This window comes from Streptomyces sp. NPDC006925, assembly GCF_042869575.1.
In the GTDB taxonomy this organism is placed as follows: Bacteria; Actinomycetota; Actinomycetes; order Streptomycetales; family Streptomycetaceae; genus Streptomyces.
In genome coordinates, this window is record NZ_JBIAGB010000004.1 from 340,582 (window position 1) to 396,411 (window position 55,830).

A 55,830-nucleotide genomic window follows, 5' to 3' on the forward strand; every position below is an offset into this window, starting at 1 on the left:
AACTCCAGCCGATGATGTCCGGCGGCAAGGTCATCGACTTCGAGACGGCCCTGGACGACAGCGACGAGGACGCCGAGGAGGTCCGCTTCGGCGCCTCCCAGGTCGAGGACTTCTCCTGGAAGGGCATCCTCGACTTCTCCACCTGCACCGAGTGCGGCCGCTGCCAGTCGCAGTGCCCCGCCTGGAACACCGGCAAGCCCCTCTCGCCGAAGCTGCTGATCATGTCGCTGCGCGACCACGCGTACGCCAAGGCCCCCTATCTGCTGGCGGGCGGCGGCAAGACGATGGAGGGTGCGGAGAAGGCGACCGAGGAGCAGCTCAAGGACGTCCCGGCGGCTGCGCTGGCCGAGGCCGAGCGCCCGCTGGTGGGCACCGCCGAGGAGAACGGCGTCATCGACCCGGACGTGCTGTGGTCCTGCACCACCTGCGGCGCCTGCGTCGAGCAGTGCCCCGTCGACATCGAGCACATCGACCACATCGTCGACATGCGCCGCTACCAGGTGATGATCGAGAGCGCGTTCCCCTCCGAGGCGGGGACGATGCTCAAGAACCTGGAGAAGAAGGGCAACCCCTGGGGCCTGGCCAAGAAGCAGCGGCTGGAGTGGACGAAGGAGATCCAGCAGGACGCGGGCTTCGAGGTGCCGATCGTCGGCAAGACGATCGAGGACCTGACCGAGGTCGAGTACCTGTACTGGGTCGGCTGCGCCGGCGCCCTGGAGGACCGCGCGAAGAAGACCACGAAGGCGTTCGCCGAGCTGCTGCACATCGCGGGCGTCAACTTCGCCATCATGGGCGGCGACGAGAAGTGCACCGGTGACTCGGCCCGCCGATTGGGCAACGAGTTCCTCTTCCAGCAGCTCGGCGAGGAGAACGTCGGCACGCTGAACGCGGCCTTCGGCGAGTCCCTCGGCGAGGACGGCGAGGTGGACCCGGCGACACGGAAGCCGAAGTCCGCGAAGAAGATCGTCGCGACCTGCCCGCACTGCTTCAACACGCTGGCGAACGAGTACCCGCAGCTCGGCGGGGACTACGAGGTCATCCACCACACCCAACTGCTCCAGCACCTCATCGACGAGGGCAGGCTGGTGCCGGTCACCCCGGTCGAGGGGCTGATCACCTACCACGACCCCTGCTACCTCGGCCGCCACAACAAGGTCTACACCCCGCCCCGCGAGATCATCGGCCGGGTGCCGGGCCTGCGCAACGAGGAGATGCACCGGCACAAGGAGCGCGGCTTCTGCTGCGGCGCCGGCGGCGCCCGGATGTGGATGGAGGAGCGCATCGGCAAGCGGGTCAACAACGAGCGCGTGGACGAGGCGCTCTCCCTCGACCCGGACATCGTCTCCACGGCCTGCCCGTTCTGCCTCGTCATGCTGACCGACTCGGTCAACGGCAAGAAGAACGACGGCAAGGCCAAGGAAACGCTGCAGGTCGTGGACGTGGCCCAGCTCCTGCTGGACTCGGTCAAGACACCCGGCGAGCCCCCGGCGGCCGACGGCGAGACGGAGAAGGACCCGGAGCCCGAGCCGGAGCCCGCCTCGTAGCGCCCGGATGGCCTGAACCGGGTACTTCGCACCCTCGCGATGGCCGGTCCCGTATCCACGGGGCCGGCCGTTGCGCGTTTTCCGGCAAGTCGTGGTCAAATGCGATCAGTTAACGCACCACACGAGCCAAACCACGGTCGCGGTATACCCATCGCCGCGTACCGGGCCTAGCCTCCTAACCGCACGCACGCGGAGCGGAGCAGCAGGACAGGCGAGGAGGAGCAGCAGGTGGCGGACCGCGAGGCCCCGGGCCGTACGGCCCAGGACGGACCGGCCGAAAACGGCCGGCCGCCGGACCCCGGCCCGCGCACGGTCACCCGGAGCCACCCCGGCGTCCGGTTCGCCTCTCGGTCCGCCGTCAGGCTCGCCGACCGGCCCGCCCCTCGGTCAACGGCGCGGGAAGGTGCCGCATGCTGACGCCCGAGCTGCTGTGCCGACTGCGCTTCACCCTCCGCGACCTGCCCAGACTGCGGGCCGAGGTCGAGGCGCGGGCCGCGTCGGCGGGACTGGGCGAGCCACGCCGGGGCGAATTCGTCGTCGCGGTCGACGCCGTGGCCACCAACGCCGTCGAGCACGCGGGCGGCGGCGGACAACTCGTCCTGCGCCACCTGGCCGGGGAACTGGAATGCCAGGTCGCCGACTCCGGCCCCGGCTTCACCGAGGACGTCATCCCCGAACTGCTGCCCGGCCTGGACGGCGCCACCAGCGGACGCGGCCTGTGGCTGGCCCGACTGGTGACCGACCGGCTGACCGTGGCCGGCGGAACCGGCCAGGGCGCCGTCGTCACCTTCGCCGTCCGCCTTCCGGGAGTGACCGCCTCCCGGGAGTGACCGCCTTCCGGGAGTGACCGCCTCCCGGGAGTGACCGCCTCCCGGGAGTGACCGCCTTCCGGGAGTGACCGCCTTCCGGGAGTGACCGCCTTCCGGAGGAGCGCGCCCTCCTCCCCTGTTCTCCCTCCGGCCGGGCCGCCTCCCCCCTCGGTGGGGGTCACGCCGGGCCGGTTCCCCTAGGGGATGTCACAGGTCAGCAGCGATGTCCGGCCATCTCGCCCGGCCGTGGCACACGTGACCCGCGGAACACGGTACGTTCGATCGCGTGGCTGGTTTCAGGAGCGGACGCGGCCGGGACTCCCGGGGCGCGCAGCAGCATGGGCAGTACCCGCAGCACCCCTCGGGTCCGCCGTACCCGCAGGGCCCGGGGGCAGGACCCGGGCCCGGGCCGGGGCCCGCACCCGGCCCCTGGCAGGGCGGCGGGCAGCACGGCGAGCCGGAGTACTTCGGTGACCCGCAGCCGCACCACGGCGCGCCGCACAACTACGGCCCCGGACCGGGCCCCGGCCCCGGTGCGCACGGCGGACAGCCCGGTGCCCCGCAGGGCTGGCACGGGCAGGACCCGCACGCCAACAACCCCGGCAACACCCAGGCGTTCAGCATCCACGACCCGTACGGCGGCCCCGGCCCGGATCCCTATGGTCCCGGCGGTGACCCCGGCGGCGGCCCAGGTCCGGACGGCTACGGATACCCCGACGGCGCGACGTACCGCGCGGGCAACGCCCCCGCACCGCCGGCCGGACCCCGGCTGCACTGGAAGGACCTGCTGACCGGGATCGTGCTGCGCCCGAACGCCACGTTCTGGCAGATGCGCGACTACCCGGTGTGGGCCCCCGCGCTGATCGTCACGTTCGTCTACGGGCTGCTCGCGGTCTTCGGCCTCGACCAGGCCCGCAAGGACGTCCTCCACACGACGCTCTCGCAGGCCGTCCCGTATGTGCTGATCACCGGCGTGGCCGTGGTGTTCGCGGGGCTGATCCTGGGCGCCGTCACCCACACGCTGGCCCGGCAGTTCGGCGGCGACGGCTCGTGGCAGCCCACCGTCGGACTCGCCATGCTGATCATGTCCCTGACGGATGCCCCGCGACTGCTGTTCGCCCTGTTCCTGGGCGGTACGGCCACCTTCGTCCAGGCCATCGGGTGGGGGACCTGGGTAGCGGCCGGCTTCCTCTTCACCTCGATGGTCAGCCGCTCCCACGACCTGCCCTGGCCCAAGGCCCTCGGCGCCTCCGCCATCCAGCTGCTGGCCCTGCTGTTCCTGATCAAGTTGGGCACGCTGTAGGCGGCCAGGACCGCGAGCCCCGGACGCCGGTCGCTTCGGGCACGTGCGGAGGGGCGCCCCGGCCCGGGACGCCCCTCCGTACGTGATGCCCCGGCGCTGCGGAGCACCGCGCCACACGGAACGACGGCTCACCAGCGCACCCGGCGAACCGCCGCGGCTCACCGGCTCAACCGGCGAACCGCTGCGCCGCCGACCCGTCGCACGCGGCGAGCCGCGCCCGTTCCTCGGCGCCCGGCAGCGTCATACACAACCCGGTGTTCCCGGCGGGCCGGAACGTGGACCCGTTCCGCACGAACTGCTGCGCACCGGCCCCGGAACAGTTGCCGAGCTCCAGCGCGGCCCCGTCCCGGACCGCACCGTCGCTCTGCACGCACCGGTCGTGGGTCTGGCCCGCGTAGAGCGCCTTGCCCTGCGCGTCGTACCACCACTGCTGGTTGCGCTTGTCCGCCGCCCCGCAGGCCCAGCCGCGCACGTCCGTGCCGACCGCGCTCGCGGCTCCGTCGGCGTCCAGGCAGCTCCCGGTGCCCTCGTTCCGCAGCGGCCCGAAGGCGTCGTCCCAGGCGAGCCGGTAGAGCTTCGGCTCCCCGCGGCCGGCGGGATCCGCGCAGGAGGCTTCCCGCACGCCCTGCTGCCCGGCCCGGTACATCTCGGTGAAGCACGCGGCGAACGCGCCGTGCCCGCGTACGTTCGGGTGGAAGGACTGCCGGACCGAGTTGGAGTCCGGCGGGAACGGGTTGGTGAGGTCCACGTACAGCCCGCGGGCCCAGGTGTTCTCCATGCACACCTCGTGGCCGTGGAAGAGCCGGGAGGCGTCCAGGAAGTCGGCCCCGGTGTGCGCGGCGGCCGCCCTGATGCCTTTCTCGAACTTCGGCACCGCCGTGTTGCGGCCCCACGCGGCGTCACTGGTGTAGCCGACGCAGCCGCCGATCAGCTTGCCGGGGAACTTGGGGTTGTCCTTGATGTCGGGACCGATGGGACTGGGATAGGCCATCAGGACGAGCTGGTAGTCCTCGTCCGCGTAGCCCGCGTCGCGCATCACCGTCCGCAGGTCGCCCACGGTCCGCTCCACCTTGGGCACCAGCCCGTCGACCCGGTCCTGCCAGCCGGGGTCGTACTTGGACTCGCACCGCCCCTGGAAGGTCAGATAGCGGGTGACACAGTCGGTCATCACCGGCCCGAACCGCAGGTCGTCGTTGGCCCCCACGACGAGCATGATCTGCTTGAGGCGCGTGTTGCGTGCCTTGATGGCCAGGCTGTCGCTCTGCACCAGTTCGTCGGCGTACTGCTTGGTGCCGCCGATCCGGATGTTCTGGGTGCTCGCCCCGGAGCAGGCCACGTTGTACGTCACGTCCGCGTCGATGCCCGTACGGTGTACGGCCGCGTCGGGCGACCGGTGGCACCAGTTGTCCGGACCGTTGGTGCCCGGCTCGTAGGTGCCGACACCCTCCCCGGAGATCTCGCTGTCGCCGAGCGAGATGAGGCTCGTGCTGCGCTCGTCCAGCGGCCGCTCCTCCGGGCTGCCGTAGAGCTCCCGGGCCTCCGCCGCCCGGATCTTCTCCAACTCGGGCGGCAGCGCCGTACTCACACGGGCGTCCGCCTTCGCGACCGCCCCGCTCGCGACCGCCCCGCTCGTGGCAGCCCCGCTCGTGGCAGCCCCGCTCGTGGGCGCGGCAGCCGCCGCACCCGCACCTCCGCACACCATGAGCAGAGCCGCCGCGAGCGCGGTCGCGGATCTCCTACGCGCCATCAGGTGGTCTCCCTACGGCCGGCAACATTGTTACCAGCGGTACCTACCCGCAAGTACCGGAGAAGGGAACCACCCGCGCAGGCCCCACCACACGGCGCTCACCCTCGACACGCCGCCGTCACGGCGGAGTTGACCGACCCGCCGGCCTCCCGACCCGCCCTCAGGCGTCGAGAACCTGACCCTCCCGGCGGACCACAGGGGGCTCGACGGACCACGGGAAATTGATCCACTGGTCCGTCCGCTTCCAGACGTAGTCGCACTTCACCAGGGAATGGGACTTCTCGTAGACGACCGCGCTGCGCGCCTCGGCCACGTGCTCGGCGCAGAAGTCCTGCACCAGCTTCAGCGTCTTCCCGGTGTCGGCGACGTCGTCGGCGATGAGCACCTTCTTCCGGCTGAGGTCGACGACATTGGGCACCGGAGGCAACATCACCGGCATGGCCAGCGTTTCCCCCACACCGGTATAGAACTCGACATTCATCACATGAAGGTTCTTCACGTCGAGCGCGTAGCCCAGCCCACCGGCCACGAAGAGCCCGCCCCGGGCGATGGAGAGGATGATGTCCGGCTCGTACCCGTCGTCGGCCACCTGCTGCGCCAGCTCCCGGATGGCCTGCCCGAAGAGGCTGTAGGTCAGGTTCTCGCGCTCGTGCGCCTGCTCGTCACTCACAGGTGGCCCTCTGCTCTCTCGTCCCTCAGTTGCTCGACCGGCTGCCCGGCCGGTCACCCGGCAGGCCGCTCGGCCGCGGATCCGCCTCAGACATGGGTCCGGTGAAAGTTCAGATACGAGCGGGAGGGCGTGGGCCCACGCTGCCCCTGGTAGCGGGAGCCGTACCGCGCCGAGCCGTACGGGAACTCCGCCGGAGTCGTCAGCCGGAACATGCACAGCTGGCCGATCTTCATACCGGGCCACAGCTTCATGGGCAGCGTCGCGACGTTGGACAGCTCGAGCGTCACATGGCCGGAGAAGCCCGGGTCGATGAAGCCCGCCGTCGAGTGCGTCAGCAGCCCCAGCCGCCCCAGCGAACTCTTCCCCTCCAGCCGCGAGGCCACGTCCTCCGGCAACGTGATCACCTCGTAGGTGGACGCCAGCACGAACTCCCCGGGGTGCAGGATGAACGGCTCGTCACCCTCGGCCTCGATCAGCCGCGTCAGATCGGGCTGCTCGACGGCGGGGTCGATGTGCGGATACCGGTGGTTCTCGAACACCCGGAAGTAGCGGTCCAGCCGCACGTCCACACTCGAGGGCTGCACCATGGCCGGATCGTAGGGATCGATCCGCACCCGGCCGGCATCGATCTCGGCGCGGATGTCCTTGTCTGAGAGAAGCACGGGCCGAGACTACGCGCACGGGACGGGGCCGGCCCAATCGGACCGGCCCCGCGACACCGAGAGCGCCCCCGCACAGGGGGACGCCGCGCCCTCACCCCTTCCGCTGCCGCACCACGGGCACCGCCTGCCGCAGCCGCCCGCACTGGGGACAGCGCAACAACCGCCCAGGGCCGATCCGGGAGGTTCCGAGCTGCTGCATCGGGAACGTCGTGGTGCTGAAAACATGCCCCTCGGCACACCGGACGACAGTGGATTCCATCGCTTCCCTCTCCCCAGTCACATGGATGCGTGGACGACAAAAGCCACGTTAGGGGATGAGTCCGACGCTCTGACGCCCGGCACTCCGCCCCCACCGTACGCCCCTCAACTCGCCCACCGAGCCGCCCGGAACACCCCCCGGGCCACGGCTACGGGCACGATTCCGGGCACACCGAAGAGCCGCGGACACCCCGCGATGACAACGACGGAACAGCACCCGCGAACCGGGCAGACGAAGACCGGGCGACGCCCCCACACACCTCCCGGAACAGCAAGAAAGACCCAAGCCGTATGCGACTGGGGTCTGCCATGAGGTAGAGTGTCCGACGACGAGCCAGCCCATATCGGGCTCCTCGCGGGCGTAGTTTAATGGTAGAACATGAGCTTCCCAAGCTCAGAGCGCGGGTTCGATTCCCGTCGCCCGCTCCAACGCGAACCCCCAGGTCATGGACCCGGGGGTTCGTTCATTGTCGAGCCGCGACATGCACCGCTCAGGCCGCATACGGGGTGAAGGTTACCCGGGAGTCCTCCGCTGTGAGCGCAACGTTCAGCGAGCCGTCCAGGGCCTTGGCAAGGCGACGCAGCAGAGGAAGCGTCGGGACGGTGTCTCCACCCTCGATGCGCGAGATCTGCGGTTGCGTCATCTCCGCACGATCGGCCAGTTCGGTCTGAGACAGGCCGAGTTCGACGCGGCGGTCGTAAATGGCCTGTCCGAGGTCACCGGCGAGACGTGCGTCGATGTACTCTTCGTCGTACTCCACAGCTTCACCGAGAAGCTGCTTGGTACGACGCGTCTTCCACTGGTTGTGGTTCATCACGCCTCCCTGACTCGGTCGTAGGTGTGCTGGGCCGGACCATGCTCGGCCTCACAGGCTTTCTGCGCCTGATGGGCCCGCTCGATCTCGGCAGTCTCATGCATTCTGGTCTTGCGGAAGACGGTCAGCAGCACGATCCGACGGCCCGGGGCGAGCCAGTAGGGGATACGGACGGCATCCCCGTCGAGCGCCAGCCGCAGCTCACGCAGCTTGCCGCCCAGATGGCGCGAATACGGCTCGCCGAGTGTCGTGGGCTCGGCCAGTAGACGGTCCGCCTTGTCCTCCACGCGGCGATAGAGGCGGAAGGGCAGCAAATCGAGCCAGTCCCGCACCTCGGGCTCAACCTCGATCACATACTGCCCATCCATGCACTCAACGATATATGCATTAGATTGCATACCGCAAGCTCACGCAAGGGGGCATGGGTGGTCAGCAGCCACTGGCTGCGGCCAAGTACCGGCTAAAGCAGCACGGGCACGTACCACCGCACCCCCGGCATCCCCCGGCGGGGCGCTCTGCGCCACCCCAGAGGGGGCACCCAGTCCATCTGACACCGGTCAGCCGAAGCCGTACCTGCAATCGCGACCAGGGCACGTGTGAACGCGGAGCTCAGCACCGTCGGCCGCCGTGCCCGATGCGTGCCCGTCAGGGCAGCGATTCACGGTCAACAGCGGCTCTCCAGGGCCTGCCCAGCAATGGCCCGGGAGCCACGTCTCAACAGGTCAGCACCTGGTTCCCCGCTTGATGTCCGGTACTTCCCAAGTTCAGAGCGCGGGTTCGATTCCCGTCGCCCGCTCCACGACGAAGACCCAGGTCAGCGACCTGGGTCTTGTTTGTTGTCGGGGGCGGTCAGGTGTCCTGTGCCCGTCGCGTGTGTCCTGCGCGTCCAGAGCACGTGTCGTTCCACTCGGCGCTGCCGTCCGCTGTCGTGCTGTCCCTGCGCCGCGATGCCACGGCGGTCCTTTGTCGCCCTGGACCGGCTGGGTACCGCCGAGGGGCTCCGTTCCGGACAGCGGCCAGGCTCTGCCGTGGTGTTGAGTGCCCGGCCGCGCGCTCCGTCCTCGTACGGCGCTCACCGCGGGATGCCGAGGTCCCGTCGGGAGAGCCGTCGGGTGGCCTTGGTGTTCAGGCCCTTGGTCGAGCCGGGGAGCAGCCAGAAGTGCCGGGGGTCGTACGTGGTGGTGGCCACAACGTCGAGAGGGCCGTCTCCGTCGACATCGAGCAGTGGGGGCCGCGGCCGGAAGCGCGGGCGGGCGTGTGGCTTGTTCTGCCCCGGGACGTCGGCGCTGTCCAGGTCGACGGACTGGAGCCGGGCGTCCCGGTCGGCATGCGCCACGTCCGGGAGCAGCAGCACCTCGCCGTGGGCTTTGTCGGCACCGGCCAGGCCGAGTACGAGGTCGGGTTTTCCGTCGCCGGTCACGTCTCCCACGGTCTCGCCGGTCACATCGCCGCCGTTGAAGCCCTTGGGTGCGTCGAGTCCGGGCACGTCGCGGAAGGTGACACGGGTGCCGGCGCCCGTTCCCGGGCCCTTGTCGGAGCTGGCGGTGATGCTCACCGTCAACTCCTCGCGGTAGGAGTCGAAGCCGACGTGGCAGATCTCGTCCGTGCCGTCGTCCTCCACGTCGCAGGCGAAGCCTTCCAGGGCGCGATGGTCGGGGTATGCGCGCAGGAAGTCGGCTCCTTTGCCGGAGCCGCGAAAGTGCAGGACGTCGTAGATCCGGGTGTCGCCGTCGCCCTCGTCTTCCGGGTCCGTCCAGCGGAACCACACCGTGAAGTCGCTGCGGCCGTCGCCGGGTCGTTCGAGTTCCCGGTGTTGCACAGTCTGCGGGGCCCTCGGCAGTCCGCCCCGCCTCGTGCGCCGGACTGCGGATGTCCCGTGGTCTCGGGAGATCGTCCAGAGCGCCGAGTGGGCCGTCGGGTCGTCCGCCCGCAGCTGCCTTGCGCCGGGTGCGCACCACAAGGCGGCCGTCGCCGTGGGAGTCCTTCTGGGGTTCCGTGCACACCGGTTCGTCGAGACCGACGCGACCTCGGTCTGACGGTGGTCGTCAGAGCGCTGATACATCAGCGCGGCCCGCTCCGACGGCCCGCTCCGACGGACGACTGGCCGGCCCGGACCATCGTGTCGTTGAGCGTGCCCCTGGAGGCGTGGCCGGAGGCGGTACGTCAGTCCTTACCCGCGCGCTTTCGGATGTCCATCGCCACAGCGACACCGAGCATCAGCACGGCCATGCTGATACCGAACGTCACGCTGTCCGACCAGGTGTCCTCCCACAGGAGTGACACCACCCCGGTGAGCGCCCCGTATGCCACCGCCGCGCCTGCGCGTTTCCCCCACAGCATCATGGGTGCGCTCGTACCCTCCACGGTCCGCAGAAAGCGTCATCGTGCCGGACGCGGCCGACCGTGCGGGACAGCGGCCGTCCGTCCTGGACGCCGACGGTGCTCCGAGGTGGCGCGTCGTTGATCTTCTGTGAGGCGTCTCCGACCGTCCTGTCGGTGGTCCGCAGCCAGCGGGTCGCCGACATGCCTCAGGCGATGCCGGCGGGCGGGGGTGGCCCGGTTCCGGGGTGACGGCTCGGAGGTCCGGCAGTCTGCCCCGGTTCCTGCGCGGCATCGTCGGTCCGGTGAGAGCGGAGCACCGCACCACGTACGAATGCCGTGGTCGCCGGCTGCTGGGCCTCGACCAACGGGACGGCTCCCGCCCGTCGAGGGCCAACGCAATTGCACGAGGTCGTTCTCCCAGAACGCGGTCAGGCCGCCGCCGGCCGGGCGACCAGGGCCGGGCCCAAGGTGTCGTTCATCGCTCCGAGCCGGGCTCGGCTTCGGAAACGGTCCGGGGAAAGGCCCGACGGTACTCGCTCGGTGACACGCCGATGTGGTTGAGGAAGTGGTACCGGAGGTTGTTGGCCGTGCCCAGACCGCTGAGTTCGCCGATCTTCTCCATGGGGAGGCCGGTCGATTCCAGCAGGGCCTGGGCCCGCCGGAGGCGTTGAGTGAGCAGCCACTGCAGCGGGGTCGACCCCGTGGCCTCCTGGAGCCGCCGGTAGAACGTGCGGGGGCTCATCGCGGCCCGCCGCGCCAGGTCCCCTACGGTGAGCGGCCGGTCCAGGTGGGAGCGGGCCCAGTCCAGCACGGGGGCGAGTGAGTCGTCGTCGGTCGCGGGCACCGACAGGTCGATGAACTGCGCCTGGCCGCCGGGCCGGTGAGCGGGCACCACCATGCGGCGCGCCAACCGGTTCGCGACTCGGGCGCCGAGGTCGCGACGCACCAGATGGAGGCACAGGTCGAGCCCGGCGCTCAGGCCGGCGCTGGTGAGCACGTCGCCGTCGTCCACGTACAGCACCGAGTCGTCGACTTGCACCTTCGGGTAGCGCTCGGCGAGCTGGGCGGTGTGCAGCCAATGGGCCGTGGCGCGCCGCCCGTCGAGCAGTCCGGCCTCGGCGAGCGCGAAGGCGCCGGTGCACAGGGAGACCATGCGGGCGCCTGCTTCGTAGGCCCGGCGCAGGGCCGGGACCAGCGCCTCCGGCAGTGGCCTGCCCTCCTCGACACAGGGGTCGGGCACCGAGGGCACGATGACCGTGTCGGCCCCGGCCAGGTCGTCGAGGCCGTAGTCGGTCCGCAGCGCGAACCCGGTGCCGGTGGCGGCGTGCAGGGGCCGCTCACCCGCTCCCGTGCCGCACAGCATGAGGTCGTACCAGGGGTCGGCCAGGTCGGACTGCGGCTGGCCGAAGACGGTACAAGGGATGCTCAGTTCATACAGGTCCCAGGAGTCGAGCCTGATCTCCTCGGTCACCACCACGGCCACGGTGCCGGCACTCATGCCTCACAGCGTATGGCAGGAATTCGGTGATGACTGTCACCGGTGTCACTCCTCCTGGCCGCCACGCGCTGCGAGCGTGGCAGGTGAGTGAGCAACCGCTGCGAGCGGATGGACAAGGAGTTGTGAGTTGAACGCTGAACACCAGACCGTCACGGTCATCGGGCTGGGCTCGATGGGCTCGGCGCTGGCCGCCGCGCTGCTGGACCGCGGCCACCCGACCACCGTGTGGAACCGCTCCGCCGACAAGACCCGGCCGCTGGCAGAGCGGGGAGCCCACCCGGCGACGACGCCACAGGAGGCGATCAGGGTGAGCCCGCTGATCCTCGCCTGCGTACTGGACTACGAGGCGCTGCACTCCGTTCTCGAACCCGCCGCCGCCGACCTCACCGGCAAGGTCCTGGTCAACCTCACTTCCGGCTCGCCGGAGCAGGCCCAGGAGATGGCGGTGTGGGCCCGGTCCCATGGCGCCGACTACCTCGACGGCGCGATCATGACCACCCCGCCCGGCGTCGGCAGCCCCGAGATGATGTTCCTCTACAGCGGTCCGCCCGCCGTCTTCGAGGCCCACCGCCCGACTCTGGCGGTCCTGGGCGATCCCCTGCATCTGTCCGACGACCCCGGCATGGCCTCTCTCTACGACGCTGCCCTGCTCGGACTCATGTGGTCCACCATGACCGGCTGGCTGCACGGCACCGCGCTGGTCGGCGCGGAGAAGACACCGGCCACGGCGTTCACCCCGATCGCGATCCGCTGGCTGACCGCCGTGGCCGGTTTCCTCGCCACCTACGCGCCGCAGGTGGACGCCGGCCGCTACCCGGGCGACGATGCGACCGTCGACGTGCAGATCACGGCCATCGAACACCTTCTCCACGCGGCCGCGTCCCGGGGCGTCGACAACGCCCTGCCCGAGCTGCTGAAGTCCATCATGGAGCGGGCCAGAGCCGCGGGCCACGGCGCGGACAGCTTCGCGAGCGTGATCGAGGCCCTGAGGAAGCCGGCGGACCAGTGACCAGAACTCCGGCAGCCACCCCCGATCCGACGACTCCCGCCACCACCGCGCCCTGGACGGAACTGCTGTCGGCCGCTGCCGACAGCAGCCTGGCGGCCCTCCTCCCCACCGCCGATCAGGACTGGTCACGCCCGGCGCACGGCCTCGACTGGACCTGCCGGGAGACCCTCGACCACCTCGCCCTCGGCCTGACCGGCTACGCCGGCCTGCTCATCGCCCGGCCCCGGGACCGCTACATCACACTCTTCGCCTCGCTCGACCCCGCTGCCCCCGTCCCCGCCTGTTTGGAGGGGGTCGGTGTCGCGGCGTCCTTCCTCACCTCGACCGTCCGCGACACGGCCGCCCAGGTGCGCGCATGGCATCCATGGGGACACTCCGACGCCGCCGGGTTCGCCGCCATGGGGATCACCGAACTGCTCCTCCACACCTACGACATCACCCGCGCTCTCGAGCGTCCCTGGACCCCACCCGAAGGGCCGGTCAGTGCCGCACTCACCCGGCTGTTCCCCGATGCACCGGCCGACAGCAGCCCGTTCGACGCCCTGCTGTGGTGTACCGGACGGATCCCGCTGCCCGGCAGGCCCCGACGCACCGAGTGGCAGTGGGACGGAACCCCCCATGGAGAGGCCGGCACGCCTCGGACTCAATCCCACCCACGGTCGTAGCTGTTGTCAGCCCGCGTTCGTCCAGGCATCCGGGCGCGGCGCCAGCACCGCGGAGACCACCGTGTGGGACGAGGCCATGACGTCGGCGACGAATCGCAGCCGCTTGAGGCCGAGTCGGCGCAGTGCCGAGCCGTGGTCGGCGGCGACGACGAGAGAGACCGCGAGCAGCAGAAGTCGCCACAGGGCCATCGTCGGGCGGCGCGCGGGGCGGGACAGCTCCGCCAGGGAGGCGTGCAGCCGTTCACAGTGGAAGGGGACGTGGCGCTGCTCGTCGGCCAGGATCCGCCCCGCCACCTCCGTGGTGAGCGCGTCGTCGGTGCCGTCGCGGAGGACGCGGTAGTAGCGCAGCGCCACCACTTCCGCGATCATCAGCATCAGCAGTTCGGTACGGAGACCCATCAGACGCCGCAACCGTACGAAGACGACGTCGCTCCAGTGTCCGGGCAGCGTCGCCACGCCCCCCGCCGTCAGCAGCCGGGCGAGGAGACGGGCGTGGTTCTGTTCCTCGGCTATGAAGAGCCGCACCGCCTGCCCGTAGTCGGGATCGCCGGCCTGGTCCGCTTTGTCGATCAGGTTGGCACCGTCACCGTCCTCGCCGACCTGGAAGCGCTGGATGCTGGTCCACACCGCCGAATGCAGCGTCGCGCCCTGCTCCCAGTCCGGATCGCCCAGCGCCTGCCGGCGCGCGTGCTCGTCCTCGAACCGCCTTGTCCACTTGGCGAAGCCACCCGTATCCATCCGGTTCCCCTTTCCGGGGCACAGCCACCGTGCCCTGGAGAGGGACGACGCATGCGGGCGCACGAACCGTTCCACTACCGCCGGGAGCCGTAGCTGACCTCAGCGCCGGGCAGTCCAGGATCCGGGATCCGGGATCCGGGCAGCCCGAGGTGCCAGGGTCACTCCTGGAGCGCGACTCTGAGCGGCCCCAGCACTCCCTCGAGCGGCCTGGCACATCAGCTCATCCGGCCATCCCGTCGCACCCGGCGCCGACAACACGGTCGGACGACGTGCCGCGGGTGCTCCGCGCTCGGCTTCATGGGACCAGGCTGAGCAGCTCGTTCATCCCGTACGGGTACAGCCATGGGCTGTGGTCACCGGCCTGGAGGCGGTCGACCGCGATCAGCGCGTCCGCCGCGGTCTTGCAGCGCGGATGACGCCGGGCAAAGGCGGCGATGCGGGACCGCTGAGTGGGGAGCCAGGCGGCAATCACCTGGGGATCGCCCTCGTGCCACCACGTGAACTCGAGTTCCTCCCAGAGGAGCTCGGTCGCCCAGTCGAGAGTGAGACGGACGAGCCCGGCATCCGCCTCTGGTCCGGAGAGCCCGGCAAGGTGAGCCAACCATGGCTCCACGCCCTCCGTCGCGTGCGCGATTCCCTCGATGAGTTCGGTGAGGTCCGAAGGGGGACGACCGTCGACCAGGGCGATGGCCAGCAGCGCGCGGAATGCCTGCTCTGCAGCGGCACGTTCGGGCGCAGGCCAGTCGGCGAATCCGGCACCGAGTCGGCCGAGATGACCGAGCTCCTGGGAGGGATCTGCGCCGTGCCCTCCCGGTCCCCAGTAGCGCAGCGCGCGGGGCATGAGGCGACGCCACAGGACGGGGTACTGGTCCGCCTCCCAGTGGCTGGGGACCTCCCGCAGGAAATGCCCGAGGAGATCGTCCGGCACGGCAGCGGGATCGCCACCGAGGATGTGCAGCTCCGATTCCGGGGTGCAGTACGTACAGCCGTCCACCGGACGGTCGAGCTCGGGAGGCGGGGCGAAGACCCGGTCGGCCTCCGCCAACGCGTGCCGCCACACGGTGTACGGATCGGAGTCGGGAGGAAAGGACATGAAGCGACCTGCCGGTGGGACTCCGCGCAGGGGACCTGGCGAAGAGAGCACTCTACAACTTGGGGCTCCCGCGGTCCCGAGCCGGAGCTGTGGAGCCCGGTCGGTCCTCAGACGACATCTTGGGCGCCGGCATCGGAAGAGCCGGCACCGCGAGACCCGGTGCCGGGAGACCCCGTGCCGGGAGAGCCGGTTCCGGGAGAGCCGGTTCCGGGAGACCCCGTGCCGGGAGACCCCGTGCCGGGAGAGCCGGTTCCGGGAGACCCCGTGCCGGGAGACCCCGTGCCGGGAGAGCCGGTTCCGGGAGACCCCGTGCCGGGAGAGCCGGTGCCGCGAAAGCCGGTGCCGCCGTCGGCGAAGGCGCGCAGCACCCGTGTGGTCGGGTCCGGTGCTGCTGCGTCCGTGAGGCGGTCGGTGAGCAGGAAGCGGTCCGACTCAAACGCGGATCCGAGTTCGGCCTCGCTCAGAAAGAATGTCCCACCGGCTGGGACGGGATCCCAACCGTGCGACAGGGCATATTCGATGACCTTTCGCACGTCGCCTGGGCGGGGATATTCGGAGTCGGTCGCACAGCCCCACGGCAGGACCGCCCTGGACAACAGATCCGCCTGGAGGACCCGGCTGTTCTTTCCTGCGCCCCAGATGCGGAGCCGGACGCATCTGTGACAGTCGCGCTCGCCGGTCATATGAAGGATGCGGCCCGACCAGGTGAACTCTCGTCCGTCCACGGACAGCTTCCGCAACCGCCTCCGCATGATTTTCCCCTGTTCCCCTGTTCCCCTGTTCCCCTGTCCGGTTGGACCCTCTGACCGCTCGTCCGCGCCGATCCACGGCAGGGCGCGGCAAGAGGGCCGAGCAGGCTTTCCCGCCGGGCACCGGATCCACCTGCGAACTGCGCATCCGATCGAGCCGGCCCCCTCCACGGCCGAGGTCCGGACGAGGTCACCGCGGTGCGGGCAGCCCGGCCGCGGCACGCGCGCTGGTCCTACAGCTCCCCGATTCCGCGCAGTACCGCTGGCGTGTGAGCACTGCACCCCGCCTCGTCGTCTTGGTCCGCGCCGGGTCCCTTCTGAGAACGGCGGCTTTGTCGAACGCCCCGAGGCCCCGCGGCTTGCGCGGCTTGCCGGGGGATCTCAGGAATCCCTGCGCCGTATGTGCAGATGCCCTTCGCGGGGAAAGGACGGCGGCGCCGGGGGCAGGACTGCGTCGAGGCCGTACCGGCTCTTGTCTGCGACGCGGCACGATGCCGGGTTGTCCACTTGGTGCAGGAGTTCCAACTGCTCCAGCGCGCCGGCTCCCACGACGTCGAAGGCCCAGCCGGTGAGCGCCTCCACAGCGCGCGGCGCCACTCCGCGCCCACGGGCATGCGCCGCGGTCCAGTAGCCCACCTCGGCCGACGGTTTGCCGGACGCCACCTCCTTGAGGACCACTTGGCCCGCCAACCGGCCTTGCGGCGCACCGGGTTGCGCTTCGAGAACCGCGAACCCGAACCGGTTCCCCGCTGTCCAGCCTCGCTCCTGGCGCCGCACCCACTGCATCGCGTCGCCCTCGTTCTCGACGGCCGAGTCGGTCCAGTGGCGCAGTGCGGGATCCCGGAACACCTCGATGAGGGCAGCAACGTCCTCCTCTCGCCAGGGACGCAGTACGAGTGCGGGAGCGGATGGCGTCGCGCCCGCGTGCAGGATGGCGATGTCGTTCACCTGCCGATCGTATGCGGCGGTGTTCCGCCCCCGCGCCGACGCTCCTCGGCCCATTTCCGTTCTGTTCGGACGCGCACGGCCTCGATGGACCAGTTGACCGTCGGGGCCAGGCTCTCCGGAGCGGGCCAGGCGTTGATCACCGCGAGGAGCTGGAGGGAGTGCTCCCGGCGCGGGTCGCTCATCCTCTCCGGCCGGTCCGGCAGCAGGCGCCGCCACCTGCACCGCGGGGCATGGTCGTCGTACGAGCGGGAAGCGGACGAGGTAGCCGCGTAGGCGCGGTGGGAAGTGAAGCGGCCCCCTTCCCCGTCGCGTCTGTGGGGCCGGGGGAGTGCTTCACCATGGTGTGAGCGGTGAGTGGGTGCCGACGGTGTGGGGAGGGTTTGGAGTGATCGGCACGGCAGAGGTTCCGCCGCCGGACTCGGGGGGCGTGGTGTACCCGGCGTGCCTCTTCGTCTTGGGCGGGATTCTCGCGTTCAACATCAGGGGGGCTGCCGACTACGTGTACCTCCGCGTCGAGCGCCATGTGACGGGGCTGGGCGGGGGCATCGGGCCCCGGACGCTGCGGATCGTCGGTGGGATCTTCTTCGTCATGGGAGGGATCGGCACGGCTGTCGAGGTCGCGACGCGGCTGTGAGCCGACTGCCGTCGTCCGCTCCCGGCTCCCCGGCTCCCCGGTTTCCGGGTTTCCGGGTTTCCCGGCTCCCCGGTTTCCCGGGGAGCGGGCTACGGGAGAGCGACGTGGGCAGCCAGGGCCCCGGCGCCTCTTCGCGCCTCCCTGGCCCGTCCCACCGGCTCCGGCTCTGCGGGGCGTTGCGCGGTCATCCGTCCGCGGAGGGCTCCGCGCCCTTCGACGCCGGTGCCGCGGAGCCGGTGAGGGCCGCGGGACCGGTGAGGAAGGCGCGGATGTATCCGGCCACGGTGTCCAGGTGGCTCTCCAGGAGGAAGTGTCCGCCACCGGGGATCAGATGGATCTCCGCGTCCGGCAGGTCCCGGGCGAAGGCCCGTGCGCCGTCCGGGCCGAAGATCTCGTCGCCGGCGCCCCAGACGGCCAGCAGGGGGACTTGCCGCTCCCGGAACCAGGCGTGCACGCGGGGGTAGCGGGGCGGGTTGCTCGCGTAGTCGCGGAACAGGGCGAGCTGTACGAGGTCGAGGCCCGGTCGGTTGACCTCGCGGTGGTCGGCGGCCCAGGTGTCGGGGTCGACAAGTTCGGGGCGGTCCACTCCGTGCAGGTACTGCCAGCGGATGGCGTCGAGGGAGAGCGCCGCGCGGGCGGCGGGTTCGGTGCGGGGGCCCGGATCCTCGCAGTACGCCCAGACGGGCTCCCAGAAGTCCGGTACGAAGCCGTCGTCGTAGGCGTTGCCGTTCTGCGTGATCACGGCGGTGACCGCGTCCGGGGTGCGCAGGGCCAGCCGCCAGCCGATGGGGGCGCCGTAGTCCTGGACGTAGACGGCGTAGCGGGTGACGCCGAGCTGGGCCAGGAGGGCTTCGGTGAGGTCGGTCAGGGAGTCGAAGGTGTAGGTGAAGGCATCGGCGGGCGGGGCGTCGGAGTTGCCGAAGCCGAGGTGGTCGGGGGCGATGACGTGGAACCGGTCGGCCAGCGCCGGGATGAGGTGGCGGAACATGCGGGAGCTGGTGGGAAAGCCGTGCAGGAGGACGAGCGTGGGCGCCTCGCGCGGTCCCGCTTCCCGGTAGAAGAGCCGGTGTCCCCGCACGGTCGCGTAGTGGTGGCGGATCTCAACCATTACTAACCCCTTCGAGGTCTCATGGCAGTTACAGATGAGCGCCAGTACACAGCGCATGGAGTAACCTGTCAAATAGCTTGATGGGGTTAGACGAACCAAGTGGGGAAGGTGGCTGCCGTGCTGGACGACCAAGCTCTGATGCAGGCGCTGAACAGCACCCCTGTCGTGGACGGCCGACGCCGGGACCTGTGGCGCGACGATCACGAGCTGGACAGGTGGGCACGGGAGCACGGGGGCCACGGCGGCGACGCGGAGCGCCGGTGGCTGCGCACCGCGCGGGACGCGCTCCAGGCGGTGGAGTCCGGCGCGCCCGCGGAGCCGCGGCTGCGCCGGATCCTGGCCGGCGTCCGCAAGGTCCCGCGGCCCGGCCCCTCCGGGCTCGAGTGGCACGTGGAGATGCCGCCGGAACGCAGGACGGCCGTGGAGCTCGTACTCGCCTGGGCGGACGTCAAAGAGCGCCTGCCCGGCCGGCTGCGGCCGTGCGGAAACCCTGACTGCCGCCTCTTCCTCCTGGACCGCAGCCGCGCCAACACCGCACGGTGGTGCTCGATGAAGACCTGCGGGAACCGGCTCAAAGCCCGTCGGCATCAGGCCCGCACCCGGGAGACGGAATCGGAAGCGACGACGGAAACGAAGACGGAGAACTCATGACCGCCACCTGACCGGCGCAGGGCGCGGCCGGTTCCCCGCCTGCGCCTGCGTCCGTGCTCGTGCCCGTGCCCGTGCCCGTGCCCGGACGCCACCCGCACCCCGATGCCCGCGCCCGAGGCGCCGCCCGCTACGGGGACGGCTCGGGCTGACAGCGCGGGCACCAGAGCGTGGTCCGCCCGGCGACCGGGGCGGTGCGGAGCCGGGTGCCGCAGCGGGGGCAGGGGGCTCCGCCGGGGGCGTCGCGGCGGCCGGTCAGCCAGGTGTCACGGGGCGGGACGTGCCCGGCGCGGACGGAGGTGCGCAGCACGCGGCGCAACGTCCTGTGCAGTGCTGCGCGCTCGTCCTCGGTGAGGGAGCGGGTGGTGCGGGCGGGGTGCAGCCGGGCCTGCCACAGGATCTCGTCGGTGAGCAGGTTGCCGAGCCCGGCGAGGAAGGACTGGTCGAGGAGCGCGGACTTGAGGTGACCGCGGCGGGCGGCGAGGGCGGCGTCGAGGTCCGCCCGGGAGACGGTCAGTGCGTCGGGGCCCAGCTCGTCGAGGCGACGGGCGGCCTCGGGGTCGTCCGCGTACCAGAGTCCCTTGAGTTTGCGCTGGTCCCGGTAGCGGAGCTGGTGCGGTCGGCGGGTGTCACCGAGGGTGAACAGGATCCGGTCGTGGCGGTGCGGCGGATCGTCCGCGTCGGCGCAGACGAGGCGGCCGGTCATGCCGAAGTGGAGCAGGAGAGTGGGGCCGTCGGTGTGCACGAGGAGCCACTTGCCGTACCGCTCGGGCTCCCGCACCTCCCGTCCCGCCAGGTCGCGGCTGAGCCGTCGTGCGCTGGTGCCGTGCAGGACGCCGGAGTCGCGTACCTCGACCCGCCGGATCGTCCGGCCCCGGGCGCAGTCGGCCAGGACCTTCCGGAAACTCTCGACGTCCGGGAGTTCGGGCATGTCCGCCACCTCGTCCCGCGGTCACCGCGTATCGCGGTTCCGCCGGTCCGCCGGTTCCGCCGTGCGGCGCCCGAGCCATGCCGACACCCGGCGTTCGCCGCACCGCACGGCATCTCCTCGCCGCGCATCCGTCCCTTCTCACCGTAGGAGTGCCCACAGCCGGTCGCACGCGGAGCCGACCCGGGTCGTTCGAGTCCGGCCGCACAGCGGTCCGGCTCTGGACGGACACCGGCCCGGCAGCGCCCCACCCGCGACGGACGACGAGCATCCCGCCCTCCCGCACCCGCCCCGGAGACCTCGCGCACCGGCCCGCCGTCCCGCGCAGGCCGCACATGAGGCCGTACGACGGCACCGGTGCACGAGTCCGACACAGCGGCACGGAGTCCGACACGGGCCCATGGGAACGGCACCGGGACGGTTCCGGAACCAACCGCTCTTTCTTCACGTGTATTTGGGAGACGTTCGATCCACTTCCCTTGTAAGTTCCTCAGAGGATCGGCAGTGTTCACCGGCGGAAGCGGGGATTCGTGTCATTCGAGCAGGAATGGGCCGGGTTGGTAGCCGAAGCGCGGGACAAGCAGTCCTCCACCGCCATGCAGTTGAACGGCGCAGACGGCAAGAGTGACGGAAAGTGGCTCCAAGTGACGCCCTCCGTACTCGACGCAACGGCCAAGAAGGTGGAGAAGGTCGACACCGCCTTCCAGAAGGTGGACAACGCCGCCATGCGGGAGATGGAACAGGTCCCCGGGTCGATGAAGGGGTTCGCCAGCGACGACGCCTTCAAGACGTTCCAGGAGATGTGGCGCGGCCAGATGAAGCATCTGCGCAAGCAGTTCGCGAACACGGCCACGGCGCTGCGCAACGTCACGGCGACGACGTTGGAGGGGGATGTGTACACCAAGGAGCAGGTGGACAAGATCGCCGAGGACCGGGACCGGAAGGAGCATCCGCTCAAGTACCTCCTGGACCCGAACCGGAAGCCGCTGCTCTCCACGACTCCGCAGTACCCGTTCTCCACGGACCAGTATCCGCTGCTGAAGCCACCCTCGTCGGAGAAGCCGGTGTACGGCCCCCCGCTGCCGACGGTGCCCTCGACGTCCGAGCCGAAGTCCTAGGGGATCCGATTCATGAGCGACACTCTCGACTACCAGACGGTGCGGCACGTCAACCTGACCGCGCTGCAAGCGGTGGTGAAGGCGTGGAACAAGCTCCCCGAGGACTTCAGAACAGTCCACACGTCTTTCGACCGCACGGTCACCAAACCGCTGAGCACCGAACGGAGCGGCTGGCACGGCGACTCCCACAAGGCGGCGGTCAAGCACTTCACGGTCGTCCAGAATCAGGTCACGGAGGCCGCCGGACAGGCCGAGTGGCTCGGGAAGGAGATGTCCCGCTGCCTGAAGGTGTTCGAGGGCGCCAAGAAGGACCTGGTGGACGTCGAGTCCACGGTGTCCGAGAAGCCGACGGGCGGCGGAAAGAACTACCTGAAGCTGAACTCCAAGGACGGCGTCGTCTATGTCGACCCGCCCGACGGTGAGGACGGCTCAGGAATCAGGAAGGCGTACCACGAGGTCATCACGGACCTCAACAAGAAGATCGAGAAGGCCCTCCGCGACGCGGCCGAGGCCGACGCGGACCTGAAGAAGGCCCTGACTTTCGACCCGCACGGCGACGGCTTCAGCGGCGACACCCCGAAAGCGCAGGCCAAGAAGGACGTCGACGCGCTGTACAAGCTGGCGGGCGACGAGGACTTCAAGCGGGATCCGAAGCTGCTCGCCAAGGCCAACGGCATCTTCGCGATGAATGACGGCAACGCAGAATTCGCTGAGGAGTTCGCCACCCGCAAGGGTGCGAAGGGTGTTCTGGAACTCTGGTACAAGGCGGCCCAGCCGGACTACGAGGACGCCATGCCGCCGGACCCGAAGGACCGTCCGAAGGGGGTGGACAAGCAACTGGCGGCCCTGCAGGACAATCTCGGCAACACCCTGGCTCTGGCCAGCCACTCCGACTCCCCGGCCATGACGAAATGGAAGAACGACGTCATCGACCTGGGTTACCAGCGGATGGGCGAGCAGCCTCCCAACGTGTCCATGGGCACCTACCGGGCGGCCCCGCCCTACGGCTTCCAGGTGATGAGCAACCTGATGCGGACGGGGAAGTGGGACACCGACTTCCTCAACGACTACGGCGCCGAGCTGAAGAAGACCGACGAGAAGCCGTTCATGACGCCGGGCCCCTACTCCGATCTGGAGAAGGCCGTACCCGAGCGGAAATGGCTGAGCTACGGCCTCAACCCGCCGAATTATCTGAACTTCGGCGCCGAGTACGACCAGGGCCAGGACCCGTTCACCGGGTACATGGAGGCCCTCGGGCACAACGCGGAGGCCTCGACCGACTTCTTCTCGGACAAGGAGAACTTCGAGTACGCCCTGAAGGACCGCAAATGGTTCCCCGACGGACCGATCCCCGACTCCGGGCCGCACAAGGACTGGCAGGGCGGGCACGTGGCGACGGGCCACGCGCTCGGCGCCGCGACGACCGGCCATGCCTGGGACGCACCGTTGCATGTCCCGGCAGAGCACACCACGGACCAGGCGCACGTGATGTCCGACCTCATCAAGGGCATGGGGGAGATGGACGACAACGGAAACGCGGAGATGCCGATGTACCCCGGCATGCGCCACGGCCTGGGGAACGCCGCAGCCGAGTACGCGCCGGACTTCTTCCGAGCGATGAAGGACGGCTCGGGTGAGGAGCAGCTGTTCCCCATGTCCGGGGAACAGGCCGCGATGGAGCACCGTGACGCGACGAAGTTCCTCGTGCAACTCGGGGAGGATCCGGACGCCCATGCGGCGGTCACCGCCGGCCAGAAGCTCTACACGGCCCAGGTACTCGACCATCACCTGGGCGGGGACGTCCCCGCGAATCAGAGGTACGACGCTCCGCCGGAGGACATCGTGCACGAGGTGCTCAAGGTCTCGGGAGAGACCGCGGGCACACTGGCCTCCGGCGCACAGGAGGCCATCATCGGCCCGGCAGTGGTGGAGGATCAGGAATACGACAAGGGCACTCTCCACAAACGCCTGTGGACCAACGGCGCTTTCGGCACCGTGGTGACGGGGGTCAGCGTCCTGAAGCCCTTTGCCGCGCATCCCGTCGGAGCAGCGACCGCCGCGGCGTTGATCATCGGGGCCGAGGGGGCAGCGCTCAACGACCACGACGCCGAGCACTGGAGCAGCAACAAGTCCGCCCCGGCAGCGGACAGAGCCGGCGCGATCTACGACGAGATGGCCGGGCGTGACGTTCGGCAGAACGAGAAGATGCTGGAGGCCATCGGGAAGGAGTACAACATCGACGTCTCGAAGAGTTGGTCGGAGCTGTACTCCGAGGACGGCTTCACCCACGGATACAGCAGGGTGGCGTCCACGGCGCCGTTCCTCACCTCGATCGAACAAGTCAGGCAGATGGCCGTACAGAAATAGTGGAACGCACACACATGAACCGCCCGCTCCGTATCACCCTGCTCACCGTCCTCGCCGTGGCCCTGGTCGCGGTGGGGGCGCTGGGCGGCGCGCTCTCCCAGCGCGAGGACCGCAATGACGCCGAGAAGTTCTCCGACATCTCGGGGGACACCACCTGCTGGGCCGCCGGGTCGGTGGTGGACCGGGTCGTTCCCGCGTCCCACTACACGGACCGCTGGAAACGGCTGACCAGAGAAGATCTCGGCTACAACGCCCAGTGCGGCATCACAGTGGACGGCAAGCAGGTGCTGCGGGTCTCCGTCGAGCAGCACAACTCGGTGCACAAGCCCGACCGGGTGGGCACCGGCCCGGACCACGGCAAGACCAAACGCATCCCCGGTTTCGAACAGAGCTGGTCCTCCCGGGACGCCGCCGCCGCCGTCGTCCCCTGCACCAAGAACACGGGCGACGACAACGCCACCAATCTGTACGTCAAGGCCCAGGCGTGGCGGAAGGACTACGGGAAGCTGCGCCAGGACATGGTGCGGATCGTCGAGCAGGCGGTCAAGGCTCATCGGACCACGGCCTGCAACAGTGCCCCGGCCGAGGACGACCGCGACTGACCAGGCACAGCGCCCTCGTCCCCCTCGGGGGGCGAGGGCGCGCCCAGGGCTCCTCGCCGGCTACCCGCCGCCGCACTCCCACGCCCCCACCCGGTCCGGGGTGAGGGGCAGGGTGCGGTGGCGGGTGCCGGTGGCGTGGTGGACGGCGTTGGCGAGGGCCGCGGGGGTGCCGACGATGCCGATCTCCCCGATGCCCTTGCCGCCGACGGGGTTGAGATGCGGGTCGTGCTCCTCGATCCAGTGCGCGTCGATGTCGGGGACGTCCGCGTGCGCGGGGACGTGGTAGGCGGCCAGGTCACGTTCGACGAAGCCGCCGAGCCGGGCGTCCAGCGTGCTCTGCTCGGTCAGCGCCATGCCCAGGCCCATCGTCATGCCGCCGATGAACTGGGAGCGGGCAGTGCGCGCGTTGAGGATGCGGCCCGCGGCGAAGACGCCGAGCAGCCGGCGGGTGCGCACCTCCCCGGTGACGGCGTCGACCGCGACCTCCGCGAAGACGGCGCCGAAGGCGTGCCGTGCGTAGTCCTCCTGGGAGCGCACGTCGGTGGCGGTGTCGACGGTGACGATGCTGCCGCCGGACTCGCGCAGCTCCCGGCACGCCTTGTGGACGGCCCAGCCCCAGGAGGCGGTGCCGGAGGATCCGCCGGCCACCGACGCAGCGGGCAGGTCGCTGCTGCCGATGTCGACGCGGACGGCGTCCAGTTCCACGCCGAGTTCCTCGGCGGCGATCTGGGCGAGCACGGTACGGGCTCCGGTGCCGATGTCGGTGGCGTTGACGCGCACCTGGTAGCCGGGCCGGGCGCCGTCGCCCAGCACCTCGACGGACGCGGTGGACGGAGCGACGTAGACCGGGTAGGTGGCCGCGGCCACGCCCGTGCCCAGCAGCAGGTCGCCGTCGCGGCGGGTGCCCGGGCGCGGGTCGCGGCGCTCCCAGCCGAACCGGCGGGCGCCCTCGCGCAGGCAGTCGGCCAGGTGGTGGCTGCTGAACGGCTTGCCGCTGTCGGGCTCCCGGTCGGGGATGTTGCGCAGCCGCAGTTCGACCGGGTCGATGCCGAGGGCTGTGGCCACCTCGTCCATCGCGGATTCGAGCGCGTACATGCCGGGTGCTTCGCCGGGGGCCCGCATCCAGGAGGGGGCGGGGACGTCGAGCGGGACCACCTGGTGGCTGGTGCGGATACCCGCGGCGCCGTACATGACGCGCGAGGGCACGGCCGCCTGCTCCACGAACTCCTTGAACGAGGCGGTGTGGGTGAGCACGTCGTGGCCGAGCGCGGTCAGGGTGCCGTCCTCCCGGGCGCCGAGCCGCAGCCGCTGGATGGTGGGGGCGCGGTGGCCGACGACGCCGGGCAGTTCGCGCCGGGGCAGGACGACCTTGACGGCGCGTCCGGTGTGCCGGGCGGCCATGGCGGCGAGCACGGCCTGCGGGCGCGGGGTGCCCTTGGAGCCGAAGCCGCCGCCCACGTGCTCGGAGACGACCGTGACCTGTGCCGGGTCGAGGCCGAACAGCGCCGCGAGCGTGGTGCCGACGAGGGTGGCGCCCTGGCTGGAGTCGTAGGCGATCAGATGGCCGCCCTCCCACACGGCGGTGGCGGCGTGCGGCTCCATGGGGTGGTTGTGCAGCGGGCTGAGGGTGTAGGTGGCGTCGAGTTGGTGCGGCGCCGCGGCGTACTCGGTGTCGAAGTCGCCGGTCTCCTGGTCGGCCGGGTAGCCGCCGTTGGCCTCCTCGGGGTGGTAGAGCCCGGGGTGGTCGGCGCGGAGCAGCACGTCGTGCGGCTCCTCCGCGTAGTCGACCCGGAGCGCCTGCGCCATCTCGCGCGCCGTCTCGGGGGTCTCGGCGACGGCGAGCGCCACGTACCAGCCCCGGTGCGGCACCTGCGGGCTCTGGAGCAGGGCGAGGATGGGGTCGTCGGGTTCGCCGAGCCGGGGCGCGTTCTCGTGGGTGAGGACGGCGAGTGCGCCGGGCAGGGCCATGGCCTCGCTGTCGTCGATGCCGGTGACGCTGCCGTGCGGGACGGTCGCGGGTACCGGCCGGCCGTACACGCAGGCGGGCGGGGTGTGTTCGGCGGCGTAGCGGGCCGCGCCGGTGACCTTGGCGTGCCCTTCGCGGCGGGCGGCGGGGGAGCCCAGTACGGGTTCGCCGGTGCGGTCCCCGGGGCCGGTGCGGTCGCGGGAGGTGGTGCGGTCCTGGGAGGTGGTGTCGTCCACGGCCATCGTCCTCGTCCTCGGATCCTCAGGCCCCTGAAGGGCGGTTCGCGGCGGGCTGCGGGGGCTCGGCAAGGCCGGTCAGCAGCCGTACCGCCACGCCGCGGGCCAGCGGCACCTTGAAGGCGTTGTCCGCCAGCGGCTCGGCCGCGGCCAGCTCGGCGTCCACGGCACGGGCGAAGGTGTCCGCGTCGGCGCGGGTCCCGACCAGCACCTCCTCGGCGGTGCGGGCCCGCCACGGCCGGTGTGCCAGCGCGCCGAACGCGAGCGCGGCGTGCCGCACGGTCCCGTCCTCGTCGAGTGCGAGGACGGCGGCGGCCGAGGCCAGCGCGAAGGCGTAGGAGGCGCGGTCGCGGGCCTTGCGGTAGCCCGCGCGGGCCCCGGCGGGCGGTGCGGGCAGGGTGAGGTGCGCGACGAGTTCGCCGGGCCTGAGCACGGTGTCCCGCTCCGGGGTGTCGCCCGGCAGCCGGTGGAACGCGGCGGCCGGTACCGTCCTGGTCCCCTCGGGGCCGAGCAGTTCGACCTCCGCGTCGTAGGCGGCCAGCGCGACGGCCATGTCGGAGGGGTGGGTGGCCACGCAGTGCTCGGAGTGGCCGAGTACCGCCATGTCCCTGGTGGCGCCCTCGCGGGCGGAGCAGCCCGAGCCGGGCTCGCGCTTGTTGCAGGGCGCCGAGAGGTCCTGGAAGTAGGGGCAGCGGGTGCGTTGCAGGAGGTTGCCGCCGGTGGTGGCCAGGTTGCGGAGCTGCCCGGAGGCGCCGGCCAGCAGCGCCTGGGACAGCGCCGGGTAGTCGCTGCGGACGGCGGGATGCGCGGCCAGGTCGCTGTTGCGGACGTTGGCGCCCACCCGCAGGCCGCCGCCGGGCGCGGTCTCGACGGTGTCCAGGGCCAGCCGCGAGACGTCGATGAGGTGCCCGGGGGCCTCCACGCCGAGTTTCATCAGGTCGACGAGGTTGGTGCCACCCGCCAGGAAGTACGCGTGCGGTTGCGCGGCGAAGGCGGAGACGGCCTGCTCGGGGCTGGTGGCGCGTTCGAAGGTGAAGGGTTTCATGGTGCGGGTCACCTCGCCGGTGCGGCGTCGGAGGCGGAGTCGCGGTCCGAGTCGCGGTCGGATGCGGGGCCGGGGGCGGGGTGCGCGGTGCCGGAGCGCGGACCGACGCGGCCGCTCGCGTCCTCCAGGGCCGCCACGATGTGCGGGTAGGCGCCGCACCGGCAGAGGTTGCCGCTCATCCGCTCCCGGATCTCCGCGCGGCTCAGTTCGGCCGGCTCCCCGGTGGACTGCTGCAGCACCTCGCCGGGAGTGGCGTGCGAGGGGTGCCCCTCGGCGGCCTCGCACAGCATGCCGACCCCGGAGACGATCTGGCCCGGCGTGCAGTAGCCGCACTGGAAGGCGTCCCGCTCCTCGAACGCGCGCTGCAGCGGATGCGGGTCCTCGGCGTCGCCGAGCCCCTCGACGGTGGTCAGGTGCGCGCCGTCGTGCGCCACCGCGAGCAGCAGGCAACTGTTGGCGCGGCGCCCCTCCAGCAGCACCGTGCAGGCGCCGCACTGGCCGTGGTCGCAGCCCTTCTTGCTGCCGGTGAGGTCGAGCTGTTCGCGCAGTACGTCGAGGACGGTGGTCCGGTGGTCGACGGTCACGGTGTGCGCGATGTCGTTGACGTGCAGGGTGAGGGTCGAGCTGGTGGCGGTGCGCTGGGGGATCACGGGGCGCGCCTCTCGTCGGCTCTTGCGGCTGGTGCGGGCTGGTGCGGGCTGGTGGGGCGAGGCTGCGGGATGCGGCATCCACGGTTTTTTTGGGGAGGGTGCGGCTGCGGGTGCGGCTCAGCGGCGTTCCAGCACGCCGCGCAGGAAGGCCGCCTGACCGACGTGCTGCAGGGTGTCGCCGAGGACGCTGACGAGACGTACCCCGAGCGAGACCGGCGGATCCCACGCCTCGTCCACGATGCGGTCGAGGGATCGGGAACCGAGAGTGCCCAGATAGCCGAGAGTCTCCTCGTGGACCGCGTCGTGGTAGTCCAGCAGCGGTCTCGGCGAATCCACCCGGACGGCGGCCACCTCCTCGGGCGTGTGGCCGAATCCGGTGTCGTCGGCCGGGAGGGGCAGCCCGAAACGATCCTCGAACCCCTGTGCGTGCCAGACCTGTTCCGTACCCGCGGCGTCGGCGAGGTGGTCGTCCTGCACCCGGGTGAGGTGCCAGATCAGCCAGCAGACGCTGTTGCCCCCAGGGTCGGGCGGCTCGTTGAGGTTCTTCTTGCGGATCCCGCTGAGCGCCGCGTGGACCTCGCCGTTCAGCCGGGTGAAGGCGTCCGTGAGGAGGGCGGTTGTGTCCATGTTTGCGACCATACGGCCCGAGGGCACGCTGGATGCGCTTCTGCCGCCCCCGGCTGCTTCCGGACACACGTGGTCCCCCGCCGGTCCCATCCCCGAAACGGGGTGGGACCGGCGGGGGCGGTGCCCCCGGCAGCAGTGCGCCGAAGGGGTGCGGCCGGGCCGGCTACCAGCGGTACCAGCGACCGCGCCGCCCGCCGACCGACGGCCGGACGAGGAAGCCGAGCAGCCAGACGACCAGCACGATCACCGCGATCCACCACAGCGCCTTCAGCGCGAACCCCGCGCCGAACAGAATCAGCGCGAGCAGCAGGACGAGGAGCAAAGGACCCACAATCGTTCACCTCCGCGGCCCGAGTGCCCCCGTCTCCCGTCCGCAACCGCACAACTTGACGAGCACGGGTCAGAACACGCACGGGTCAGGTCATCACGTGGGGACGACGAGCCGGGCCTTCCCCTGCTGAGAGGCGTAGTCGAGGGTCTGCCAGGTGCCCGACTGGGTGCTGGTGCCGACCGGGAAGCCGATCACCATGGCCGAGCGGTCGACCATCCACCGGTTCCGGGCCAGGTAGGCGGCGTCGTCCAGCGGGTCGGCGGCCAGCTCGACGATCTCCGCGATGCGCTCCCAGGTGCGGTTGACGGCGTTTCGGGCCTCCGGCGGCTGCTGGTCCAGGGTGCCGGGCACGGCGACGGTGAGCCAGGCGTCGGTCTCCTCCGCCAGCCATCTGAGCGCCAGGCTGTCGATGCCGCGGCCGCCGCCGAGGTAGAAGTGCGCGTCGGCTGCGAACGGCGCCAGGTACGCCGTGAAGAGCTGCGCATAGTGGGCGGTGTCGTGGTGTCCCGCCGTACGGCTTCCGGTGATGGTCACGGTACGCATCGTCAGTGCCCCAGTCCCTGACTCGGTGGCTTCGGACGGCCATCCACCCGTGCGCGATCGCTCGCTAGGCCGCTTCGCATCCTCGCACGCGGGACCGACACCCCGGCGGGGAGCGGCAGTGCCCTTCGGGACGGCCGCGGGGGAACGGGGCGGCGCGGCGCCCTCCGCGCGGGTAGCGTGGAGGTGTCCACGTGTGGGGGTGCGCGATGCACGAGGGGTTCGAGACCAGCATCGGTGACCGGCTCGGGCGGCTGAGAACCCGCCGCGGCCTGACCCAGGAGCGGCTGGCGGAGTCGGCCGGGGTCTGCGTCGACATCATCCGCAAGCTGGAGCAGAACAGACGCCGGACAGCGCGCATGGCGACGCTCAACCAACTGGCGCGGGCGCTGGATGTCGATGTGTCGGTGCTGGTCGGAACGCCGGTCACGTTCGAGGCCCGGCCGGACGGGAGCGCGCCGTCGGTCCTGGCGCTGCGGCGGGCGGTGTCGCCGGTGGCCGACCTGCTCGGCGACGGCGCGGAACCGGACCTGGAGGACCCGGAGGAGCCACCGACCGCCGGGGCGCTGCGCGCCTCCCTCCGCGCCACCGAGGGCACCCGGCGCGCGGGCCGGATGGGCGAAGTGGGCACGGTGCTGCCGCAGTTGATCAGGGATGCGCGGGCGGCCGTGCGCGCGTACGAGGGCAGCGACCGGGACCGCACGGCGGCGTACGCAGTGCTCGCCGAGGCGTACCAGGTCGCGGCGACCACCCTGACGGCGCTCGGCAACCCGGACGCCGCGTTCACCGCCATGGAGCGCGCCGCGGACGCGGCCCGGCGGGCGGGCGATCCGCATCTGGAGGCGATCGGCGCGGCGACTCTCGCCTGGGTCCTGACCAAACAGGGGCGGTTGGAGGACGCCGAGCACGTGGCGCACACCGAGGCGGCCCGCATCGAGCCGACGTTCCGCTCCCAGCCCCTCGATCTGTCCCTGTGGGGCATCCTGCTGCTGCGTGCGGCGACTGCCGCGGTGCGGCAGGGCGAACGCCACTACGACCGGGTGGACGAACTGCTGCGCATGGCGACCGCGGCGGCGGCCGGTATCGGCAGCGACCGGCTCGACTACGCGACTCCCTTCGGCCCCACCAACACCGCCGTGGCGAAGGTGAACTTCCAGGTGGAGATGGACCGCTGCGCCGACGCGCTGGGCACCGCGCGCACCGTCCCCGACCTCGCCTCCCTCCCACCGACGTGGCGCGCGCGCTTCCACGTGGACCGCGCCCTCGCCCACGCGGGGCTCGACCGGGACGAAGCAGCCACCCGCGCGCTGCTCACCGCGGAGCAGGACGCACCCGAGTGGATGCGCTACCACGGCACGGCCCGCCGCCTCGTGGCCGACCTCCACTCCCGCGAGCGCCGCCGCACCTCTCCGCTGGCGGAACTCGCCGACCGGCTGCATCTGGACGAGTAGGACGGCACGTCACAGTCGGGCCCGGAACCGGCACACGGCGTCACTGGTGACCCCCGTGGCGCGACCGTACGTTCGTCGCGCGTACGGCGGCACCAGCACACGGGGTGCCGCGCCCTCACGAGCCCGGGACGGCACCCATGACGCCCAACTCGCACCTCCGCGCCACCGCAGAGCCCGACACCTCCTGGTCCCCGCCGGTCCACGCGCCGTTCGCGCTGCTGCCCGTGGGGGTGTGGTGGGACGCGGTGCGGGTGCCGTACGCGCGGGGGTGGGGGGTCGTCCGCACGCTGGGGGAGGCGTGCGGGGCCGTGATCGGGGACCCGCACCGGTCGTGGCTGTACTGGCTGGTCCCGCCCGGGGGCGGCGGCCTCCCAGCCCGGGAGGGCGAGGTGGTGCGGCTGTCGGTCGCCTGCTGGCTGCCCGTTCCGGCGCGGACGCGGACGGAGCCGCCCGGTCCGTACTGGGCCGTGCCCTACGGCGGCGCGGACGGGCGCGGGCTGACGGACCCGCTGCGGCTGCGGGCGGCCCTCGCGGACGGGGAGGCCGCCCGGTGAGCGGCGTGGTCGGTGCCGGGTACTGCCTGCCGTGCGGGGAGCGGCGCGCGGAGACCGTGGTGGTGGCGCTCGTGCACGCGAACTCGGGACCGGGCCGGGCCGTCGAGGCGTGTCTGCCGCACGCGCGGGAGTACGCGGCGGCTCCCCAGGCCCCGCAGTGGCTGCGGGACGATCTCGCGGTGCTGGACGCGCTGGACGCGCTGGACGCGGGCGGCTGACTCAGTCCGGGCCCCGCTTCCGGTCCCGGCCGCGGGGCGGCCGGCTCGCGGCGTTGCGGCGCAGTTTTCCGGTCAGCGAGGTTGCGGCGGCGGTGAGGAAGACCAGCGTGTAGACGATCTGGAGCAGGATGATGAGCCGCACGGACTGGCCGTGCGGGGTGATGTCGCCGTAGCTGAGGGTGGCGAGCGTCAGCAGCGCGAAGTACAGCGCGTCCAGCCGGGTGCGCAGGCCGGTGAACTCGCCGGGGTGATGGGACATCACGAAGTACGCGGAGGAGAACAGCAGCACGGACAGGCACATCAGCGAGACCAGTGCGACGACGGTGCCGGGCCGGTCGAAGAGGGCGTCGCGCATGTGTTTGACCAGCAGCACGGCGATGGCCGTCAGTCCGATGCCGAACACGGTCCAGCTCAGTACCGGCCGCTCCGGGCCCAGGGTGTGCTCGGGCACCAGGAAGTAGGCCAGGAACAGGGCCGCGGTCACCGGGCCCAGCAGCGGCCACCCGTGGCCGGACCACAGCGTCCGGCGGCCGGAGCCGTCGCCGGACGGGGCGCCGGACGGCTCGTCGGTCGCCGGGTCGGGCGGCTCGTCGGAGGGCTGGGCCATGGGGCCATCGTCGGCTCCGGCGCCGTCGGGCGCGCTGTGGAGGGGGCCGGTCGGAGGGCCGGTAGTCCCGGGGTGGCGGGTCAGCGCGCCGAGGACGGCTTGCGGCCGGGGCGGCGATGCGGCGGGGTGGCGGCGGCGCGGACCTCCTCGGCCGCGGCGCGGTAGGCGGGCGCCGCGCGGCTGAAGTAGTCGAAGAGGAGGGCCCGCTGCTCGGGTGTGTAGCCCTCCAGCAGCTCGGTGATGCGGCGGTGGGCGGGCGCGGCGGTCTCCTCCAGCGCGGGGAAGGAGTCGGCGGCGGGCTCGACCCGCAGGCGGCGGCGGTCGGCCGGGTCCGCAGCGCGGCGGACGTATCCGGCGCTTTCGAGGCGGTCGATCAGCCGAGTGGTGGCGCCCGTGGTCAGCCCGGTGCGGACGGCCAGTTCGCCGGGGGTGAGCGGACCCTCCACGGAGATCACGCTCAGCGCGTACCACTCGGTGGCCTGCAGTCCCACCGCTTCGGCACCCGCCATGCCGTGCAGCCCGACCGCGTCCAGGTACTGGCGGAAGACCAGGTGTGCGTCGGTGGACGCGTCGTCGTCGGCCATCGCAGCCAACCCCTCCCGATTTCTCTGCTTCTATGAAGATATCCGCAAGAGAACTTCTGTGTGAGCTTAACCAGTGGGCGGCGGCCGGACCACCCCGGGGAACGCACCGATCGCCGTCACCGAGACGGACGCCGCACACGCGCCCGACGATGCCCGGAGGCGACAGGATGCCCGCATCCCGCGGTCCGGCGGGACGGCCGGGCCCGGACCGGCGGCGGGGGACAGGGGCCGGGACCAGGACCGGCACCGGGGACGGGCCCCGGCGAGCGGGCGGTCAGGGCGCCAGCACGTCCAGCTCCGCCATCGCGTCCTCGGTGATGGTGCGCATCACGCGCTCCGCGCGGGCGCCGTCCCGCTCCCGGACGGCCTCCGCGACCTGGACGTGCAGGGTGACGGCCTCCTGACGGGGGTCGCTGAACATCACCTCGTGCCGGGTCCGGCCGGTGAGGACGGCCGCGACGACGTCGCCGAGCCGCGCGAACATCTCGTTGCGGGAGGCCCGCAGCACGGCGCGGTGGAAGGCGATGTCGTGCACCAGGTAGTTGTCGAGCTGCCGCCCGCGCGAGGTGGCGACCATGCCCAGCGCGTGCTCGGTCAGCGCGGCGCACTCCTCCGGAGTGGCCTGCTCCGCGGCGAGGCGGGCCGCGACCGGCTCGACGGCGGACCGCAGCACCGTGAGGGAGCGCAACTGGCGCCCCTGGTCGGCACCGGCCAGCCGCCAGGTGATCACCTGCGGGTCGTAGACGTTCCACTGCTCGGTCGGCAGCACCGTGACCCCGACCCTGCGGCGCGACTCGACCAGGTGCATGGACTCCAGCACCCGCACCGCCTCCCGCGCCACCGTGCGGGAGACCTCGTAGCGGGCGGCCAGTTCCTCGGTGAGCAGCACCGTGCCGGGCGGGTACTCACCGGCCGTGATCGCCGGGCCGAGCGAGGCGAGCATCCGCGCGTGCAGCCCGCGCTCGCGACGCACCCCCCGACCGCGCTTCGCACCGTCCGCACCCGCGGCACCGTCCGAGTCCACGGGGTCCGGGCCGTCCGCACCGTCCCCGCCGTCCCCGCGGTGCGGGCCCACCGGGCCGTTCTCCCGGTCGGCGCCGTCGTCCTGGCTGGTCATGCCTCTCCCGACTTGTTCTCCACCCCTCCCCGCGCACTCGGCGAGCACCCGGGACGCTCAGCCTACGTGCTTCTCGTCACGGCGAATAAGTATGACTACATCGCTTCCAGCTATTGAATACATGTGACCTATGGGGTTGAGTGTCCTGCGCGCCGAGCAAGGTCGACGAGGACGGTGAGAGCGGTGCGCAGCACAAGGCCCGAGCAGGACACGGGGCTCGACCCGGTGGCCGACGCGGCACCCGGACCGGCGGTGGAGCCGGTCGAGGGGCCGGTCGGCCCGACGGCCGACCCGGCGGTGCACCCCGCCGCCGGCGCCGTGATCGTCGTCATGGGAGTGGCGGGCACCGGCAAGACCACCGTGGGACGCCTGCTCGCCGAAGCCCTCGACGTGCCCTACGCCGAGGCCGACGCCTTCCACCCGCCCGCGAACGTCGCCAAGATGTCCGCCGGGACCCCGCTCGACGACGCCGACCGGGCACCCTGGCTCGACGCCATCGGCGCCTGGGCGCACCGCCACCAGGCGCGCGGCGGGGTCGTGAGCTGCTCGGCGCTCAAGCGCGGCTACCGCGACCGGCTGCGCGCTGCGGCACCCCATGTCGTCTTCCTGCATCTGACCGGCGACCGCGCGCTGATCGCCGAGCGGATGGCCGGGCGGTCGGACCACTTCATGCCCGTCACGCTCCTGGACTCGCAGTTCGCCACGCTCGAACCACTGGCACCGGACGAGCCGGGCGCCGCCGTCGACGTCGCGCCGGGACCCCGCGCGGTCACCCGGCACGCCCTGGCGGCGCTGGGCCGCCTCTCCCCCGCTCATACCGACCAGTTGGTCAGCAACCCCTGACCCGTTCCCGATCCGCTCCCGCCACACATCACCACCCACGAAGAAGGTAGAGCCGTGCGCCATCTCAGTGCCGAGATGCTGGCCGCGGGGTCGCAGCAACCGGACCCCATCACCTCCGCCGGCAACGTCCAGTTGGGGATCGCCGCCCTCGTCGGCATCGCCGTCATCGTCGTCCTCATCACCCGGTTCAAGCTGCACGCCTTCCTGGCGCTGACCGTCGGCACCCTCGCGCTGGGCGCCGCGGCCGCCGCGCCGCTCGACAAGGTGATAGCCAGCTTCAGCACCGGCCTGGGGGACACCGTCTCCGGCGTCGGCGTGCTCATCGCGCTGGGCGCCATCCTCGGCAAACTGCTCGCCGACTCCGGCGGTGCCGACCAGATCGTGGACACGATCCTGGCCAGGGCGAGCAGGCGCAGCATCCCGTGGGCGATGGCGCTGATCGCGGGCATCGTCGGGCTGCCGATGTTCTTCGAGGTCGGGCTGGTACTGCTGATCCCGGTGGTGCTGCTGGTGGCCAAGCGCGGCAACTACTCGGTGATGCGCGTCGGCATCCCCGCGCTCGCCGGACTGTCGGTGATGCACGGGCTGGTGCCCCCGCACCCCGGCCCGCTCGTCGCCATCGACGCGATGGACGCCAACCTGGGCGTGACGCTGGCCCTCGGCCTCGTCGTCGGCATCCCCACCCTGATCGTGGCCGGTCCGCTGTTCGGCAAGGTGGCCGCACGCTGGGTCGAGACCACACCACCCGAAGGAGTCGTGCCCGAGCGGGCCGACGCCGAACTGGACCGGCGGCCCGGCTTCGGCGGCACGCTGGCCACGGTGCTGCTGCCCGTCGTGCTGATGCTCGCCAAGGCGCTCGCCGACATCGTCGTCGACGACCCCGAGGACACCGTGCAGCGGGTCATGGACGTGATCGGCGATCCGATGACGGCGCTCCTGGTGGCGGTACTGGTCGCGATGTTCACCCTGGGACGCCCCGCGGGCTTCACCAAGGACCGGATGTCCTCCACCGTGGCGAGCTCGCTCGGTCCGATCGCGGGCATCCTGCTGATCGTCGGCGCGGGCGGCGGCTTCAAGCAGACCCTGGTGGACGTCGGCATCGGGCAGATGATCCTGGACCTGTCCGAGGACTGGTCGATCCCGGCACTGCTGCTCGGCTGGCTCATCGCCGTCTGCATCCGACTGGCGACCGGTTCCGCGACCGTGGCCACCGTCTCGGCGGCCGGGCTCGTCGGCCCCCTCACCGCCGACATGTCCACGCCCCAGACCGCACTGGTCGTGCTCGCGGTCGGCGCCGGCTCGCTCTTCTTCAGCCACGTCAACGACGCCGGGTTCTGGCTGGTCAAGGAGTACTTCGGGATGAACGTCGGGCAGACCCTGAAGTCCTGGTCGGTGATGGAGACGATCATCTCCGTCGTCGGACTGGTGCTGTTGCTGCTGCTGTCGCTGGTGCTCTAGCGCCCCGCCGGTACCCGCCCGGGAGGGCGCCCCTCACCGCGGGGCGCCCTCCCGGCCTTCCAGAAAGCGGAGCACCGCCCGGACCCGGCGGTGGGCGGCGGTCGTCCGCGGAATGTCCAGCTTCTCGAAGATCGTGGCCGTGTGCTTCTCGACCGCCCGCTGCGAGATCCCCATCCGCGCGCCGATGGCCGCGTTGGTGAGCCCGGCGGCCATGTGGGAGAGGGTCTCGTGCTCGCGCGGGGTCAGCGCGTCCAGCGCGGGACGGGCGCCCAGCAGCCGGGAGACGACATCCGGGTCGAGCGCGGTACCGCCGTCCACCACCCGGTGGAGTGCCTCGACGAAGTCGTCGACGTCCAGCACCCGGTCCTTGAGGAGATACCCGATGCCCGCCGGGCCGTCCGCGAGCAGCGTGTGCGCGTAGCTGGTCTCGATGTACTGCGAGAACAGCAGGATGCCCAGCCGGGGATGCCGACGGCGCAGCTCCGCGGCCGCGCGCAGCCCCTCGTCACGCTGCGTGGGCGGCATCCGGATGTCGGCCACCACGGCGTCCGGGCGGGTGCGGTCCACGGCCGCCAGCAGGGCCGCGGGGTCGCCCACCGCGGCGGCCACCTCCAGCCCCCGGTCGGTGAGCAGGCCCACCAACCCCTCCCGCACCACGACCGCGTCCTCGGCGATCACCAGCCGGAGTGCCGGACCTGCCCGGTTCGTCACCTGGTCGTCTCCCCCCGTGCTGCGGCGAACGGCAGCCGGACCAGCGCTCTGGTCGGACCGCCGGACGGGCTGTCGAGGGACAGTGTGCCGTCCACGGTGCGTACCCGCTCGGCCAACCCCCGCAGCCCCGACGGACCGCCCGGCCGGGGCGGGGCCGGCGCCGCCCCGCCCCGCCCGTCGTCCTCGACCTCCAGCACCAGGACGTCCCCGCCCCCGGTGGCCTCCGGCTCGACCCGCACGGCGACCCCGACGCGGTGCGCACCCGCGTGCCGGACCGCGTTGGCCAGCAGTTCGGCCGCGCAGAAGTACGCGATGGTCTCCACCGCCTCCGGCGGGCGCGGCGCACTCGACAGCTCGGCCCGCAACTCCACGCGCAGCGCCGGGGACTCGATGTCGGAGCGGAGCGAGGCGAGAGCGGGCGCGAGGCCGTTGTCGAGGACGGGCGGATGGATGCCGCGCACCAGGTCGCGCAGCTCGCCCAGCGCCGTGCGGGCCGAGTCGAGGGACTGCTCCACCAGGTCGCGGGCCTTGGCGGTGTCCGCCGCCGACGGTTCGGGCGCGCGGAGCGCCTCGGCCGCCCGGGTGAGCGCCATCGCCAGGGAGATCAGCCGGGCCTGCGCCCCGTCGTGCAGATCGCGTTCGATCCGGCGGAGGGTGGCGGCGGAGTCCCGTACGGCCAGGGCGCGGGTCTCCTCCAGGTCGTGCACCCGATCGGCGAGCGCGCGGGACGGCGGGCCGAGGAGGGTGCGTGCCAGCAGCCGGACGAGGGCGGCCAGTCTGCGCCCCGCCCAGTCGGCCGCCACGAGCAGCAACAGCCCCGCGGCGGCCACGGCCAGGGCCCGGGACGCGCTGTCGAGCGGGAAGGTGCCGGTGAGTTCGAGGCCACGGTGCCCGTTCTGCCGGACCGCACGGAACCACAGCGGATACGACAGCAGCGCCAGTCCGTACAGCCGCAGGGGCAGTTGGACGGCGAAGAGGAGCACCCCGAGGGGTACGTCGAGCGCGACGAAGGCCGCGCACCGCCACGCCGCCGCGTCGTGGGCGGCACGCAGCGGGCGGGGCGCCGGGGGTGCGGGCACCTCTTGGCCGAGCAGTCCGCGTACCAGCCCCCGGTGGACAGCCGCCAGCCGCTGCACGACCGTCAGCACGAGGGAGAGGAAGGGCAGTCCGATCCGGGTCACGCACAGCGCGCCGCCGACGGCGAGCAGCGCCAGGGCCGGCACGCCCAGCATCGCGGGGGCGAGGGCCGCCGCCGCGTACACCGCGGCGCGGCACGCCGGACGCGTAGCGGGCAGGCCGATGAGGGCAAGGGCTCGGGGCATGGGCGTTCGGTTCTCGGTCGGCTGTCGGCTGTCGGCTGTCGGCTGTCGGCTGTCGGCTGGGTTCTCCGTCGGGGCGGGACCTCTGGCGGGGCGGGGTCTCCGTCGGGGCGGGGTCTCCGTCGGAGCGGGGTCTCCGTCGGAGCGGGGGCTCCGTCGGAGCGGGGTCTCCGTCGGGAAGCTGCTGCGTTGGGTGCGGGAAATCATCATCCGCCGCCGCCCGTCCGGGCCCGGGCCCGCCCCCGTGCTGCGGCCTCATCCGGGAGCCCGCCGCAGCTGCCCCGGCAGCGGTGCCAGCGTCGCGGCGAGCGCCAGGACGAGTACGCCCCCCGCCGCCGCGGCCCAACCGGTCGGCGGCAGCGCGGAGAGGGAGGCCCCCGCGGCGTCGCCCAGCGGGAGGGTCACGGCGAGGGCGACAGCGGCGCCCGCACCGAAGCCCGCGCAGGCGACGGTCAGCGCCTCCACCACCCGCATCCGCGCCACCTGGCCGGGGGCGGCGCCGATCGCGCGCAGCAGCGCGACCTCGTGCCGCCGTTCGGCGCTGAGCAGCACCATGGTGTTGGCGGCGGCGCACGCCGCGAACGCGGCATAGAGGGCCGTCGCGAACAGGTCGATCCACGAGGGCTCCGCGACCGCGGCCAGCGCTGCCAACTTGACCAGCGAGAACGCCACGACCAGCGCGACCGGTGTGACAGCGGCCGACAGCCGCCGGGCGGCGGCCCGCGCCTGCGCGAAGGCCAGTTCGGCCGCCGCACCGCCACCCAGCGCGCGCGGCGCGGTCAGCAGCCGCATCGGCACGGCCAGCAGCCGGGCGACCGCCCTGCCGATCGCGGGCCCGGCGCAGCCCACCCCCACCAGGTAGGCCAGCAGAACCAGCGGCAGATGCTCCCCCACCTCCTCGCGCGGTCCCGCCGCGGTGACCGCCGTCAGGGCCACGGCGCCGGACACGGCCAGCACCGCGCCGAGCCCCCGTACGGCGCCGACGAGCGTCAGCCCGGGAAGCCGAAGCCGTCCGGACGACCTGAGGGAGCGGGCACCCGCCGCCTCACCGAGTGCATCGGCGGGGCGGGCCCGTGCGGCACGGTGCGCGGCCAGCAGGCCGCCGAGCTGCGAGGTGACCAGCAGCACGCCCCCCGCCGCCAGGGCGGGCGGCCATCCGACGGCGAGCGGGACCCCGGAGGGCAGCAGGCCGTGGGCGGCCATCCCGTCCCGCCAGCCGTACGCCAGCACGCAGCCGAGCCCGTACCCGACGGGCAGCGCGGGCAGCGCGGTGCACAGCGCCTCGGAGGCGACCGCCCGCCGGATCTGCCACGGCAGCGCCCCCACGGCCCGCAGCACCGCGTTCTCCCGCGCCCGCGCGGCCACGGTCAGGGCCATGACCTGCGCGATGACGAAGACGGAGAGGTAGCACGTCACCACGGTGAAGCCGGCTCCCATGGCCGTGACCGCCTCGCGCTGCGGCCCGGCCGGCAGCGGTCCTGCCGTCCGCAGCATCGCGACCGAGGCGGTGACGACCGCCGCGGAGAGGACCAGCACCGAGAAGACTCCGGCGAAGGCGGTGGGTCGGGCCCGCACCGAGGCCCGGGCGAGTCCGGTGGTCATGCGGCCCTGCCCGCCGCGTCGCGGCCGCCGTCCGCCGGGGCCGCGAAACCGGGGCCGGGGCCGGTACCCGGACCGGATCGGGGCCGTCCGGCCAACGTGCGCATCCGCCGGGCGATGTGCGCGGCCGCACCGGTGCGGGCACCGACCCCGCTCCCGTCCCCCGCACTGTCCGCACCGTCCGCGCTGCGCGCACACACGTACGTGTCCACCAGCATCCCGTCGGCCAGGAACAGCACCCGGTCGGCGTGCGCGGCCGCCGCGGGGTCGTGGGTGACCATCAGCACCGTGGCGCCCAGCATGTCCACCGACCCGCGCAGCAGACCCAGCATCTCCTCCGCCGTCGCGGGGTCGAGGGCGCCGGTGGGTTCGTCGGCGCACACGATCTCCGGTGCGGTCACCAGCGCGCGGGCCAGTGCGACACGCTGCTGCTGGCCGCCGGAGAGCTCCGCCGGGCGACGCCCGGCGCTTTCGGCGAGGCCCACCCGGCCCAGCGCCTCCCGGGCCAGCAGGCGAGCCCGGCGGCTACCGGTGCCCGCCAGCCGCAGCGGCAGCCCCACGTTCTGCTCCGCCGTCAGCGCCGGGAGCAGGTTGAAGGACTGGAAGACGAAGCCGATCCGCTCCCGGCGCAGCCGGGTGAGGGCCCGGCGGCCCATCCGGGTCAGTTCCTGGCCGCCGAGCCGCACGCTGCCGCGCGTCGGCCGGTCCAGGCCGACGGCGCACTGCAGCAGGGTGCTCTTGCCCGAACCCGAGGGCCCCATCACCGCCGTGAAGCTGCCCCGTGGCAGCTCCACCTCGACACCGCGCAGCGCGTCCACGGCCGCGCCGCGTCGGCCGTAGCGCCGGGTCACGCCTGTCAGGGCGAGGGCTGCGGGGGGACCGCCTCCGGCTGCGCCGCCCGCGCGCCCGTACGTCTCGTCGTCCACGTTCATCATGGCTGCGACGCTACGGAGCCCCGAGGCGGCCCACGAGGGAGCAGACACCCCGGTCCGGGGTTCGGAATCACCGAACCGGCTGCGGTGCCCCGCGGTTCGCGGGCGGGTGTGCCCCGCGGTTCACAGCCAGCCGTTCCTGCGGAACGCGCGGTACATGGCCACGCAGGTCACGGCGATGACGGCGAGGACCAGCGGATAGCCCAGGCGCCAGTGCAGCTCCGGCATGCGGTCGAAGTTCATCCCGTATATGCCGCAGACCATCGTGGGGACGGCGACGATGGCGACCCAGGCGCTGATCTTGCGCATGCCCTCGTTCTGGGCGGTGGAGACCTGCGCCAGATGGGCCTGGAGGATCGAGTCGAGCAGCGCGTCGAAGGAGGCGATCTGCTCGGTGACCCGGGCGAGGTGGTCGGCGACGTCCCGGAAGTACTTGCGTATCTCGGGGTCGATGAGCCGGTTGGGGCGGTCGGAGAGCAGCTCCAGCGGCCGGGCCAGCGGCAGGGTGGCGCGCTTGAGCTCCAGCAGTTCGCGCTTGATCTGGTAGACCCGGCTGGTGCCGGAGCCGCCCCCGCTGCCGCTGCCCCCGAAGGGCGCCTCGGAGGCGAAGACCTGGCTCTCCAGCTCGTCGATGTCGGTCTGCACCTCGTCGGCGACCAGCAGATAGTCGTCCACGACCCGGTCGGCGATCGCGTGCAGCACCGCGGCCGGGCCCTGCGCCAGCCGCTCCGGGTCGGACTCCAACTCCTCGCGGAGCGGGCCGAGGGAGCCGTGCCGGCCGTGCCGGACGGTGATCACGAAGTCGGCGCCGGTGAAGACGACGATCTCGCCGGTGTCCACCACCTCGCTGGTGGTGGAGACCTTCTCGTGCTCCACATAGCTGACCGTCTTGAAGACGGCGTACATCATCTCGCCGCCGTACCACTCCGCCTTCGGCCGCTGATGGGGTTCGAGCGCGTTCTCCACCGCGAGCGGGTGCAGCCCGAACAGCTCGGTGATGCCCTCGAACTCGGCTTCTCCCGGTTCGTGCAGCCCGATCCACACGAAGCCGCCGTCACCCGTGCCGCCGCCGTCGCCGTCGTCCCTGTCGTCGGCGGCGCCGCCCTTGCGGACGCAGGCCAGCGCCTCCGCGACACCGCACTCCGCCATCAGCCGCGTGCCCTCGCGGTCGTAGGCCACACAACTCACCACGGAGGTGCCCAGCGGGGAGCGCACCGGGTGGGAGAGGTCCACCACGGGGCGCGGCACGCGGGGCCGCACCACCCTGCGCAGGCTGCGCACCACCGGCACCGTGGGCATGGGGGGCTCCTCGGACTGCTCGTCGTTCCTTGCTCTCCCCCAACTGTGCCCGGATTCCCCCGCCGAATGCGTGCCCCCACGCGGTCGGCACCGCACGCCGGAGCCGGCCCCCGGAACCGTCCGCCCGGGGACGCCGCGGTGCCCCGGCCTCCCCGTCGTCGGGGCACCGCTAGGGGATCAGGACGACCTTGCCCGTGGTCTCGCGCTGTTCCAGGGCCTTGTGGGCGCGGGCGGCCTCGGCGAGCGGGAAGGGGTGGGTGGTGTGGGTGAAGTCGCCTGCGGCGGTGCGGCGGAGCGCCTCGGCCCGGTGGTCCGCGATGCGCTCGGGGTGGGCGAGCATGCTCCGGAGGGCGTCGACGTGGGTGACGCCGCGGGCGGCCAGTTCTTCGGCGGCCGGGGTGAACTCGGCACCGGAGATCGCGCCGTAGGTCACGAAGCGGCCGCCGGCGCCGAGCAGGCCGAAGGCGGTGCGGGCCTGCTCGCCCCCGACTCCGTCCAGGACCGCGGTGACGGAGCGGCAGGCGCCCGGCCCGGCCAGCCAGTCGGCGACCGTCTGCTGCCAGTCGGGGCGGGTGTAGTCGACGGCCAGGTCCGCGCCGAGTTCCCGGACGGCCGCGGTCTTCTCCGGGCCTCCGGCGGCGCCGATCACCACGGCGCCGAGCGCGTGGGCGTGCTGGACCAGCAGCCGTCCCATGCCGCCCGCCGCCGAGTTGACCAGCACCACGTCGCCCTCGTCCAGATCGGCCCGGGCGAGCACCGCCACGGTCGTCCCGCCGGTGACGATCGCGGCGACCGCGGCCTCGTGGTCGAGCCCGGCGGGGCGCTCCAGCACCTCGGCGAGGTCCGCGACGGCGAGCTCCGCGTAGCCGCCGGGGGAACCCTTCGCGGTGACCACGTCGCGGCCCAGCCACTCGGGTGCGACGTCGGGGCCGACCGCGTCGACACGCCCGGAGACCTCGCCGCCGAACACGGCGGGCAGCTCGGGGAGCGGCGGTACGAGGCCCTCGGTCACTCCGGCGCGCAGGACGGTCTCGATGGCGTGGACTCCGGCCGCGCGGACGGCGATCCGGACCTGGCCGGGCCCGGGTTCGGGGTCGGGCAGCGTCTCGTGGTGGAGGTTCTCGGCGGGGCCGAAGGTGTGCAGGACGACGGCGTGCATGGCGATGCCTTCCGGCTGGGGACTCTCGCTGGCTGCGAGACCCCCATCCTGTTACTTGAACTTCACTTCAAGTCAAAGCGTCGTGTCCGCCGCGGCCCGCCGCGGCGCCACCGGTGCAACCCCGCCTCACCGCGCCGGGCGCAACCCCGCCTCACGGTGTCAGCTCGCGCGCCCGCTCCTGGGTGAGGTAGGCGTCCGTGGCCTCCATGTCCTGGAGGGTCGCGGGGCGGCGCGAGAGGAAACCGGTACGCAGGAAGTCGTCACCCATCAGCGCGTTGAGGTTCCAGTTCGCCACCGTGCGGACCTTCGCCGTGAAGGTGGGCAGCGCCATCAGGTGATAGCCGCGGGTGATGACCTGCGCCGGGAACCCGGAGAACTCGTACCCCAGCGGGCGGGCCACCGCGTTGGTCCCGCCGAGATCCACGACCAGCCCCAGATCCTTGTGCCGGTAGGGCGTCATGGGCTCGCCCCGCAGCGCGGCGATCAGATTGCGGGCCATGTGCTTGCCCTGGCGCCCGGCGTGCTGCGCGGTGGGCGGGCACACCGCGCCACCGACCTTCGTCAGATCCGGCACCGCCGCCGCGTCGCCCAGCGCGTACACCCCGGGATGGCCGGGCACCGTGAAGTCGGCGTTGACCGCGAGCCGCCCCTTGATCGTCTCCGCGTCCAGGGTGCTGATCAGCGGACTGGCGGCGACGCCCGCCGTCCAGATCAGGGTGCGGGAGGGCAGCACCCGGTTGTCGGTCAGAGTGATCCGCCGCTCGGTCGCCTTGGCGACCGAGACCCCCAGCGACACGTCCGTCCCCCGCTCGCGCAGGATCTGCTGGGCGCGCCGCCCCAGCTTCTCGCCCAGCTCCGGCATCAGCTTGGGGGCGACGTCCAGCAGATGCCACTTGATCAGGTCGGGATCGAGCCGCGGATAGCGCTTGGCTGCGGAGTTGGTCAGCCGCTGCAGGCAGGCGACGGTCTCGGTGCCCGCGTAGCCGCCGCCGACCACCACGAACTGCAGTCGCTCGGCCCGCTCCTGCTCGTTGGTGCTGGCCGCCGCCAGGTCGAGCTGGGCGATCACATGGTCGCGCACATAAGCGGCCTCGGCGAGCGTCTTCATCCCGCGCGCCTGCTCGTTCAGACCCGGGATGTCGAAGCTACGGGTGACGCTGCCGGGGGTGAGGATCAGCCGGTCGTAGGGCTGATTGACGGTCTCGCCGCTGATGAGGCGGACCACGCACATCCGGTCGTGCGGATCGATCCCGATGACCATGCCGGGGACGATGGAGGTCCGGTGCACCAGCCTGCGCAGCGGCGGCGCGACCGACTGCGGGGTGAGCACCCCGGCGGCGACCTGCGGGAGCAACGGGAGGTACAGCTCGTAGCTGGCGGGGGTGACCAGGCTGATCTCCGCCTCTTCGGGCCGCAGTCCTCGCTCCAGTCCGCGTGCGCACTCGACTCCGGCGAAGCCACCGCCGACGATCAGAATCCTGGTTCGCTCCATGGCTGCACCTGCACCCGCGAGGTTGGCTTGATGGGGGGCGTTCCGCCTGATTTCGGCATCTCTGCCGCAGATGCCCTGCCGTCACCCTCGCACGGGTACGCGGGCCCCGCCACCGCGCACGGCCAGCCCGGCCCCCACCGCGCACGGCACACCGCGGCCCCCACCGGACCGGCCCCCGCCGGACCGGCCTCCACCGGACCGGCCTCCACCGGACCGCACCGGGGGCCGGCCCGCACCGGGCGGGTGGGATCAGCCGGGGAGCGGGACCGGGCCGGGCCCCGCCGGATGTCACCGACGGGGCCCGCTCCCGCTGCCCGATTTCAAACCAGCCGCCCGCGCGTGCGGCCGAGGTCAGCGGCCGAGGTCAGCGGCCGGGGTCAGCGGCCGACGTGGGAGCCGTCCTCGGGCCAGACGGCCACCACCGCCGGGCGCACATAGTGGCCCGGTCCGTCCGGCCAGGAGGAGGCGGGCTTCTCCACCGAGGCGCCGTCCACCTCGCCCGGGTGCTGGACCGCGACGAGCACCCGGCGGTCCTGCACCAGCGGCCCGCAGGTCTCCGCGCCGGTCGGGACGGTCAGGAACTGCCGGACCTCGCCGCGCCGCGGCCCGGCCGTGGCGACACCGTGCAGCCCGTCGTGCGAGCCGAGCTTGTTGCCGTCCGTGGAGATCCACAGGTTGCCGTAGTCGTCGAAGGTGACGTTGTCCGGGCAGGAGATCGGGCTGACCTGCTCCTTGGGGAAGCCGCCGAAGTAGGTCCCCGGGTCCTGGGGGTCGCCGCAGACCAGGAAGAGCCGCCAGGAGAAGGTCCGCGAGGTCGGGTCGTTGCGGCGCTCGGCGAACTCCAGCACCTGGCCGTGCTTGTTGGCGTTGCGCGGGTTGGCCTCGTCGGGCCCCGGCTTGCCGTCCTTGCCGCGGTCGGTGTTGTTGGTCAGCGCCACATACACCCGGCCGGTGCGGGGGCTGGGCTCGATGTCCTCGGGGCGGTCCATCTTCGTGGCACCGGCCTTGTCGGCGGCCAGCCGGGTGAAGACGTACACCTCCTCGGCGCTCATCCCCGGCACGAACGACCGGTCCCCGGCGGCCAGCGGGATCCACCGGCCGGTGCCGTCGAACTCGCCGTCCTCGGGCAGCGTGCCCGCGCCGTCGATCTCGTCCGCCGGGCTGTCGCCGGTCAGCTTGGCGACGTAGAGCGTGCCCTCGTCCAGCAGGGAGAGGTTGTGCCGCCGGTCCTCGGCGCTCTTCCCGCGGCGCATCCGGTTCTTGGAGACGAACTTGTAGAAGTAGTCGAAGCGCTCGTCGTCGCCCATGTAGACGACGGCGTGCCCGTCCCGGGACAGCCGCGGCTGGGCCGCCTCGTGCTTGAACCGGCCGAGCGCCGTGTGCTTGCGGGGCGCGGAGTCGGGGTCGTACGGGTCCAGCTCCACCACCCAGCCGAAGCGGTGCACCTCGTTCGGCTCCGCGGTCAGGTCGAACCGCTCGTCGAACTCCTCCCAGCGCCGCTGGCTGGCTCCGCCCGAGATGCCGTACCGCTTGAGGGTTGCGGCGCGCTCGGGGTCGGTCACCCGCTCCGCGTTGGCGAAGTACTGGTTGAAGTTCTCCTCGCCGGAGAGCACCGTGCCCCACGGCGTGGTGCCGCCCGAGCAGTTGTTGAGCGTGCCCAGCACCCGGCGCCCGCTGGGGTCGGCCTTCGTGCGCAGCAGCGCGCTGCCCGCGGCCGGGCCGGTGACCTGGAACTCGGTGGTGGCGGTGACCCGGCGGTTGAGCGGGTGGCGGGGCACGGCGTGCAGCGCACCGGTACGTCGCTCACCGGCGACCGCGACGACGGACAGGCCGTGCGCGGCCCAGGCGATCTCTACCTGCTCGCGGGTGGGCTGCTCCGGGTCGTACCCGGCGAACATCAGCTCCTCGTCGGTGTACTCGTGGTTGGCCACCAGGAGCTGGTCGGCGCCGTGGCCGTGGCCGTGGCCGTGGTGCCGGGAGTGCAGCGGGAGCAGCGTGAGGAAGTCGTTGTTGTAGCCGAACTGCCCTGCCTGGGCCTTCGCGCTCTGCCGCGTCGGGTCGAAGTCCGGCGCCCCGCGCAGGATCGGTTCGCCCCAGCGGATGACGACGTTCTGCCCGTAGCCCTCCGGAACGGTCACGGTGTCCGCGGTGTTGGGCGCGACGGGTTCGAACCGCAGGCCCTTGGCCGGCTTGCCGTGCGGTCCGCCGTGCGGGTGGTGCCCCTTGCCCTGCGGCGCGGCGGTGGCGGTCCCGGCGCCGGGGCCGGCGATCCCGGCGCCCGCGGCCGCGGCGGCGACCCCGACGACGGCACCGGCGCGCAGCACCGAGCGGCGCGAGAGGGCCCGGGCGATGACGTCACCCGCGTACTCGTTGGTGCTGGTGTTGGGCACCTCGTGGAAGCAGGCGTCGCCGCAGCGGTAGCGGCAGGTCATCGCCGACCTTCCCGTCGGGTGCGCGGTGAGCAGCGGCAGCGGCTTTCGCATGGTCGTTCCTCCGGTCCGGGCGCGGTGTGCGCTTGTACGCCGTACGCCGCCGTGACGCTAAGGCCGCGGATACGCGGCAGGGCGACCGCGGAATGAACCGCGGGTGAATACGGCGCCGCCCACCGTGCCGACGCCGACCGGAGCGCCGGGGGCGGGACTCCGGAGTGCCAGGGCTCGCGGGGTGCGGGACGGGGCGGCCCGGGCCGAGACCGGACGGACCGGAGTCGGACACGGCGAAGCCGGACGGACCGGAGTCGGACGCTGCCAAGCCGGACGCGGGCGGAGTCGGACACGGCGAAGCCGGACGGGCCGGAGTCGGACGCTGCCAAGCCGGACGCGGGCGGAGTTGGACGCTGCCAAGCCGGACGCGGGCGGACGGGAGGTCAGACGGGGGGCCGACCGCGGTGGTGGCTGCCGTCCTCGCGCTCCTCGTCCCATGCCAGCCGCATCGCCTCCGCGTGGGCGATCGTCTCGCCGATCCACTCCGGAGCCAGCGAGGTCTTGGCGTAGTCGCGTGCGCAGGGCAGGCACGCGTACGCGCTGCCGCCGGGTCCGGAACCCGTCTCGATGATCGCGATCAGGGCCCGGTGCCGCACCGGCAGACCGCAGCGGCAACACGTGCCCGGGTTGGGGCCCTCGGCGTGCACGCCGCCACCTCCTTCGCCGTCACTCTCGTCGCTCGACCGCCACATTGCACACGACACCTGCGGTGTATCACCGTGCGTGACGCCCTCGGCGGGCGCCGTGCGCGACGGCACACGTCCCGCCACGAGGGCCGACCGCCGCCCCCTGTTGCATCGTGCCCCGGATGTGCCCGGGTTGGAGAGATCGTCGTCGTCTCCGTGCACATATGTAGCCGATCGATGACCGTTGTTCTTCCTTTGCCGCGCTCCCCACCAAGAGTGACCGCTCGATCGGCCGATTGACGCCCGGGTGCAGAAAACGACACGGTCCCCTCCGTATGTGTACGGAGGGGACCGTGTCGGAAGCGGAGGGGGCACGGGCGGCCCCTACCAGGCCGGGCGGCCTGCTGTGGCCCTACTCGACCTACTCGGCCTGCTTGGCCTTCTCGGCCTTCTCGGCCTGCTTGACCTGCGGGGGCTTGCGCAGCGAGAGGTGCAGTTCGCGCAGCCGCGCCTCGTCGACCTCGCTCGGGGCGCCCATCATCAGGTCGAGCGCGTTGTTGTTGAGCGGGAAGGCGATGGTCTCGCGGATGTTGGGCTCGTCCGCGAGCAGCATGACGATGCGGTCGATGCCCGGCGCGATCCCGCCGTGCGGCGGAGCACCGAAGCGGAAGGCGCGCAGCATGCCGCCGAACTCGCGCTCGACCTCCTCCTCGGAGTAGCCGGCGATGCCGAACGCCTCGAACATGATCTCCGGCTCGTGGTTCCGGATCGCGCCGGAGGACAGCTCGACGCCGTTGCAGACGATGTCGTACTGCCAGGCCAGCACATCCAGCGGGTCCTTGGTGCGCAGCGCCTCGAGACCGCCCTGGGGCATGGAGAACGGGTTGTGCGAGAACTCGATCTCGCCGGTCTCTTCGTCCTTCTCGAACATCGGGAAGTCCACGATCCAGCAGAACCGGAAGACGTTCTCCTCGAAGTGCCCGGCGCGCTTGGCTGCCTCGACACGGACCGCGCCCATGATCTTGGAGACCTCGTCGAACTCACCGGCACCGAAGAAGACCGCATGGCCGGGGACGAGGCCCAGCGCGTCGGTGAGCGCCTTGACGTCGTTCTCGGTGAGGAACTTGGCGATCGGCCCCGCCAGCGAGCCGTCCTCGCCGACCCGCACCCAGGCCAGGCCCTTGGCGCCCTGCTCGACGGCGAAGTCGCCCAGCGAGTCGAAGAACTTGCGCGGCTGGGCCGCGGTGTCCGGCACCGCCAGCGCCCGGACGTGCTTGTCGGCGAACGCCTTGAAGCCGGAGCCCGCGAAGAGCGCGGAGACATCGGTCAGCTCCAGCCGGGCGCGCAGATCCGGCTTGTCCGAGCCGTACTTGACCATCGCCTCGCGGAAGGGGATGCGCGGGAACGGCGAGGTGACCTCGCGGCCCTCGCCCAGCTCCTGGAACAGCTCGGTCATCACCGTCTCGATGACCTGGAAGACGTCCTCCTGCTCGACGAAGCTCATCTCCATGTCGAGCTGGTAGAACTCGCCCGGCGAGCGGTCGGCGCGCGCGTCCTCGTCGCGGAAGCAGGGCGCGATCTGGAAGTAGCGGTCGAACCCGGCGATCATCAGCAGCTGCTTGAACTGCTGCGGCGCCTGCGGCAGCGCGTAGAACCTGCCCGCGTGCAGCCGGGAGGGCACGAGGAAGTCGCGGGCCCCCTCGGGAGAGGTGGCCGAGAGGATCGGCGTCGCCATCTCGTTGAAGCCCTGGGCGACCATCTTCTCGCGGATGGCGGCGATGACCTTGCTGCGCAGCATCACATTGCGGTGCATGCGCTCCCGGCGCAGATCGAGGAAGCGGTACTCCAGCCGCCGCTCCTCGTTGACGCCGTCCTCGGCGTTGATGGTGAACGGGATCTGCTCCGCCCCGCCCAGCACCTCGACCTCGGTGACCTCCACCTCGATCTCACCGGTGGGCAGCTCGGGGTTGACGTTCTCCGCACCTCGGGCCGTGACCTTGCCGTCCACCCGCAGGACCGTCTCCTTGGCCAGCGAGCCGAGCTGCTCGTCGATCTCGCCGGCCTCGTCCCGGACCACGAGCTGGACGATGCCGTGGTGGTCGCGCAGATCGATGAAGAGGATGCCGCCAAGGTTCCGGCGATTGTGCAGCCAGCCGCTCAGCCGGACGTCAGTGCCGACGTCCGAGGCGCGAAGCTCGCCGCAGGTGTGGGACCGGTACCGATGCATCATTCATCCAAGTCGTTCGGCTCAGGGGTCACAGTGGAGTGCCCCTCAGAGTACCGCCCTGGACCACCCCGCCTCGCCCCCGTTTCCCCAACCCGACGACTCTGCATAAAGTGGTGCAATGCGCACCGACGACGCCCTGGCTGTCCTGGGCGCCGGGCTCTGGACCTGGGACAACGCCACCGGTCTGGTAACGCTCGACGCCCGCGCGGCCCGCCTCCTGGGGATCGCCGAGGAGCCGCCGGAAGCGCAGACCGGCACCCACCGCGCCCGCACCCTCTCCGGCAGCGCCGTCCGCTCCCACCTGCACGCCGTCGACTACGTCGGCTTCCAGGGCATCGTCACCCTCGCGCTGGCCGAGAACACCACCGCCGAGACGCTGCTGCGGGTGGTGGACGCCGACGGGCAGGTCCGGCGGACCGTCCGCGTCGTGCTGCGCCCCCTGCCCCCGGGCGCCCAGGAAGCCCCGGACATCCCGGAGGCCCCGGAGGCCACGGGCGGCCCGGAGGCTCCGGAGGCCACGGGCGCTCCAGAAGCTCCGGAAACACCCGACGGAACCCCCGCCCCCGGCGCCCCGGGCACCGCCGGCACCCTGTCCGGCACCACGACGTCCGGCACCACGACGTCCGACACCACGACTCCGGCCGGCCGGGCCGGCCCCGCCGCCCCCGTCGGCCCGACGCGCGGCACAGGGGCGCCCGAGACCGCCACCGCGCTGACCGGGCTGCTCTACGAGGTGCCCGAACCGGAGAGCGCGACGCGGCCGGACGAGCCGCGGCACCCCTCGGCCCGCGACTCCGGAGGCCGCACACCGGGCGCGGGAGCCGCCCGAGCGCGGCCCTCGCCCCGTCCCGCCGCCGGAACCGCCCGGCGGCCGCGGCCGGCTGGCGAGTGGGACTGGCGGCGCAACCGCGAGGCGTTCCTGCTGGACACCGGGCGGGCGCTGGCCGAGGCGTACACCACGGCCGACGTGCTGCGGGTCGCCTCGTCGCTGGCCATGCCGGGCTTCTTCCCCGAAGCGCTGGCCGTCTTCGTCCTCAGCGGTGACCGGCTCACCGTCTACGGCGCCTCCCCCGGCGCGCCCCCGCGGCCCGGCCACCCGTCCGTGCCCGGCGGCGGCTACGGGCCGCGCGGCAGCGGCTCCCGGCTGCACCTCTCGGACGAGGACCCGGCGGCCGAGGCCGTGCGCACGGGCCGCGCCGTCTACCTGCACGACCCCGCCGAATACGCCGACCGCTTCCCCGCCGCACGCCCCGCCGAGTCCCAGCCCGGGCATGCCGCGTGGGCGTTCCTGCCGCTGACCGTCGCCGGGCGCACCATCGGCACATGGATGGCTGCCTTCGCCGGGCCCCTCGCGTTCACCCCCGACGAACGCGCCCTGCTGACCACGGTGGCGCGGATGCTGGCCCAGTCGCTCTCCCGGGCCATGCTCAACGAGTCCGAGCGCGAGCTGTCGGCCCGGCTCCAGCGGGTGATGCGGCCCGCGCACAGCCCGGCCGTCCCCGGCATGGACCTGGCGGCCCGCTACGTACCGACCGGGGGCGGACTGCAGATCGGCGGCGACTGGTACGACGTCATCCCGCTGCCCTCCGGCCGCACCGCGCTGGTCATCGGCGACGTCCAGGGCCACGACGTCCGCGCGGCGAGCATCATGGGCCAGCTGCGGGTGGCGGTACGCGCCTACGCCTCCGAGGGGCACCACCCGGACGCGGTGCTCTCCCGCGCCTCCCGCTTCCTGCACGGGATGAGCGCCGGCGAACGCGTCAACGCGCCGCCCCCCACCGCCCCCGCCGAGGAGACGGCGGACCACGCGCCGCTCGGCGCGGCCGCGGGGCCCGAGCCCGCCGACCACCCCGAGCCGCGGTTCGCCACCTGCCTCTACGTCGAGGTGGACCAGGAGACCGGGGCGCTGGACGTCGCCCGCGCCGGGCACCCGGACCCCGCGGTGCAGCTCCCGGACGGCCCGCTGCTGGTCCGCGCCACCGCGGGGGGCCTGCCGCTGGGCATCGAACCCGACGCGGAGTACCCGGTCAGCCGGCTGGTGCTGGAGCCGGGGGAGCGGCTGCTGATGTGCACCGACGGGCTGATCGAGGCGGGCGGCCACGACCTGGGGACGGGGTGGGAGCGGATCAGCCGGGTCGCCGAGGAGCTGGCGGGGCGCAGCGGACAGACGACCGGGAGTCCAGCGCTGGAGCAGCTCGCCGACGCCCTCGTCCAGGCGGTGCAGGGCGGCCGCGACACCTCCTGGGACCCGACAGGTGCGCCCGCCGACCGGCGCGAGGACGACATCGCACTGCTGCTGCTCGCCCGGAGCGCCACCGGCGCGGGCGCCCCGGCGGCCGGGGCACCCGTCACCACCCGGCGCACCGTGCTGACCGTCGCGCAGGCCCAGCCGGACCGCATCGCCGACGCCCGCCACCAGCTCCACGACCTGCTGCACGACTGGTGCGATCCGGACCAGGTCGACGGCGCCGTCCTGATGCTCTCGGAGATGCTGACGAACGTCCTGGTGCACACGGACGGGGACGCGGTGCTGGTGGCGGAGATCACCGTGCCGCGGCACGGCGAGGGCCGCACCCTGTGGGTCGGGGTCTCCGACCCCAGCGACGAGCTGCCGCACCGCCGCAGCCCGGGGGAGCTCGCCTCCTCGGGGCGGGGGCTGATGCTGCTGGGCATGCTCGCCGACCGGTGGGGAGTGGACCCGCGCGGGGAAGGCAAGCGCACCTGGTTCGAGATCCACGAGCGGGACCCGGCCGCCCCGGCGGGCGAGGGCGAGGGAGCCGCAGACTCCGGCGGGGGAGCTGCAGGCTCCGGCGGGGGAGCTGTAGGCTCCGGCGAGGGTGCTGCAGGCTCCGGCGAGGGAGCCCGGGAGAGCGCCGGGGAGCCGCCCCTGGACCGGTGGGAGGCCCTGGACGCGGAGGTCCCTCTGCCACCCCTGCCGCCCGAGGACTGAGGGCGCCGGGCGCGTGGCGGCGCATGCCCGCGCATGGCGGCGGCCGCGCGCCTGTCGGCTCAGCCGTACATCCGCCGCTCAGCCGCACACCCGTCGGCTCAGCCGTACATCCGCCGCATCGCGAAGTCGACCATCTCCTCGACCGCCTTGGCATCGAAGACCACGCGGTGCTCGCCCTCCATGTCGAGCACGAAGCCGTAGCCCGACGGCAGCAGGTCGAGGACCTCGGCACCGGTGATGACGAAGTACTTCGACTCCTTGCCGGCGTAGGCGCGCAGCTCCTTGAGGGTGCTGAACATCGGGATGACCGGCTGCTGGGTGTTGTGCAGCGCGAGGAAACCGGGGGTGTCGCCGCGCGGGCAGTACACCTTGGAGGTGGAGAAGATGCCCTGGAAGTCCTCGGCGCTCATCGAGCCCGTCGTGAAGGCGCGGATCGACTCCTGGAGGGAGGGCGGCGACGGCTCGGGGTAGAGCGGCTGCTGTTGCTGCCCTCCCGGCTGGCCGTACTGCGGCGGCCCTTGGTGCGCTCCGTACGGCGGCGGGGGCGGCGCCTGGTGACCTTGCTGACCGGGATGCGGGCCGTGCCCGGCGTGCTGGTAGCCGTGCCCGCCGTGGCCCTGCCCGGGCTGCGGCCCATGGCCCTGTCCGGGGGGAGCACCGGTCTGGTCGTAACCGTACATAGCGAAAAGAGTAACGAGTCACAGAGGGGTGGTGAGGGGTTGCTTCTTATTACCGACGGGTAGCATCATCTATGGGACTACTGACAAGTACGAGCGAGCCACTACGGAGCCGTCGCCATGGGGCATTACAAGTCGAATCTCCGCGACATCGAGTTCAACCTCTTCGAGGTGCTCGGGCGCGACACGGTGTACGGCACCGGACCGTTCGCGGAGATGGACGTCGAGACCGCCAAGAACGTGCTGTCCGAGATCGCGCGGCTGGCCGAGAACGAGCTGGCCGCCTCCTACGAGGAGGGCGACCGCAACCCGCCGGTCTTCGACCCGGACACCAACACCGCACCGGTACCCGCCGCCTTCAAGAAGAGCTACCAGGCGTACATGGACGCCGAGTGGTGGCGCCTGGGCATCCCGGAGGAGATCGGCGGCACCACGGCGCCGCGCTCGCTGCTGTGGGGCTTCGCCGAGACGATCCTGGGCTCCAACCCGGCCGTGTGGATGTACGCCTCGGGCCCGGCCTTCGCGGGCGTGCTGCACGAGGAGGGCACCGAGGAGCAGCACAAGATCGCCTCGCTGATGGCCGAGAAGCAGTGGGGCTCCACGATGGTGCTCACCGAGCCGGACGCCGGCTCGGACGTCGGCGCCGGCCGCACCAAGGCCACCGAGCAGGCCGACGGCACCTGGCACATCGAGGGCGTGAAGCGCTTCATCACCTCCGGTGAGCACGACCTGTCCGAGAACATCGTGCACTTCGTGCTGGCCCGCCCGGAGGGCCACGGCCCCGGCACCAAGGGCCTGTCGCTGTTCATCGTGCCCAAGTACGACTTCGACTGGGAGACCGGCGAGCTGGGCGAGCGCAACGGCGTCCACGCCACCAACGTCGAGCACAAGATGGGCCTGAAGGTCTCCAACACCTGCGAGATGACCTTCGGCGCCAACCAGCCCGCCAAGGGCTGGCTGCTGGGCGAGAAGCACGACGGCATCCGGCAGATGTTCAAGATCATCGAGTTCGCCCGGATGATGGTCGGCACCAAGGCGATCGCCACCCTCTCCACCGGCTACCTGAACGCGCTGGAGTACGCCAAGGAGCGGGTGCAGGGCGCCGACCTGGCCCAGTTCACGGACAAGACCGCGCCCCGGGTCACCATCACCCACCACCCGGACGTACGCCGTGCGCTGCTGACCCAGAAGGCGTACGCCGAGGGCATGCGCGCCCTGGTGCTCTACACCGCCACGGTGCAGGACGAGGTCCTGCTCAAGGAGCACAGCGGCGAGGACGCCACCGCGGCCCACCGCCTCAACGACCTGCTGCTGCCGATCGTGAAGGGCTACGGCTCGGAGAAGTCCTACGAGCAGCTCGCGCAGTCCCTGCAGACCCTGGGCGGCTCGGGCTATCTGCAGGAGTACCCGATCGAGCAGTACATCCGGGACGCCAAGATCGACACCCTCTACGAGGGCACCACCGCCATCCAGGGCCAGGACTTCTTCTTCCGCAAGGTCGTCCGCGACCAGGGCCAGGCGCTGACCGCGCTGTCCGAGGAGATCAAGAAGTTCCTCGCCGAGGCGCAGGGCGGCGAGGAGCTGGCCGCCTCCCGCGACCACCTCGCCAAGGCCGCCGGGGAGCTGGAGGCCATCGTCGGCACCATGCTGACCGACCTGGCCGCCACCGAGAAGGACGTCAAGTCCATCTACAAGGTGGGGCTCAACACCACCCGCTTCCTGCTGACCGCGGGCGACGTCGTCATCGGCTACCTGCTGCTGCGCGGCGCCGCCGTGGCCGCCGAGAAGCTGGCGGGCGCCGCCGCCAAGGACGTGCCGTTCTACCAGGGCAAGATCGCCGCGGCGAAGTTCTTCGCCGCGAACGTGCTGCCGCAGGTCGCCGTCCAGCGCGAGC

Annotated in this window: 51 protein-coding genes and 1 tRNA gene (2 of these 52 cut by a window edge); 18 read left to right on the forward strand and 34 right to left on the reverse strand. The window is 72.2% G+C overall.

The genetic code is table 11. The features are described 5' to 3' along the window. From ACFYNS_RS09115 to ACFYNS_RS09125, 3 genes are all read left to right on the forward strand, one after another. Positions 1-1,544 carry the 3' portion of a (Fe-S)-binding protein gene (locus tag ACFYNS_RS09115; protein WP_360289995.1) on the forward strand. 781 nt of this gene lie to the left of the window's left edge, so only the last 1,544 of its 2,325 coding nucleotides appear in the window; the start codon falls outside the window, past its left edge; it ends in the stop codon at positions 1,542-1,544. A 410-nt stretch (positions 1,545-1,954) separates the two neighbouring features. Continuing rightward, on the forward strand, positions 1,955-2,374 hold the full coding sequence (locus tag ACFYNS_RS09120; RefSeq protein WP_360289993.1) for an ATP-binding protein: 420 nt from the start codon (positions 1,955-1,957) through the stop codon (positions 2,372-2,374). A gap of 265 nt (positions 2,375-2,639) precedes the next feature. Further along, positions 2,640-3,656, forward strand: coding sequence for a Yip1 family protein (locus ACFYNS_RS09125; RefSeq protein ID WP_360289991.1), 1,017 nt, complete (start codon positions 2,640-2,642; stop codon positions 3,654-3,656). 166 nt (positions 3,657-3,822) lie between these two features. Here ACFYNS_RS09125 and ACFYNS_RS09130 read toward each other — a convergent pair whose 3' ends face one another. From ACFYNS_RS09130 to dcd, 3 genes are all read right to left on the reverse strand, one after another. Then, positions 3,823-5,403 carry a ricin-type beta-trefoil lectin domain protein gene (locus tag ACFYNS_RS09130; protein WP_388601773.1) on the reverse strand — a complete coding sequence of 527 codons (1,581 nt, stop codon included), beginning with the start codon at positions 5,401-5,403 and terminating at the stop codon, positions 3,823-3,825. Positions 5,404-5,563: 160 nt separating this feature from the next. Then, positions 5,564-6,073, reverse strand: coding sequence for a phosphoribosyltransferase (locus ACFYNS_RS09135; RefSeq protein WP_360289987.1), 510 nt, complete (start codon positions 6,071-6,073; stop codon positions 5,564-5,566). 86 nt (positions 6,074-6,159) lie between these two features. Continuing rightward, positions 6,160-6,735 carry a dCTP deaminase gene (gene dcd, locus ACFYNS_RS09140; protein ID WP_074998957.1) on the reverse strand — a complete coding sequence of 192 codons (576 nt, stop codon included), beginning with the start codon at positions 6,733-6,735 and terminating at the stop codon, positions 6,160-6,162. Positions 6,736-7,348: 613 nt separating this feature from the next. Between dcd and ACFYNS_RS09145 the strand changes: the two genes are divergently transcribed. After that, positions 7,349-7,422, forward strand: a tRNA-Gly gene (locus ACFYNS_RS09145). Positions 7,423-7,484: 62 nt separating this feature from the next. On the opposite strand, the gene ACFYNS_RS09150 is transcribed toward ACFYNS_RS09145, so the two are convergent. The 5 genes from ACFYNS_RS09150 to ACFYNS_RS09170 form a co-directional block, all read right to left on the reverse strand. After that, the gene (locus tag ACFYNS_RS09150; protein WP_027759829.1) at positions 7,485-7,808 is read right to left on the reverse strand and encodes a helix-turn-helix domain-containing protein; all 324 of its coding nucleotides are present in this window, start codon (positions 7,806-7,808) and stop codon (positions 7,485-7,487) included. Beyond that, complete coding sequence (locus ACFYNS_RS09155; RefSeq protein ID WP_243084624.1) at positions 7,808-8,176, reverse strand: type II toxin-antitoxin system RelE/ParE family toxin; 369 nt, start codon at positions 8,174-8,176, stop codon at positions 7,808-7,810. The genes ACFYNS_RS09150 and ACFYNS_RS09155 overlap by 1 nt, the downstream gene beginning before the upstream one ends. Before the next feature lie 704 nt (positions 8,177-8,880). Next, entirely contained in the window at positions 8,881-9,627 is a 747-nt protein-coding gene (locus ACFYNS_RS09160; RefSeq protein WP_388601776.1) for a hypothetical protein, read from the reverse strand. A 344-nt stretch (positions 9,628-9,971) separates the two neighbouring features. Further along, complete coding sequence (locus tag ACFYNS_RS09165) at positions 9,972-10,151, reverse strand: hypothetical protein (RefSeq protein WP_360289975.1); 180 nt, start codon at positions 10,149-10,151, stop codon at positions 9,972-9,974. A gap of 454 nt (positions 10,152-10,605) precedes the next feature. After that, entirely contained in the window at positions 10,606-11,628 is a 1,023-nt protein-coding gene (locus ACFYNS_RS09170; RefSeq protein ID WP_388601779.1) for a GlxA family transcriptional regulator, read from the reverse strand. Between the two features lie 127 nt (positions 11,629-11,755). Between ACFYNS_RS09170 and ACFYNS_RS09175 the strand changes: the two genes are divergently transcribed. Further along, entirely contained in the window at positions 11,756-12,637 is an 882-nt protein-coding gene (locus tag ACFYNS_RS09175; protein WP_388601782.1) for an NAD(P)-dependent oxidoreductase, read from the forward strand. Further along, positions 12,634-13,302, forward strand: a complete 669-nt coding sequence (locus tag ACFYNS_RS09180; protein WP_388601784.1) for a maleylpyruvate isomerase N-terminal domain-containing protein — start codon at positions 12,634-12,636, stop codon at positions 13,300-13,302. The genes ACFYNS_RS09175 and ACFYNS_RS09180 overlap by 4 nt, the downstream gene beginning before the upstream one ends. A gap of 6 nt (positions 13,303-13,308) precedes the next feature. Here ACFYNS_RS09180 and ACFYNS_RS09185 read toward each other — a convergent pair whose 3' ends face one another. The 4 genes from ACFYNS_RS09185 to ACFYNS_RS09200 all read right to left on the reverse strand — a co-directional run bounded on the left by ACFYNS_RS09185 (position 13,309) and on the right by ACFYNS_RS09200 (position 17,012). Then, positions 13,309-14,040 carry a ferritin-like domain-containing protein gene (locus ACFYNS_RS09185; RefSeq protein WP_388601785.1) on the reverse strand — a complete coding sequence of 244 codons (732 nt, stop codon included), beginning with the start codon at positions 14,038-14,040 and terminating at the stop codon, positions 13,309-13,311. A gap of 295 nt (positions 14,041-14,335) precedes the next feature. Beyond that, the gene (locus ACFYNS_RS09190; RefSeq protein ID WP_388601787.1) at positions 14,336-15,133 is read right to left on the reverse strand and encodes a hypothetical protein; all 798 of its coding nucleotides are present in this window, start codon (positions 15,131-15,133) and stop codon (positions 14,336-14,338) included. 1,130 nt (positions 15,134-16,263) lie between these two features. Next, on the reverse strand, positions 16,264-16,830 hold the full coding sequence (locus ACFYNS_RS09195) for a GNAT family N-acetyltransferase (RefSeq protein WP_360289964.1): 567 nt from the start codon (positions 16,828-16,830) through the stop codon (positions 16,264-16,266). Next, entirely contained in the window at positions 16,827-17,012 is a 186-nt protein-coding gene (locus tag ACFYNS_RS09200; protein WP_360289962.1) for a hypothetical protein, read from the reverse strand. Before ACFYNS_RS09200 ends, ACFYNS_RS09195 begins: the two co-directional genes overlap by 4 nt. A 161-nt stretch (positions 17,013-17,173) precedes the next feature. Here ACFYNS_RS09200 and ACFYNS_RS09205 point away from each other — a divergent pair, with 161 nt between their 5' ends. Then, on the forward strand, positions 17,174-17,464 hold the full coding sequence (locus tag ACFYNS_RS09205; protein WP_360289960.1) for a hypothetical protein: 291 nt from the start codon (positions 17,174-17,176) through the stop codon (positions 17,462-17,464). 184 nt (positions 17,465-17,648) lie between these two features. On the opposite strand, the gene ACFYNS_RS09210 is transcribed toward ACFYNS_RS09205, so the two are convergent. Beyond that, complete coding sequence (locus ACFYNS_RS09210) at positions 17,649-18,572, reverse strand: alpha/beta hydrolase (protein WP_360289958.1); 924 nt, start codon at positions 18,570-18,572, stop codon at positions 17,649-17,651. 117 nt (positions 18,573-18,689) lie between these two features. On the opposite strand from ACFYNS_RS09210, the gene ACFYNS_RS09215 reads away from it, so the two are divergent. Continuing rightward, positions 18,690-19,223: a CGNR zinc finger domain-containing protein gene (locus ACFYNS_RS09215; RefSeq protein ID WP_360289956.1), complete on the forward strand. Its 534-nt coding sequence runs from the start codon at positions 18,690-18,692 to the stop codon at positions 19,221-19,223. Positions 19,224-19,350: 127 nt separating this feature from the next. On the opposite strand, the gene ACFYNS_RS09220 is transcribed toward ACFYNS_RS09215, so the two are convergent. After that, positions 19,351-20,151, reverse strand: coding sequence for an Fpg/Nei family DNA glycosylase (locus ACFYNS_RS09220; RefSeq protein ID WP_388601792.1), 801 nt, complete (start codon positions 20,149-20,151; stop codon positions 19,351-19,353). A 527-nt stretch (positions 20,152-20,678) separates the two neighbouring features. Here ACFYNS_RS09220 and ACFYNS_RS09225 point away from each other — a divergent pair. From ACFYNS_RS09225 to ACFYNS_RS09235, 3 genes are read left to right on the forward strand one after another with little or no spacing between them, the layout of a single operon-like run. Further along, positions 20,679-21,266 carry a WXG100 family type VII secretion target gene (locus ACFYNS_RS09225; RefSeq protein WP_360289952.1) on the forward strand — a complete coding sequence of 196 codons (588 nt, stop codon included), beginning with the start codon at positions 20,679-20,681 and terminating at the stop codon, positions 21,264-21,266. Between the two features lie 12 nt (positions 21,267-21,278). Continuing rightward, complete coding sequence (locus ACFYNS_RS09230; protein WP_360289950.1) at positions 21,279-23,633, forward strand: hypothetical protein; 2,355 nt, start codon at positions 21,279-21,281, stop codon at positions 23,631-23,633. 14 nt (positions 23,634-23,647) lie between these two features. Beyond that, complete coding sequence (locus tag ACFYNS_RS09235) at positions 23,648-24,235, forward strand: hypothetical protein (protein ID WP_388601794.1); 588 nt, start codon at positions 23,648-23,650, stop codon at positions 24,233-24,235. Between the two features lie 60 nt (positions 24,236-24,295). Here ACFYNS_RS09235 and ACFYNS_RS09240 read toward each other — a convergent pair whose 3' ends face one another. The 6 genes from ACFYNS_RS09240 to ACFYNS_RS09265 form a co-directional block, all read right to left on the reverse strand. Beyond that, a complete protein-coding gene (locus tag ACFYNS_RS09240; RefSeq protein WP_388601795.1) occupies positions 24,296-26,443 on the reverse strand; it encodes a xanthine dehydrogenase family protein molybdopterin-binding subunit in 2,148 nt (715 codons plus the stop codon). 19 nt (positions 26,444-26,462) lie between these two features. Next, positions 26,463-27,482 carry an FAD binding domain-containing protein gene (locus tag ACFYNS_RS09245; protein ID WP_388601797.1) on the reverse strand — a complete coding sequence of 340 codons (1,020 nt, stop codon included), beginning with the start codon at positions 27,480-27,482 and terminating at the stop codon, positions 26,463-26,465. Positions 27,483-27,490: 8 nt separating this feature from the next. Continuing rightward, positions 27,491-28,210: a (2Fe-2S)-binding protein gene (locus tag ACFYNS_RS09250; protein ID WP_388601799.1), complete on the reverse strand. Its 720-nt coding sequence runs from the start codon at positions 28,208-28,210 to the stop codon at positions 27,491-27,493. 39 nt (positions 28,211-28,249) lie between these two features. Beyond that, on the reverse strand, positions 28,250-28,759 hold the full coding sequence (locus ACFYNS_RS09255) for a DUF664 domain-containing protein (protein ID WP_388601801.1): 510 nt from the start codon (positions 28,757-28,759) through the stop codon (positions 28,250-28,252). A gap of 163 nt (positions 28,760-28,922) precedes the next feature. Then, positions 28,923-29,090 carry a DUF5670 family protein gene (locus tag ACFYNS_RS09260; RefSeq protein ID WP_026004365.1) on the reverse strand — a complete coding sequence of 56 codons (168 nt, stop codon included), beginning with the start codon at positions 29,088-29,090 and terminating at the stop codon, positions 28,923-28,925. A gap of 93 nt (positions 29,091-29,183) precedes the next feature. Continuing rightward, the gene (locus tag ACFYNS_RS09265; protein ID WP_360289943.1) at positions 29,184-29,633 is read right to left on the reverse strand and encodes a hypothetical protein; all 450 of its coding nucleotides are present in this window, start codon (positions 29,631-29,633) and stop codon (positions 29,184-29,186) included. Positions 29,634-29,839: 206 nt separating this feature from the next. Here ACFYNS_RS09265 and ACFYNS_RS09270 point away from each other — a divergent pair, with 206 nt between their 5' ends. From ACFYNS_RS09270 to ACFYNS_RS09280, 3 genes are all read left to right on the forward strand, one after another. Beyond that, positions 29,840-31,081, forward strand: coding sequence for a helix-turn-helix domain-containing protein (locus ACFYNS_RS09270; RefSeq protein ID WP_388601804.1), 1,242 nt, complete (start codon positions 29,840-29,842; stop codon positions 31,079-31,081). Between the two features lie 137 nt (positions 31,082-31,218). Then, on the forward strand, positions 31,219-31,635 hold the full coding sequence (locus tag ACFYNS_RS09275) for a hypothetical protein (RefSeq protein ID WP_360289939.1): 417 nt from the start codon (positions 31,219-31,221) through the stop codon (positions 31,633-31,635). Continuing rightward, complete coding sequence (locus tag ACFYNS_RS09280; RefSeq protein WP_388601807.1) at positions 31,632-31,853, forward strand: hypothetical protein; 222 nt, start codon at positions 31,632-31,634, stop codon at positions 31,851-31,853. The genes ACFYNS_RS09275 and ACFYNS_RS09280 overlap by 4 nt, the downstream gene beginning before the upstream one ends. Before the next feature lies 1 nt (position 31,854). Here ACFYNS_RS09280 and ACFYNS_RS09285 read toward each other — a convergent pair whose 3' ends face one another. The 3 genes from ACFYNS_RS09285 to ACFYNS_RS09295 all read right to left on the reverse strand — a co-directional run bounded on the left by ACFYNS_RS09285 (position 31,855) and on the right by ACFYNS_RS09295 (position 33,987). Continuing rightward, the gene (locus ACFYNS_RS09285; RefSeq protein ID WP_388601809.1) at positions 31,855-32,460 is read right to left on the reverse strand and encodes a potassium channel family protein; all 606 of its coding nucleotides are present in this window, start codon (positions 32,458-32,460) and stop codon (positions 31,855-31,857) included. Between the two features lie 80 nt (positions 32,461-32,540). Continuing rightward, the gene (locus ACFYNS_RS09290) at positions 32,541-33,044 is read right to left on the reverse strand and encodes a MarR family transcriptional regulator (RefSeq protein WP_360289935.1); all 504 of its coding nucleotides are present in this window, start codon (positions 33,042-33,044) and stop codon (positions 32,541-32,543) included. Positions 33,045-33,318: 274 nt separating this feature from the next. Next, entirely contained in the window at positions 33,319-33,987 is a 669-nt protein-coding gene (locus ACFYNS_RS09295; RefSeq protein WP_360290027.1) for an FCD domain-containing protein, read from the reverse strand. A gap of 504 nt (positions 33,988-34,491) precedes the next feature. Between ACFYNS_RS09295 and ACFYNS_RS09300 the strand changes: the two genes are divergently transcribed. Beyond that, positions 34,492-35,004 (forward strand): gluconokinase, encoded by a 513-nt coding sequence (locus ACFYNS_RS09300; protein WP_388601855.1) that lies wholly within the window; start codon positions 34,492-34,494, stop codon positions 35,002-35,004. A 54-nt stretch (positions 35,005-35,058) separates the two neighbouring features. Next, complete coding sequence (locus ACFYNS_RS09305; protein WP_360289933.1) at positions 35,059-36,462, forward strand: gluconate:H+ symporter; 1,404 nt, start codon at positions 35,059-35,061, stop codon at positions 36,460-36,462. A 33-nt stretch (positions 36,463-36,495) separates the two neighbouring features. Here the strand turns inward: ACFYNS_RS09305 and ACFYNS_RS09310 are convergent, their stop codons facing one another. The 10 genes from ACFYNS_RS09310 to aspS all read right to left on the reverse strand — a co-directional run bounded on the left by ACFYNS_RS09310 (position 36,496) and on the right by aspS (position 50,309). After that, complete coding sequence (locus tag ACFYNS_RS09310) at positions 36,496-37,173, reverse strand: response regulator transcription factor (RefSeq protein ID WP_360289931.1); 678 nt, start codon at positions 37,171-37,173, stop codon at positions 36,496-36,498. Continuing rightward, the gene (locus tag ACFYNS_RS09315; RefSeq protein WP_388601813.1) at positions 37,170-38,495 is read right to left on the reverse strand and encodes a sensor domain-containing protein; all 1,326 of its coding nucleotides are present in this window, start codon (positions 38,493-38,495) and stop codon (positions 37,170-37,172) included. Before ACFYNS_RS09315 ends, ACFYNS_RS09310 begins: the two co-directional genes overlap by 4 nt. Before the next feature lie 252 nt (positions 38,496-38,747). Next, positions 38,748-40,094, reverse strand: a complete 1,347-nt coding sequence (locus ACFYNS_RS09320) for an FtsX-like permease family protein (RefSeq protein WP_360289927.1) — start codon at positions 40,092-40,094, stop codon at positions 38,748-38,750. Continuing rightward, complete coding sequence (locus tag ACFYNS_RS09325; RefSeq protein ID WP_388601816.1) at positions 40,091-41,026, reverse strand: ABC transporter ATP-binding protein; 936 nt, start codon at positions 41,024-41,026, stop codon at positions 40,091-40,093. Before ACFYNS_RS09325 ends, ACFYNS_RS09320 begins: the two co-directional genes overlap by 4 nt. 120 nt (positions 41,027-41,146) lie before the next feature. Continuing rightward, complete coding sequence (locus ACFYNS_RS09330; protein ID WP_360289925.1) at positions 41,147-42,322, reverse strand: magnesium and cobalt transport protein CorA; 1,176 nt, start codon at positions 42,320-42,322, stop codon at positions 41,147-41,149. A gap of 169 nt (positions 42,323-42,491) precedes the next feature. Then, positions 42,492-43,481, reverse strand: a complete 990-nt coding sequence (locus ACFYNS_RS09335; RefSeq protein WP_388601819.1) for a zinc-binding dehydrogenase — start codon at positions 43,479-43,481, stop codon at positions 42,492-42,494. Positions 43,482-43,632: 151 nt separating this feature from the next. Continuing rightward, positions 43,633-44,973 carry an NAD(P)/FAD-dependent oxidoreductase gene (locus ACFYNS_RS09340; RefSeq protein WP_360302616.1) on the reverse strand — a complete coding sequence of 447 codons (1,341 nt, stop codon included), beginning with the start codon at positions 44,971-44,973 and terminating at the stop codon, positions 43,633-43,635. 377 nt (positions 44,974-45,350) lie between these two features. Next, positions 45,351-47,456 carry a PhoX family phosphatase gene (locus ACFYNS_RS09345; RefSeq protein WP_360302613.1) on the reverse strand — a complete coding sequence of 702 codons (2,106 nt, stop codon included), beginning with the start codon at positions 47,454-47,456 and terminating at the stop codon, positions 45,351-45,353. A 383-nt stretch (positions 47,457-47,839) separates the two neighbouring features. Further along, positions 47,840-48,103: a hypothetical protein gene (locus tag ACFYNS_RS09350; protein WP_360302611.1), complete on the reverse strand. Its 264-nt coding sequence runs from the start codon at positions 48,101-48,103 to the stop codon at positions 47,840-47,842. Between the two features lie 400 nt (positions 48,104-48,503). Then, the gene (gene aspS, locus ACFYNS_RS09355) at positions 48,504-50,309 is read right to left on the reverse strand and encodes an aspartate--tRNA ligase (protein ID WP_388601858.1); all 1,806 of its coding nucleotides are present in this window, start codon (positions 50,307-50,309) and stop codon (positions 48,504-48,506) included. Positions 50,310-50,427: 118 nt separating this feature from the next. Between aspS and ACFYNS_RS09360 the strand changes: the two genes are divergently transcribed. Continuing rightward, positions 50,428-53,259, forward strand: a complete 2,832-nt coding sequence (locus ACFYNS_RS09360) for a SpoIIE family protein phosphatase (protein WP_388601821.1) — start codon at positions 50,428-50,430, stop codon at positions 53,257-53,259. Between the two features lie 98 nt (positions 53,260-53,357). Here the strand turns inward: ACFYNS_RS09360 and ACFYNS_RS09365 are convergent, their stop codons facing one another. Beyond that, positions 53,358-53,939 (reverse strand): SseB family protein, encoded by a 582-nt coding sequence (locus ACFYNS_RS09365; protein WP_360297218.1) that lies wholly within the window; start codon positions 53,937-53,939, stop codon positions 53,358-53,360. Between the two features lie 117 nt (positions 53,940-54,056). Between ACFYNS_RS09365 and ACFYNS_RS09370 the strand changes: the two genes are divergently transcribed. Beyond that, positions 54,057-55,830, forward strand: partial view of an acyl-CoA dehydrogenase gene (locus ACFYNS_RS09370; protein ID WP_388601824.1) — the 5' portion only. The gene runs 53 nt beyond the window's last position; only the first 1,774 of its 1,827 coding nucleotides appear in the window; the start codon lies at positions 54,057-54,059; the stop codon falls past the right edge of the window.

Excerpts from the sequence above, each read along its gene's own strand:
- aspS (WP_388601858.1), bottom strand. The coding sequence starts at position 50,309 with ATGCATCGGTACCGGTCCCACACCTGCGGCGAGCTTCGCGCCTCGGAC.
- ACFYNS_RS09120 (WP_360289993.1), top strand. The coding sequence starts at position 1,955 with ATGCTGACGCCCGAGCTGCTGTGCCGACTGCGCTTCACCCTCCGCGAC.
- ACFYNS_RS09360 (WP_388601821.1), top strand. The coding sequence starts at position 50,428 with ATGCGCACCGACGACGCCCTGGCTGTCCTGGGCGCCGGGCTCTGGACC.
- ACFYNS_RS09285 (WP_388601809.1), bottom strand. The coding sequence starts at position 32,460 with ATGGCCCAGCCCTCCGACGAGCCGCCCGACCCGGCGACCGACGAGCCG.
- ACFYNS_RS09155 (WP_243084624.1), bottom strand. The coding sequence starts at position 8,176 with ATGGATGGGCAGTATGTGATCGAGGTTGAGCCCGAGGTGCGGGACTGG.
- ACFYNS_RS09255 (WP_388601801.1), bottom strand. The coding sequence starts at position 28,759 with ATGGACACAACCGCCCTCCTCACGGACGCCTTCACCCGGCTGAACGGC.
- ACFYNS_RS09330 (WP_360289925.1), bottom strand. The coding sequence starts at position 42,322 with ATGCCCACGGTGCCGGTGGTGCGCAGCCTGCGCAGGGTGGTGCGGCCC.
- ACFYNS_RS09130 (WP_388601773.1), bottom strand. The coding sequence starts at position 5,403 with ATGGCGCGTAGGAGATCCGCGACCGCGCTCGCGGCGGCTCTGCTCATG.
- ACFYNS_RS09365 (WP_360297218.1), bottom strand. The coding sequence starts at position 53,939 with ATGTACGGTTACGACCAGACCGGTGCTCCCCCCGGACAGGGCCATGGG.
- ACFYNS_RS09185 (WP_388601785.1), bottom strand. The coding sequence starts at position 14,040 with ATGGATACGGGTGGCTTCGCCAAGTGGACAAGGCGGTTCGAGGACGAG.
- ACFYNS_RS09265 (WP_360289943.1), bottom strand. The coding sequence starts at position 29,633 with ATGCGTACCGTGACCATCACCGGAAGCCGTACGGCGGGACACCACGAC.
- ACFYNS_RS09315 (WP_388601813.1), bottom strand. The coding sequence starts at position 38,495 with ATGCCCCGAGCCCTTGCCCTCATCGGCCTGCCCGCTACGCGTCCGGCG.
- ACFYNS_RS09335 (WP_388601819.1), bottom strand. The coding sequence starts at position 43,481 with ATGCACGCCGTCGTCCTGCACACCTTCGGCCCCGCCGAGAACCTCCAC.
- ACFYNS_RS09245 (WP_388601797.1), bottom strand. The coding sequence starts at position 27,482 with ATGAAACCCTTCACCTTCGAACGCGCCACCAGCCCCGAGCAGGCCGTC.
- ACFYNS_RS09230 (WP_360289950.1), top strand. The coding sequence starts at position 21,279 with ATGAGCGACACTCTCGACTACCAGACGGTGCGGCACGTCAACCTGACC.
- ACFYNS_RS09270 (WP_388601804.1), top strand. The coding sequence starts at position 29,840 with ATGCACGAGGGGTTCGAGACCAGCATCGGTGACCGGCTCGGGCGGCTG.
- ACFYNS_RS09165 (WP_360289975.1), bottom strand. The coding sequence starts at position 10,151 with ATGATGCTGTGGGGGAAACGCGCAGGCGCGGCGGTGGCATACGGGGCG.
- ACFYNS_RS09300 (WP_388601855.1), top strand. The coding sequence starts at position 34,492 with ATGGGAGTGGCGGGCACCGGCAAGACCACCGTGGGACGCCTGCTCGCC.
- ACFYNS_RS09235 (WP_388601794.1), top strand. The coding sequence starts at position 23,648 with ATGAACCGCCCGCTCCGTATCACCCTGCTCACCGTCCTCGCCGTGGCC.
- ACFYNS_RS09240 (WP_388601795.1), bottom strand. The coding sequence starts at position 26,443 with ATGGCCGTGGACGACACCACCTCCCAGGACCGCACCACCTCCCGCGAC.
- ACFYNS_RS09150 (WP_027759829.1), bottom strand. The coding sequence starts at position 7,808 with ATGAACCACAACCAGTGGAAGACGCGTCGTACCAAGCAGCTTCTCGGT.
- ACFYNS_RS09200 (WP_360289962.1), bottom strand. The coding sequence starts at position 17,012 with ATGAGCGACCCGCGCCGGGAGCACTCCCTCCAGCTCCTCGCGGTGATC.
- ACFYNS_RS09275 (WP_360289939.1), top strand. The coding sequence starts at position 31,219 with ATGACGCCCAACTCGCACCTCCGCGCCACCGCAGAGCCCGACACCTCC.
- ACFYNS_RS09210 (WP_360289958.1), bottom strand. The coding sequence starts at position 18,572 with ATGGTTGAGATCCGCCACCACTACGCGACCGTGCGGGGACACCGGCTC.
- ACFYNS_RS09295 (WP_360290027.1), bottom strand. The coding sequence starts at position 33,987 with ATGCTCGCCTCGCTCGGCCCGGCGATCACGGCCGGTGAGTACCCGCCC.
- ACFYNS_RS09170 (WP_388601779.1), bottom strand. The coding sequence starts at position 11,628 with ATGAGTGCCGGCACCGTGGCCGTGGTGGTGACCGAGGAGATCAGGCTC.
- ACFYNS_RS09345 (WP_360302613.1), bottom strand. The coding sequence starts at position 47,456 with ATGCGAAAGCCGCTGCCGCTGCTCACCGCGCACCCGACGGGAAGGTCG.
- ACFYNS_RS09220 (WP_388601792.1), bottom strand. The coding sequence starts at position 20,151 with ATGCCCGAACTCCCGGACGTCGAGAGTTTCCGGAAGGTCCTGGCCGAC.
- ACFYNS_RS09320 (WP_360289927.1), bottom strand. The coding sequence starts at position 40,094 with ATGACCACCGGACTCGCCCGGGCCTCGGTGCGGGCCCGACCCACCGCC.
- ACFYNS_RS09340 (WP_360302616.1), bottom strand. The coding sequence starts at position 44,973 with ATGGAGCGAACCAGGATTCTGATCGTCGGCGGTGGCTTCGCCGGAGTC.
- ACFYNS_RS09190 (WP_388601787.1), bottom strand. The coding sequence starts at position 15,133 with ATGTCCTTTCCTCCCGACTCCGATCCGTACACCGTGTGGCGGCACGCG.
- ACFYNS_RS09290 (WP_360289935.1), bottom strand. The coding sequence starts at position 33,044 with ATGGCCGACGACGACGCGTCCACCGACGCACACCTGGTCTTCCGCCAG.
- ACFYNS_RS09325 (WP_388601816.1), bottom strand. The coding sequence starts at position 41,026 with ATGATGAACGTGGACGACGAGACGTACGGGCGCGCGGGCGGCGCAGCC.
- ACFYNS_RS09250 (WP_388601799.1), bottom strand. The coding sequence starts at position 28,210 with ATGCCGCATCCCGCAGCCTCGCCCCACCAGCCCGCACCAGCCCGCACC.